The organism is Kitasatospora sp. NPDC127121 (genome assembly GCF_042677305.1).
Lineage (GTDB): Bacteria > Actinomycetota > Actinomycetes > Streptomycetales > Streptomycetaceae > Kitasatospora.
The window spans coordinates 1-49624 of record NZ_JBHXTQ010000066.1 but is presented as its reverse complement, the minus strand read 5'-3'; the positions used below and the strand labels follow the sequence as shown (position 1 = coordinate 49624).

The following is a 49624-nucleotide window of genomic DNA, read 5'->3' as shown; positions in this document are numbered from 1 at the left end:
TGGCACGCTGTTGAGTTCTCAAGGAACGGACACTTCCTTCGGACCGCCTTCCAGCGGGCCCTCCGGGCGCTTCGTTCTTTCGTGTTTCCAGCTTATCAGATCCTCGCGGCCGTTCTTACCGGCTTCGTTTCTCCGAATTCCCGCTGGCGGGATTTCCTTCGAACTTCGCTCCGAAGCTTATCAAAGCTTTCGGTGTGCTCAGTCCGCGGGATTTTGCTTCGTCGAAGGATGCGCATTCATAAAACGCGCTCACCTCGATTTGGCGGTGTCGTAGACACTAACGCCCGGGACTGACCGTTGTCCAGTCTGTCCCAACCGTTCAAACCTACTAGCCCACCCTCACCACGTCAATGGTTTGGTCGGGATGCGAGAAGAGTACCAGGTCAGAGGCGTGTGGATCACCTCGCCTCAGGCCGCGACGGGTTGCAGATCCGCCCGATCGGCCGCGTCCAGATCACCGACTTCGCCGGCCTCGGCGGCCTTTCGGCCCCACACCAGCGCGTAGAGGAGGAATGCCGCCTCGGCCAGCACGCCGATCGAGATGCGCGCCCAGGTGGGCAGTCCGGAAGGGGTGACGAACGCTTCGAGTACACCGGAAACGGCCAGCACCGTCGCGAGGCCGATGGACATGCCGATGATGGAGCGGCCCTGTTCGGCCAGGGCCGTTCCACGGGTGCGCGGGCCGGGGTCGATGACCGTCCAGCCGAGGCGCAGACCGAGGCCGCCGGCCACGAACACCGCGGTCAGCTCCAACAGGCCGTGCGGGATGAGCAGGCCGAGGAAGACGTCGAGTCGCCCGGCGGAGGCCATCAGCCCGACGCCGACACCGAGGTTGACCACGTTGGTCCACATCACCCAGAGCACCGGGAGACCCAGCGCGATCCCGAACAGCAGGCACTGCACGGCGATCCAGGCGTTGTTCGTCCAGACCTGTGCGGCGAACGAACTCGCCGGGCGGTCCGAGTAGTACGACTCGTACTGCCCGCCCGGGCGGGTCATCTCCCGCAGGTGATCCGGGGCGACCAGGCTGTTGCGGACCTCGGGGTGGGTGGCCATCCACCAGGCGAGCACCGCGGTGGCCAGCAGCGAGACGACCGCGACCGGCACCCACCAGCGGCGCGCGCGGTACAGCGCGGCCGGGAAGCTCACCGTGTAATACCGGGCGACGTCGTGCCAGCCGCTGCTGCGCGATCCGGTCACCGCGCTGCGGGCCCGCGAGACCAGGCCGGTCAGCCGGCTGAGCAGGGCCGGGTCCGGTGCGGCGGCCTGGACCTTGGCCAGGTGGCCGGTGGCGCGCTGGTAGAGGGTGACCAGTTCGTCGGCCTCCTCCCCGCTGAGCCGGCGCCGTCGGGCGAGGGCGTCCAGCCGTGCCCACTCCCCCTGGTGGGTGGCGACGAAGACGTCCAGGTCCATTCGGCGGCTCCATGGTCGGCGGTGGGCGCGAGGGGCCCGGTCGCGGGCGGGCGGACGGGCGGGTAGGTACGGACACGCGCGGCCCAGCATGCCAGGAGCGGTGGGCACCCCGGCCGCCGGGATCTCACTTCCCGTGCGGCCACCGGGCGCCGTATGTTTGCGGCTGCGGATCAGACTGCGGAGAGCAGGTCGTGGGGGCCGGTCCGGGTGACGTCCCTCCCCTCGTCCGTGCCGCCCTCGGCGGCCTCCATGAGTGAGCTGTACGGCTCCACGAACGTGAACGGACAGGTGTCTTGAGCGACCTGGTGACGGGCGAGGCGGTCGTCCTCGACCTGCAGACGGCGAAGCTTCCCAGCCGGGCGCTGGCGATCACGCTGGACCTGCTCGTGGAATTCGCCGCCCTGTTCCTGGTCTCGCTCACCCTGAGCGTCGCCCTGATCGGACTGGACGGTGCGGCGCTGGCGGCCACCCTGATCGGGCTGCTGGTGTTCTTCCTGGTGGCCGTGCCGGTGATGGTCGAGACCTTCAGCCACGGGCGCTCGCTCGGCAAGGCCGCGCTCGGCCTGCGGGTGGTGCGCACCGACGGCGGCCCGGTGCGGTTCCGGCACTCGCTGGTGCGCGGGCTGGTCGGCTTCATGGAGCTGGTCGCCATGACCGGCGTGCCGGCGGTGATCACCTCGGCCGTGAACGCGGACGGCAAGCGGCTGGGCGACATCTTCGCCGGGACGGTGGTCGTCCGCGAGCGCACCCCGGGCGGTGGGACGCCGCCCCCGCTGCCGCCCGTGCACCCGCACCTGCTCCAGGCGATGGGCCGGGAGCTGGTCGCGATGGACCTGTCCGCGGTGCCGGAGCCGCTCTGGCTGGCGATCCGCCAACTGCTGGGCCGCATAGGCCAGTTGGATCCGACGGTGGCGCTCCAGATGTCCACCCGGCTGGCCGGCGACCTGGCCGCCCGGACCGGTCACCCGGTGGCGCAGGGGCTGCACCCGGCGGCGTACCTGGGCGCGGTGCTCACCGAGCGCCAGCGCCGGGAGTGGACGCGGGCCCAGGCGCAGTGGCAGCGGACCGCGGCCCCCGCACCCGCCGCGTGGCCGGCTCCCGCGCCCCAGCCGGCCGCCCCCTCCTTCGAGAAGCCCGCCCCGCCCACCGCCGACCAGCCGTCCCCGGCACCGGCACCAACCCCGGCACCGGCCCCGGCACCGGCACCGTCCTCGACACCGGCCCCCGACACCGGCTTCGCGCCGCCCGCCTAGGCTCACCACACTGCCGCGCGGGCCCGCCGCCCGGCCCACTCAGCCCGGCCCGCGCAACCCGGACCTACTCCCCGAACTGCGCCGGCCAGGCGTTCGGCGGCGACGCCAGCTCCTCCAGTTCGATCCCGTCGGCCGCCAGCACCACGTCCCCCGCGAGGTGCACGACCTGCTGCTCGCCGGTCTCCAGGTCCGCGACCTGGTACCGCTCGACCAGCAGCGGCCCGGAGTCGGTCTGGTGCGTGTCGACACCCTCCAGCAGCCACCCCTGGTCGAAGGTGCGCGGCGCCAGCACCGGTTCGGTGAACGCGACCAGCCGCACCCGCGCGCTCGCCCCCTCCCGCAGCCGCAGCAGCCGGGCGGTGGCGACCAGGAAGGCCGGCGAGCCGCCGGTGAACCCGTGCGCCCGGTCGTGCCCCTCCACGCTGTGCTCGCCGCCCGGGTCCGCCGCGTCCGTCCGGACCCAGGCGACGCCGTCCACCGCGCCGCCGCGCACCTGCCAGCCGCCGGCCCGCAGTTCCATCCGCAGCGGGCGGGCCCGCGAGTCCAGGGTGAGGTCGACGCTGCCGATCACCCGCCCGTCCGGCGCGTAGGTCTTGGAGACGTACCGCCAGCCGGCCGCCCCGGGGGCGCAGCTGAAGCGCTCCTCCCCGAGCAGCACGCGGTCGTGACCCAGAGGAGTCATGGCTGTATGGAGCGTGTACCGGCCGTTGGGCATGTCCGAAAGCCTACGTGCGCATTCGCATGCAACGTTCGGGGCGGGTGCCCGCATTAGGGGGGTGGACGGCGCGCACGAGCGCCGACGGTACGAGGGAGAAGGGGGGCGCAGATGGCGAAGCAGGCACGCGACGAGGAGTTCACGGAGTACGTGACTTCCAGGAGCGGCTGGCTGCGCAAGGTCGCCTATCTGCTGTGCGGGGACTGGCACCGCGCGGACGACCTGGTCCAGGAGACCATCACCAAGCTGTACGTGAACTGGTCGCGGGCAGGCCGCATGGAGAACCTGGACGGCTACGCCCGCAGGGTGCTGGTCAACACCTTCCTGGCCGAGCAGCGCACCTCCTGGTGGCGGCGGACCAGCCGGCCGGGCACCGACCTCGACACCGAGTCCGTGCCCGTCGACCTCGACGCCTCGCTGGACCTGCGCCACGCCCTGGCGACGCTGCCGGCCCGCCAACGGGCGGCCGTGGTGCTCCGGTACTACTGCGACCTGACGATCGACCAGGCCGCCGACGCCATGGGCTGCTCGTCGGGCAACGTCAAGAGCCAGAGCTCCCGGGCCCTGGACACCCTCCGCGGCAGGCTCGCCGCCCGCCCCACCGTCGCAGGGAGGACGCCATGACCAGCAAGGATCACCACGACCTCACCGCCCGGCTGACGGCCCTCGCCGACGGGTCGGCGCCACCTGCGCGGTTCGACGCCGACCGCTCGATCGCCGAGGGCACCGCCCGGCTGCGCCGTCGCAAGCGCGCCGCGGTCGGCGCCGTCGCCGCCGTGACGGTGGCGGTGGTGGCGACCACCGCGCTGCTGGCCCCGGGAAGCGGCACCGTCGCCCCGACACCGCCGGCGGGGCCCACCCCGAGCACCTCGCCGTCCTCGACGCCGACTCCGACCCCCACCCCGACCGTGAGCGGCATCGACCCGCTGACCACCGAGGTCCACTTCGGCTGGCTGCCCGACTGGGTGGGCGGCGAGCAGCACATCGGCTACGAGACCGGCTACCACGGCATCTACGCCCAGGCCCGAGGCGTGGGCGAGAACGCCGCCCGCATCATGCTCTCCCAGTACCCGGCGGGCTCCGAGCCCCCGATGACGGGGTTCAACGTGAAACTCGGCAAGGTCGACGCCGAACCGGTCAACGGACGACCGGCCTACCGGGTGGTCGCCGACCAGCCCGAGCGCTACCAGCCGACGCTGCGCTGGCTGACTCCCGAGGGCCGCTGGGCCGAGGTCAGCGGGAACGGCGGAGTGCCGGGGGACGTCACCGACGAAGTCCTCCACCAGGTGGCCACCGGCGTCCGGTTCGGTCACTGGAACGTCCCGCTGCCGGTGCAGTTCACCGGCCTGCCCGAGACGTTCAAGGCCACCGACGTCATGCTCTCGCGGCCGGACACGGACGGCGTCGGGGCCTGGAACCTGTGGCTGATGTTCCAGGTCGAGGGGAAGAACGTCTCGGTCAGCCTGCGGCCGATCGGGCCGCGCCCGGTCTACACCAGCACGGACGGCTCGCCCTACACCGACCCGCACCCGCCCCTGGAGTCCGTCCAGAACGGGGTGGAGATCTCCATCGGCACCGGAGCCGGCGATCCGCCCTCCCTGGAGCAGCTCGGCGGCCTCCCCTGGATGCTCGCCCACACCAAGGCCCTCGGCCCGGACGCCGCCGCCTGGACCACCGACGTCATCGTGCCCTGAACACGGACCGCCGAACGCGCCGGTGGCCGGCACCCCCGCGCAGGGGTGCCGGCCACCGGCGTACGCCGCACCGCGTCAGCCGCGGTTCACCGCATCAGTAGCGGTACTGATCCGCCTTGTACGGGCCCTCGACCGGGACGCCGATGTAGTCGGCCTGGTCCTGGCTCAGGGTGGTCAGCTTCACGCCGAGCGCGTCGAGGTGCAGCCGGGCGACCTTCTCGTCCAGGTGCTTGGGCAGCACGTAGACGCCGATCGGGTACTGCTCGGTCTTCGTGAACAGCTCGATCTGGGCGATCGTCTGGTTCGCGAAGGAGTTGGACATCACGAACGACGGGTGGCCGGTCGCGTTGCCCAGGTTCAGCAGGCGGCCCTCGGAGAGGACGATGATGGTGCGGCCGTCCGCCTTGCGCCACTCGTGGACCTGCGGCTTGACCTCGGTCTTCACGACGCCGGGCAGCTGCGCCAGGCCGGCCATGTCGATCTCGTTGTCGAAGTGGCCGATGTTGCCGACGATGGCCTGGTGCTTCATCCGGGCCATGTGGGAGGCCATGATGATGTCCTTGTTGCCCGTGGTGGTGATGAAGATGTCGGCCGTCTCGACGACGTCCTCCAGGGTGGCGACCTGGTAGCCGTCCATCGCCGCCTGGAGCGCGCAGATCGGGTCGATCTCGGTGACGATGACGCGGGCGCCCTGACCGCGCAGCGACTCGGCGCAGCCCTTGCCGACGTCGCCGTAGCCGCAGACGACGGCGACCTTGCCGCCGATCAGGACGTCGGTGGCGCGGTTGATGCCGTCGATGAGCGAGTGGCGGCAGCCGTACTTGTTGTCGAACTTCGACTTGGTGACCGAGTCGTTGACGTTGATCGCCGGGAACAGCAGCTGGCCGTCACGGTGCATCTCGTACAGGCGGTGGACACCGGTGGTGGTCTCCTCGGTCACGCCCTTGATGGTGGCGGCGACCTCGGTCCACTTGTTCGGGGAGTCCTTGAGGGTGCGGTTGAGCAGCTCCAGGATGATCCGGAACTCGTCGTTGTCCGCGGTGGACGGGTCCGGCGCGGCACCGGCCTTCTCGAACTCGACGCCCTTGTGGATCAGCAGGGTGGCGTCGCCGCCGTCGTCCAGGATCATGTTCGGGGTCTTGCCCTCAGGCCAGGTCAGGGCCTGCTCGGTGCACCACCAGTACTCGTCGAGGGTCTCGCCCTTCCAGGCGAAGACCGGCACGCCCTGCGGGTTCTCCGGGGTGCCCTCCGGGCCGACCGCGATGGCGGCGGCCGCGTGGTCCTGGGTGGAGAAGATGTTGCAGGAGCACCAGCGGACCTCGGCGCCCAGGGCGGTCAGGGTCTCGATGAGGACGGCGGTCTGCACGGTCATGTGCAGCGAGCCGGTGATGCGGGCGCCGGTCAGCGGCTTCGACTCGGCGTACTCGGCGCGGATCGACATCAGGCCGGGCATCTCGTGCTCGGCCAGCTGGATCTCCTTGCGGCCGAACGGCGCCAGGGAAAGGTCGGCGACCTTGAAGTCACCGGTGGTGTCGGTCGACATGCGTCTGCTCCTCGCTGATGGGGTGGGCGTGGCCAAGGTCCTGTGTGTGCGGTCGCAGCGGGGCGGGGCCGTACGGGTGCACGGCTACGCCGGGGCGGCCGGATCCGTGGTGCTGGACCGGTTCCCTGCTGCGCAGCACAAACCGTCGGAGGACCTCTCTCCCTCGACCGGGGCACACCCCACAGGGGCAGACCGCCGATCAACCGCCATCAGCAGCGACGTTCTGGCTCTGGTGACGAATCTACACCGGCGGCCCCACCGGCCGTCCGCCGATGAGCGATTTCGGCCTCGGACCGGACGGGTCCTCAAGCGGATCCCAGCCGCCCCCCTGGTCTGCCCCCGGCCGGCCCCGGCCAGGGGCGGCCCGGCGCCGGTCAGTGCGAGGCGCCGGGCCCGGGCCCGCCGGGGGTGGCCGCCGGGTCCTCGCCCGCGGCGGCCTTCTCGGCGCTGTAGACGTCGGGCTCCAGGTAGATCGCCCGCGCGATCGGGACGACGGCCCGGACCCGCTCCTCCGCCGCGTCGATCGCCTGCGCGACGCGGGCGGCGCTGTCCTCCGCGTTGACCGCGATCTTGGCGGCGACCAGCAGTTCCTCCGGCCCCAGGTGCAGGGTGCGCATGTGGATCACGCCGGTGACGGCCTCGCCGTCCACCAGCGCCTCGCGGATCCGGCGCACCGAATCCCGGTCGGCGGACTCGCCGAGCAGCAGCGACTTGGTCTCCAGGGCGAGCACCACCGCGATCACCACCAGCAGGACGCCGATGCCCAGGGTGCCGACGCCGTCCCAGACGCCGTCGCCGGTGACCACGGTGAGCGAGACGCCGAGCAGCGCGAGCACCAGGCCGATCAGCGCGCCGGCGTCCTCCAGCAGCACCACCGGCAGCTCCGGGGCCTTGGCGGTGCGGATGAACTGCACCCAGCCCTGGCCGCCCTTGGCCTTCGCCGACTCGCGCATCGCGGTGAGGAAGGACCAGCCCTCCATCGCGACGGCGAAGAGCAGCACACCGACCGCCCAGCCCCAGGAGTCCAGCTTCTCCGGGTGGTTGACCTTGTGCCAGCCCTCGTAGATCGCGAACAGGCCGCCGACGCTGAAGAGGACGATCGCCACCAGGAAGCCGTAGACATAGCGCTCGCGGCCGTACCCGAACGGGTGCTCCTCGTCCGCCTCCCGGCGCGCCCGCTTGCCGCCGATCAGCAGCAGCACCTGGTTGCCCGAGTCGGCGACCGAGTGCACGCCCTCGGCCAGCATCGACGAGGAGCCGGTGAAGCCGAAGGCGGTGAACTTGGCCACCGCGATCGCCAGGTTCGCGGACAGTGCCGCGACCAGTGCCTTGGTGCCGCCTTCTGTACTCATGCTTCGGGTCCCTCCGCCGCAATGGCTGGTCGCGCTGCTCCGTCGAGCGCTTACCGTACCGGCCGTGCGGCGCGGCTCAGGACTGCGCGGCTCAGGACTGCGCGGCGGCGAGCCCGAGGTAGACGGCGGCGAAGTCGGTCAGCGCGACCAGGTCGGCGAGCGCGTGCAGCGGGTCCGGCCGGCTGGTCGCGTACTCGGTCAGCCGGACGTCGTGGGCGCCGGCCAGCCGGTGCGCGCGGGTGACGCCGAAGCTGCGCGGGCCCGCGTCGTCCTCCGGCACCTCGGCCGGCCCGCCCTGCTCCTCGGGCGCGCCGCCGGGACGGACACCGGACTGGGCACCGGGCGCCCCCGGGACGTGCCGCAGCAGCAGGACCTGGAGGTGCAGCGGATCCGGCTCGTCGACCCGGTCGCGGAAGAAGTCGTCCGGGTCCGCGCCCGCGCCCAACTGGCCGGTGAACATGCCGCGGTGGGCGGTGAGCACCTGCGGCAGCGGCCCGGCCAGCGCCGGGCGGCCGGCCCGTTCGGCGAGCTGGGCGGCGAAGCGGGTGGCGACGGCCCCGGCGATCGGGCCCTCGGCCCACAGCAGCGGGACCGTCCCGGCCAGCCGGGCGGCCAGGCCCTTGGCCGGGTTGGTGTACGCGGCGGCGTCGGGGCGGCAGCGGACGGCGGTCGCGTCCAGCAGGTCGGCGACGGCCGGCAGCGCGTCGTACGGCAGCTGGGTGATGCCGATCTTCTGGGCGAGCGCGAGCAGCGGGGCGAGGTGGGACCACAGCGCGGCCGGGTCCTCGGCGGGGAGGTCCGGCTCGGCGGCCGGGCCGGCGGGCGCCTCGTCCTCGGGCAGCGCGGAGGCCACGTACGGCAGCGGCAGCGCGCGCACCTGCAGCGCGGCCTCGGCCAGCGGGCTGCCCGCCGGGGCGGTGACCACGATCGCGCAGCCGCGCGCGTAGGCCTGCTCGGCGAGGCCGACCAGGCCCGGTTCGCCGCCGTCGGCGGAGCTGACCACCAGGAGGTCCAGCGGGCCGGCCCAGCCGGGCAGTTGCCAGCCGAGCCCGGCGGTGAAGGCGGGCGGCGCGCCGGCCCGGTCGGCGCGCGGGGCGGCCGCCTCGGTCGGCGGCAGCGTGGTGATCAGGCCGGCGTGGCCGGCCAGCGCGGTCAGGATCTCGCCCGCCGTCAGGGCGCTGCCGTGGCCCGCGACCAGGACGGCGCGCGGGCGGCCGTCCGGGCGCAGCCGGTCCAGGCCGGCCGCGTCGGCCAGCCGCAGCGCGGTGCGGACCCGCGCGCCGGCGCCGGCCAGGGCCAGCAGGGCGCGGTCGCGGTCGGCGCGCTGCAGGGCGGCCGGGTCGTCGAGCAGGGTGTCGTCGAGCATGCGGCGGGCCTCCGGCTGCTGTCCTGTGCGCGCTGGGCTGGCGGGGTGGGGGCTTCGCCCCAAGGATCAGGCCGGGCGGCGGGCCTCGTCCACCAGCAGGACCGGAATGCCGTCCCGGACCGGGTACGCGAGGCCGCAGTCCGCGCCGGTGCAGAGCAGCTCGGGCTGCTCCTCGGTGCCGCCCTCGGTGAGCGCGGCCCGGCACTGCGGGCAGACCAGGATCTCCAGCAGGAAGGATTCGAGCTTCATGGGGCTCTCCAAAAGTCGGGGGGTGGCACGGCGGTGCCCCGGCCGATAGGCAACCCTACCGGCCGGGGCACAGGAGGCCTCGGTCAGGCGCGGACGATGGCGAGCACGCCGTCGCGCAGCTCGGCCATCTTCGCCGGGTCCTTGGCCTCAGCGTTCAGGCGCAGCAGCGGCTCGGTGTTGGAGGCGCGCAGGTTGAACCACCAGTCAGGGCCGGCCACGGTGAGGCCGTCCAGCTCGTCGACGGTGGTGCCCTCCAGGCCGGCGTAGGCGGCGCGGACGGCGGCGGTGCTGGCGGCCTGGTCGGCGACGGTGCTGTTGATCTCGCCGGAGGCGGCGTAGCGGTCGTACTCGGCGGTGAGCGCGGACAGCGTGCCGGGCTGCCCGCCGAGCGCGGCCAGCACGTGCAGCGCGGCCAGCATGCCGGTGTCGGCGCGCCAGAAGTCGCGGAAGTAGTAGTGCGCGGAGTGCTCGCCGCCGAAGACGGCGTCGGTGACGGCCATCTCCTGCTTGATGAAGGAGTGGCCGACCCGGGTGCGCACCGGGTTGGCGCCGAGCTCGCGGACCACCTCGGGGACGGTCCAGGAGGTGATCAGGTTGTGGATGACGGTCGGCTCGGCCTCGCCGGCGGCCTGGGCGCGGGCGATCTCGCGGGCGGCGACCAGGGCGGTGATGGCGGACGGGGAGACCGGCTCGCCGCGCTCGTCGACGACGAAGCAGCGGTCGGCGTCCCCGTCGAAGGCCAGGCCGAGGTCGGCGCCGACCTCGCGGACCTTGGCCTGGAGGTCGACGATGTTCTTCGGGTCGAGCGGGTTGGCCTCGTGGTTGGGGAAGGTCCCGTCCAGCTCGAAGTACATCGGGACGAGCTCGATCGGCAGGCCGTCGAAGACGGTCGGCACGGTGTGGCCGCCCATGCCGTTGCCCGCGTCCACGACGACCTTGAGCGGGCGGATCGCGGTGAGGTCGACCAGGCCCAGCAGGTGGTCGGCGTAGCCGCGCAGGGTGTCCTGCTCGGACAGCGCACCGGGCTTGACGTCCTTGGCCGGGACGGTGACGGTGTCGTCCTCGCCCGTCCAGGACTCGACCAGCTCGCGGATCTCGGAGAGGCCGGTGTCCTGGCCGACCGGGGCGGCGCCGGCCCGGCACAGCTTGATGCCGTTGTACTGGGCCGGGTTGTGGCTGGCGGTGAACATCGCGCCGGGCAGGTCGAGCTTGCCGCTGGCGTAGTAGAGCTGGTCGGTCGAGCAGAGGCCGATCTGGACCACGTCGGCACCGTAGGCGGCGGCGCCCTCGGCGAACGCCCGGGTGAGCGACGGGGAGGAGGGGCGCATGTCGTGGCCGACGACGATCGCGGACGCGCCGGTGACCTGCACGAACGCGGCGCCGAAGGCCCGGGACAGGTGCTCGTCCCACTGGTCCGGGACGACGCCTCGGACGTCGTAGGCCTTCACGAGCTGCTTGAGGTCGCGCACTGCGGCTCCACCCTGGTCTCTGTACTGGTCGGTGTGCGTGTGATCGGCGGCTGGCCGCCCACGGTCACGATACGTCGGGGTCACCGCCCGTTCGGTCGACGGTCCGCGGTGACGGTAGACGGGCAGCGTACCCAAGTCGGACGAACGCCCGGTGCAGGCCCGGGCGGGGTACGGCGTCGGCTGTGCGGCGTCAGTTGTCCGGCGAGCGCAGGACGCGCAGGTGGCCGCGGCGGCCGCCCTCGGTGGACTCGCCCTCGGACCCGCGGCCCTGACGGGGGGTCTGCGGCCGGGCGGCCTCGCGGACGGCGTTGGCGAGGGCCTCCAGGTCGTCGCTGCTGCGGCGCAGCGGCCCGGCCTCGGCGGCCAGCCGGACGACCTCCCAGCCGCGCGGGGCGGTGAGGCGCTCGGCGTGCTCGGCGCACAGGTCGTAGCAGTGCGGCTCGGCGTAGGTGGCGAGCGGGCCCAGGACAGCGGTGGAGTCCGCGTAGACGTACGTCAGCGTCGCGACGGCCGGCCGGCCGCACGCGGTCCGCGAACAACGACGTACAGAGCTCACGAGGGTGGACGGTACCGCACTCCTCGCCGGGGAGCGAAGACCGCCTGTCCGGCGGGTGTGCCGTGTCGCGGTCCGCACGCCGGTCCACGCCTCCGCCGCCTCGGGCGTTTCCCCGTCGGAGTAGTCCACTTCCGACCGTCCAAGGACTACCCTCGGCAGTGATATGGACAGCTCTGCACCGCAGTCATCGACGGGACCCTCGCGCCGTCCCCGGCATCGCGACCGGCACGGCAGGGGGCTGCGCGGCCCGCTGGCGCCGCCCCAGGTGCCGATCTCGCTCACCCGCTCCGAACTGTTCGACGACTACGTGCGCGAATCGGTGGAGCGTCTTGAACGGCGCTGGCCGCAGCTGATCGAAGTGGAGTTCGCCGTCCAGGAGGTGCCGCTGCACGAGCCCGACGCGGCCGACGGCGAGGACGGCGTGCCGCTGGGGCGGGTGTTGCCGGGCAAGCAGGGGCGCAAGAGCCAGATCGTGGTGTACCGGCGGCCGGTGGAGATCCGGGCGAAGACCCGGGAGGACCGCGCGGCGCTGGTGCACGAGATCCTGATCGAGCAGGTGGCAGAGCTGCTGGGACTGTCCCCGGACGCCATCGACCCGCGCTACGACGAGGACTGAGCACGCGGACGGGGCGGTACCCGGGCCTGCCGGGTACCGCCCCATCCGGTCGGTCAGCGCAGGACGACGCCCGGATCCTGGCCGGCCTGCGGGACCCTGACGGTGCTGTGGTCGTCGCGCAGCGCCTGGATGGTGAACATCGGCACGTCCTTGGCGGGCAGCGAGAGCATCCGGGCGGCCATCACCGGGCCGCCGGAGACGGTCTCGACGGTGAGCGCGAAGCTGCCGTTCAGCCCACCGGGCTCGGGCGCCGGGAGGGCGACCGTGCCGCCGGCCGGCAGCTGGACGTCCTTGCTCACCGGGGTGCCGCCGCCGCTGCCGGCCGAGGCGGTGACCCGGACGGTGGCGGCGTCGCCGGCGGAGGTCAGGAACAGCGTGGACGCGCCGGCCCGGTTGTCGGCGACCGTGGCGCGGGCCCCGACCGGGCCGGTACCGGTGAGCCAGGCCGCGTCGCTCTTGCCGCCGCCCCCGGCCCGGTCGACCCGCAGGCCGGCCACGACCCGGGTCGGGTGCTTGTCGTCGGTGGGCGACAGCCGCAGCCCGGCGACCTCGTCTCGGGTGACCTTGCCGAGGTCGACGGCGGCCACCATGCCCGCCTTGATGTGGATGGACTCGTTGCCGGCCGGGGTGAACCAGCCGTTCTTGCCGGACAGCTGGATCTTCAGGTCGGCGTCGTCCTCCGGCGGCGCCCAGACCACCAGGTGGGCGGCGGAGGTGTCGGCGGGCAGGCCGGGCAGCACCTGGGTGGCCGCCGGCTCGGCCGAGGCCGGGATCCAGTCGGCGCCCTTGGCACCGTCGGCGGCGTGCAGCGCGGCACCGACCCGCCCGCTGCGGGCGACCACGTGCACGGCGAGGTCGTTGACCGCGCCCTTGCTGATCGTCGGCAGCAGCACGGACTGGGAGCTGCCGGGGGCGACGGTGATGCCGTTGGCGGCGTCGTTCTCGATCAGGCCCTTGTCGCCGTACAGCTTGATGTCGACCACGGCGGCGGAGGACTCGGTGTTCACCAGGCTGACGTAGTCGACCCGGTCGCCGGCCGTGCTGGCCCCGGCGAACCAGAAGCTTGTCCCGGCGGGGGTGCAGGTGAGGCCGGACAGGCCGAGGCCGCGCTGCTCGGTGACCACGGTGGTCTGGGTGACGGTGAAGCCGGGGGCGAGGGCTCCGGTGGCGACGGCCCCGGTGCCGGGCGCGGTGTCGCCGTTGGCGGCCGGGCCGGTGGCCGGGGCGCCGGGCTTGGCCAGGGTCAGCCGGGCGTCGGCGGGCGCGGCGCCCTTGTCCGGGGCGGCCGGGGCGGCCGAGCCGGACGGCGCGGCGGGGGCGCCGGACGCCGGGGCGGAGGGGGCGGTGGTCGGCGGGGTCGCGGGCGCGGCGGCGTCGGAGAGCCAGCCGGCCCAGGAGGAGGGTCCGCCCGACCCGTCGGGGGTGTAGGCGGTGAGCGTGGTCGAGCCGGTCAGGCCCTGGAGCGGCTGCGGGCAGACCGCCGCCGTGCGCTCGACCTGCGCGGTGGTCGGGGCGACGCCGCCGTCCGCCTTGGCGGGGGCGGCCGGCGGGCGCGTCTCGGCGATCCCAAACACCGCCGCGAGCACGACGGCCGCGGCCAGCAGGGACTGCGTGGTCCTGGTGCCCCCGGACCGCCCGGCCGGCCGGGCGGAGGCCGCGGGCTCCGGCGCCTGGGCCGGGGCGGGCCCGGACTGCCCGGCCTCGACGGCCTCTGCGGCCTCCGTCGGCTCGACGGCCTCGGGCGCGGACTTCTTCCTGAATGCGGGCTTCTTCATCGCGGGTCAGCTCCCCGATCCGTGCTGGTGCGGGTACCGGCCCGTGCCGTTGGGGTCGTTCGGGTCGTTGGGGTCGTAGTAGGGCTCGGCCTGCGGCTGCCCCGGCACCCACGGCTGCTGGTGCTCCGTCTGCTGGTAGGGCTGCTGCTCGTAGCCGTACTGCTGCTCCTGCGGGTACGGCTGCTGCTCGTAGCCCTGCTGCGGGTACGCCTGCGGCTGGTAGCCCTCGTAGCCCTGGCCGTCGTACCCCTGGCCGCCGTACGGCGCGGCCACCGGCTGCTGGGCCGCGTACTGGTCGTAGCTGTACGGGTCGGCCTGCTGGTACGTCTGGTACGGGTCGGCGTACGGCTCGGTCTCCTGGACGGCGGCGGCCGCCTGGACCGCCTCGGCCATCGGCTCGCCGGCCGGCTGCGCCGGGATCGCGCCCGGCGGGCCCTCGTACACCCCGCCGTCCTCGCCGCCCTCGCCGCGCTCGGCCATCCGGCGGGCCCGGCGGCTGCCGGGGGCGGGCGCCTGCGCCTGGGCCGCGGCGGCCAGCGCGGCGGCGGCCACCACTTCCTCGGGCAGGTCGTCGTCCTTGTGGCTGCGGCGTCCGGGCAGGGCCAGCACCAGGATGGTCAGGCCGAGCAGCACCTGGGCCCAGATCCAGCCGGTGTGCGCGAAGCCGTCCTCCCGGGTGACGGTCAGCTTGCCGCCGCCGGCCGGGAGCTTGAAGCCCTGCGCCCAGCCGTCGACCGTGACGGACTCCAGCGCGGTGCCGCCCACGGTGGCCTTCCACTCGGGGGCGGCGGACTCGGCGAGCCGCAGCACCCGGCCGTCCGGGCCGGCCGGGACGGTGGCGGTGAGGTCGCGGGCCCCGGCCGGGACGACCACCGGGGCGGCGCCCGGAGCGGTGATCACCGCGCGGACGGCGGGGGCGCCGGTGACCTGCCAGAGCGCGGAGTCGCCGTCCTGGTTGGCCTTCACCAGGCCGGGGGTGGTGTCCAGGACGTCCTTGTAGGTGCCGATCACCGACTGCTGGACCAGCACGTAGGCGATGCCGTAGCCGGAGAGCGCACCGGCCTGGTCGGCGCCGGAACCGGCCAGCAGGCTGCCGACCATCTTGTTCAGGCCGTCCTGGGTGCCGGTCGACGGGTCGACGGTGGACTCGGCCTGGCCGAGCGTCAGGCCCGCGCCGCGGACCACGGTGTAGCGGACCGCGCCGCCGCCCGGGTCGCCGGTGACGACCAGGGTGCGGGAGCGGTCGGTGGTGCCGGCCTCCTCCGCGATGAACGCGGGCACCTGGCCGGCCTGGGCCCGGTGCAGCGGCTTGCCGGCGCCGGTGAGCGCCCACCACAGGCCGGTGCCCAGCGGGGCCAGCACCGCGGCGGCCACCACCAGCGCGGCCACCGGCTGGCGCCAGCCGAAGGCGATCCCCGCCACGCGGGCGTTGGCGCCGTCGGCACCGATCGCGGCGGCCGCCAGCAGGGCGATCCCGGCGATCAGCGAGGCCGGACCGGCCCAGGCGGGCACCGCCGGGCCGCCGGAGGCCGGGGTGACGGAGGTGCCCGCCACCGCGACCGCGAAGACCAGACCCGCACCGGCCGCACCCCAGGCGGACAGCACCGCACGGCGGCGGTCGGCGCGCAGCAGCGCGGCGAGCGCGGCGAGCACCACGCCGGCCGACAGCCAGACCGGCGGCACCCCGGCGCCGCCCGGGTTGACCAGCAGCAGGCCGGCCGCGCTCGCACCGGTGCCGTGCAGGCCGGGCAGGCCGGCCTCCAGCAGCAGCCACTGCGGGTGCGCCAGCACCGACAGCGACCACGGCGCCAGCACCAGGACGGGCAGCGCGAGGATCACCAGGACGCGCAGGCCGAGCAGGCGCAGCGCGGCGCCGCCCGAGCCGAAGGCACCGCCGCGGACCACCGCGACGACCAGCGTCGCCAGGCACAGCGGCAGGGCGAGCGCCCAGGTCAACGGCACGAAGGAGGTGGCCAGGGTGAGCAGCAGGACGGTCATCCAGACCGGCCGCCACCCCGGGCGGGCGCCCTTGGCGGCGCTCTCGTCGCGGATGCCGAGACCGGCCGCGATCGCGGCGGCGCGGGCCAGCGGCGGCAGCAGCACGGCGAGGACGGCGGTGCCGATCCGGCCCTGGGCGAGCGCGCCGGTCGCGGCGGGCAGCAGCGCGTAGGCGGCGCTGGCCCAGGCCCGGACGAGCTTGGAGTCCAGCAGCGGCCGGGACACCAGGTAGGCGCTGACCGCGGACAGCGGCACGGTGAGCATGACCAGCAGGGTGAGCGCGAGGTCGGCGTGGTCGAACAGCACCCAGGACAGCACCGCGAGCACGCCGAGGTACGGCGGCGCGGCGGCGGCGGAGCCGGTGCCGATCGGGTGCCAGGCGTCCGCGTACATCGACCAGAGGCCGCCGGCGCCGTCGGTGGCCGGCAGCAGGGCGCCGCCGAACAGCTCGCCGCTGCCGAACAGGCCGCGGCAGGCGATCAGGGCGAACACCAGCAGGGCCGCGAACAGCACCGGCGCCGGACGCCGGGCCAGCTTCTTGATCAGCGTGAACTGCTCGACGACCAGGTCCTCGTCGTCCTCGCCGCCCGGCCCGGCCTCGACCGTGCCGTGCCGGCCGGTGTCGTCCCCTCCCCCTATGCCGAGGGAGCCGATCACGCCCTCGACGGCGAGCCGGGCGGTGGCGCCGGGCGGCGGGAAGAGCGTGCGGTCGTCCAGGGCGTCGGCGGCCCGGGTGCGGGCGCGCTGCTTGCGCGCGGCCAGCAGCCGGGGGAAGCGGACGAGTTCGTGGCCGAGGCCGGTGAGCTCGTCGAAGGCCTGGCGCGGGTCCTTGCCGAGCAGGTTGGTGACGGCCCGCAGCAGGGTGCCGAGCACCAGCCGCAGCAGGACGTAAGGGAAGAGCGCGCCCTTGCAGTTGGCGAGCAGGGTGTAGACGGCGCCGGCCTTGTCCACCCGGTGCGGGTGGGCGGGGCCGCAGTCGATGGCGCGGCGCTCGCGGCTGGCCGCCTCGGCGTGCCGCAGCACGGCGTCAGGGGCGACCACCACGCGGTGGCCGGCGGCGTTGACCCGCCAGCAGAAGTCGGCGTCGTCGCGCATCAGCGGCAGCGCCTTGTCGAAGCCGCCGAGTTCCTCGAAGACGTCGCGGCGCACCAGCATGCCGGCGCTGGAGACGGCGAGCACCGGGCGGACCTGGTCATGCTGGCCCTGGTCCTGCTCGCGGCGGTCGAGGCCGGTCCAGCGGCGGCCGGAGCGGGCGATGGTGACGCCGACCTCCAGCAGCTGGCGGCGGTCGTACCAGCTGCGCAGCTTGGGGCCGACCACGGCGGCGCTGGGGGTGGAGTCGGCGACCTGGAGCAGCCGGCGCAGCGCGTCGGTCTGCGGCTCGCAGTCGTCGTGCAGCAGCCAGAGCCATTCGACGGGCTGGGTCTCGCGCGGGCCGCCGCGGCCGAGGTCGTCCTCCTGGGCGAGCGGGTCGCCGAAGTCGTCCCAGCCGCCGGTGACCGGGTCGTAGCCGGAGGGGTCGAGCCGGTACGGCAGGTCCTCCGGGCGCAGCGGCGGGCTGCCGAAGACGGCCTCGGCGACGGCGGTGCCGAAGCCGGCCCGGCGGCCGAGGAGCAGCGGGCCGCTCTCGGGCAGCCAGTCGGCGAGGGTGTCCGCGAGCAGTTGCGGAGAGTTGTCGGTGGAACCGGTGTCGACCGCGAGCACCCGCTGGACCTGGCGGTCCTGGCCGAGCAGGCCGGCGAGGGCCTGCGGCAGCCAGCGGGCCCCGTCGTGCGAGACGATCACCGCGGTGACCAGGTGGCGCGGGTAGGCGGGCGGCCTGGCAGCGGTGAAGCCGCTCTGGTGGCTGTAGACGGTCATCGAGTGCGCGGGCCTCAGTTCTCGGTGGACACAGCCGGTGAACGGCAACCGGATGGCGCACCACACTAACGGCTCCGGATGGCGGCTTCGTCCGCGGTGCCGGTGCGGGACCGGTGAAGAGCCGACAGGGAACACGAAAGCGCCCCACCGCCGCGGTGAGGCGCCCGTACTGCCGTGTGGTTGTCGAAGGGTCAGCGGGGGTCGGCGGCCGCCCCGGTCAGACCGCGCTCTTCTTGAGCCGACGGCGCTCGCGCTCGGAGAGTCCGCCCCAGATGCCGAACCGCTCGTCATTGGCGAGGGCGTACTCCAGGCATTCCGAACGGACCTCGCAGGCGAGGCAGACCTTCTTGGCCTCGCGCGTGGAGCCGCCCTTCTCGGGGAAGAAGGACTCGGGGTCGGTCTGGGCGCACAACGCGCGCTCCTGCCAACCGAGTTCCTCTTCCTCCTCCGCGATGCCGTCACCGATCAACAGCTCAAAGAGCTCGCTCATGTGGCGCGCCTCCTCTGCCCCTACTTGGCGTCCCCGTGGTTGCCGTTGCCTCGTGCGGCCGACGACACGAGTGAAATTACAGTTGCGTCACTCTGGCTCAGTCAAGCCGAGCTCTGGTATTGGGGCGAGGATTCACTCCCCGGCACCAAGCCGTTACGAATAGTGTACATATTCGGACACATTGGACCTTCGATCCGAAAGCCCTGAACGGCGTCGAACCAGCCACAACCCTTCGGCGAGTGACGCTCGGTCACCATCACAGGCCGGTCATCGCCCTGCCTTCCCGGCGATCTTCCCATCGAAACATAGAGCGTGATTTATCACCCCATCCGGGCAACTTCTTGGCGTAACCCTCTCGAATGCCGCATCCCTGTGTTTGACACCGGCCCCACGGATGCGGTCTCCTTTCCCCTATGTCAGAGTTCGCCAGCCCCCGGAGCGGTTCCACGCTCCGCCGTGCCGTGAACTCTTGTTGTCGCCTCTGCTCCTGCTGTATCTAGGCGCCCGCGTCCCACCGCGCGCCGCCCCCAGGAAGCACAGAGGCCGCCCGCGATTCCCGTCCCAGGACATCCCGGATCCGGCTGATCCCCGACGAACCAGCCGCCACTCCGAGGACGACTCCCGTGCGTATGACCCGCATCCGCAAGCGGAACCGCGACCGCAACAAACTCGCCCGCCCAAACCCCTCCCCCGCCGTGCCCGCCGCGCCCGCCCGGGGCTGGACCGACGGCCTCAGCGACGTCTCCATCGCCGGCGACCCGCTCGCCTTCCCGCACCTGGCCCGCACCGACCTGCCCCGCCACCCCACCACCGTGGCCGGCCACGCCCGGCTGATCCGCGAGATCGCCGCCGACCGCGCCCGCTGGGAACCCCTGGTCCGCTACGACGCGCTCACCCGCTGGTACGCCCGGCTGGAGACCGGCCCCGGCTACGAGGTCTGGCTGCTCAGCTGGCTGCCCGGCCAGAGCAGCGGCTTCCACGACCACGGCGAGTCCTCCGGCGTGATGACCGTCGTCCAGGGCGAGCTGATCGAGCGCTCGCTCACCCGCGCCGGCGAGGGAGCCCGCACCCTGCGCCCCGGCGGGCAGCGGGTCTTCTCCTCCGGCTACCTCCACGAGGTGGTCAACGGCACGCTCGAACCCGCCGTCTCCATCCACCTCTACACCCCGGGCCTCACCGAGATGAACCAGTACGGCGGCACCGCCGTCCCCGAGCAGCACCCGCAGGCCCAGGCCGAGGCACACTGAGCACCCGCCCGCGTCAGCCCGGCCGCCGCACCCGCCGCCGCACCCGCCGTCGCACCCGCCGGCGACCGGGCCGGCGACCGGGCTGACGGGCAGTCGGACCGTGGCAGGATGAACCCATGCGCATCGTGGCACTGGCAGGCGGAATCGGCGGAGCGCGCTTCCTGCGCGGACTCCTCGCGGCGGTCGGACCGCAGGACGAGATCACCGTCATCGGCAACACCGGCGACGACATCCACCTCTACGGCCTCAAGGTCTGTCCCGACCTCGACACCGTGATGTACACCCTCGGCGGCGGCATCCACGAGGAGCAGGGCTGGGGCCGCACCGACGAGACCTGGTCGATCAAGGCCGAGATGAAGGAGTACGGCGTCGGCCCCGAGTGGTTCGGGCTCGGCGACCGCGACTTCGCCACCCACCTCGTCCGCAGCCAGATGCTCACCGCCGGCTACAGCCTCAGCCAGGTCACCGAGGCGCTGTGCGTGCGCTGGAAGCCCGGCGTACGGCTGCTGCCGATGAGCGACGACCGGGTCGAGACCCACGTGCGGATCACCGACGAGCAGGGCACCCGGGCGATCCACTTCCAGGAGTACTGGGTCAGGCTGCACGCCGCCGTCGACGCCGAGGCGATCATCCCGGTCGGCGCCGACACCGCGAAGCCCGCGCCCGGCGTCCTGGAGGCCCTCGCCGCCGCCGACGTCATCCTCTTCCCGCCGTCCAACCCGGTCGTCTCCATCGGCACCATCCTCGCCGTCCCCGGCATCCGGGAGGCCGTCGCCGCCGCCCCCGCCCCCGTCGTCGGGCTCTCCCCGATCATCGGCGGCGCCCCGGTGCGCGGCATGGCCGACAAGGTGCTCGCCGCCGTCGGCGTCGAGGCCACCGCGGAGGCGGTCGCACTGAACTACGGCTCCGCACTCATCGACGGCTGGCTCGTCGACACCGCCGACCAGGCCTCGGTCGCCGCCGTCGAAGCCGCCGGGATCGCCTGCCGGGCCGTCCCGCTGCTGATGACCGACGTCGAGGCCACCGCCGAGATGGCCCGGGCCGCCCTCGCCCTCGCCGAGCAGGTGCGCAAGTGAGCGGGCGCGGGCGCAGCGGGGCGGGCGCATGAGCCTGCAGATCCTGCCGGTCGAAGGGCTGCCGGAGATCGACGCCGGGACCGACCTCGCCGCGCTGCTCGCCAAGGCCGGCGAGTACCAGGACGGCGACATCCTGATCGTCACCTCGAAGATCGTCAGCAAGGCCGAGGGCCGGCTGCTGCACGCCGCCGACCGCGAGGCCGCGATCGAGGCCGAGACCGTCCGGGTGGTCGCCCGGCGCGGCCACGCCCGGATCGTCGAGAACCGCAACGGCTTCGTCATGGCCGCCGCCGGCGTCGACGCCTCCAACACCGCCCCCGGCACCGTCCTGCTGCTGCCCGAGGACCCGGACGCCTCCGCCCGCGCCCTGCGCGGGCGGCTCCAGCAGCTCACCGGCCGCCGGCTCGCCGTCGTCGTCACCGACACCTTCGGCCGGCCCTGGCGCACCGGGCTCACCGACGTCGCCATCGGCGCCGCCGGGCTGTCCGTGCTGGAGGACCACCGCGGGCGCACCGACAGCCACGGCAACGAGCTGGCGCTCACCGTCACCGCCACCGCCGACGAACTCGCCGCCGCCGCCGACCTGGTGAAGGGCAAGACCAGCGGCGTGCCGGTCGCCGTCGTCCGCGGGCTCAGCCACCTCGTCACCGCCGAGGACGGCGACGGCACCCGGCCGCTGGTCCGCTCCGCCGTCGACGACATGTTCCGGCTCGGCACCTCCGAGGCGCTGCGCCAGGCCGTCACCCTGCGGCGCACCGTCCGCTCCTTCACCGACACCCCGGTCGACCCCGGCGCCGTGCGCCGCGCCGTCGCCGCCGCCGTCACCGCGCCCGCCCCGCACCACACCACGCCGTGGCGGTTCGTCCTGCTGGAGACGGCGCAGGCCCGCACCCGGCTGCTCGACGCGATGCTCGCCGCCTGGCAGCGCGACCTGCGCGAACTCGACGGCTGGGACGACGCCCGGATCGCCCGCCGCACCGCCCGCGGCGACGTCCTGCGCGAGGCGCCCTACCTGGTGGTGCCCTGCCTCGTCATGGACGGCTCGCACCACTACCCCGACCAGCGGCGCGCCGCCGCCGAACGGGAGATGTTCACCGTCGCCGCCGGCGCCGCCGTGCAGAACCTCCTGGTCGCCCTCACCGGCGAGGGCTACGGCTCCGCCTGGGTGTCGTCCACCATGTTCTGCCGCGACACCGTCCGCGCGGCCCTCGACCTCCCGGACGGCTGGGACCCGATGGGCGCCATCGCCGTCGGCCGCCCCGCCGAACCCCCGCGCGAACGCCCGGACCGCAGCGCCGACACCTTCATCGAGGTGCGGTAGCGGTTCAGAGACCGCGATAGATCTCGCGGCGATTGCCAACGGCCACCACGAGGATCACCAGCACGCCGTCGTGGATCTCGTAGGCCACACGGTAGACGCCGACGCGGAGGCGGTAGAGGCCGTCGTGACCCGCCAGCTTCTTGACATCCGGGCCATCGGCGTAAGGGTCCTCGCCGAGAACAGTGAGTGCGGTGAGGATCCGCATCGCATCGACCTGGCTGATGTCACGCAGCTGGCGCCTGGCGTGCGAGGTGAAGCGGAACGCGTACTTCACGCAGCGCTCCCGGAGGAGTCCTTGGGCGAGTCGAACAGGTCGGCCAGGAGCTCGGCCATGGTCACGGTGGGATCGTTCCGGTGCTGCTCGGCCTCACGGGCGAGCAGTTCGTCGGCGGCATCCTCGATGGCATCGAGGATCTCGATCGGCACGACCGCTCCGACCCGCTCGCCCTTCCGAGTGATCACGGTGATCTCGCCGGCCTCGGCCTGGGTGACCACCTCGGCGAGGTTCGCACGCAGTTCCCGGATGCTCAGTGCGTCAGTCATGCATCAAGCGTACACATCGGCGTGTACACCGCACAGCGCTTCCGGTTCATCGCCGCCGGTGGTCGTCGGGGGTGAGGCGCGAACGCCCGGACCGCGGCGCCGACACCTTCATCGAGGTGCGGTGAGGATCAGCCGTCGAGGTCGTCCGGCAGCAGCCGGAAGGCCTTGTGGTTGGTCAGCGGCCTGATCGCACGGAAGTGGCGACGGTCGACGGTCAGCACGGCGTCGGTCCTGAACTCCGCGGCCAGCGCGACGTTGATGGCGTCCGTCAGGCCGATGTCCAGGTCCGGGTACTGCCGCATGACCGCCCGCGCGGTGGCAAGGTGCGCACCCACCTCGGGCACCTCGAAGCGGCCGATCGCACATCGGTCGATGATGTCGTCCAGAACGCGCATCGCCATCGCGGCTCCGAGTGTCCGGTGCGCGAGGTAGTCCAGCTCGGCCAGCACCAGCGGCGAGATGACCAGATGGCCGACCGTACGCAAGGCCTTCAGGCAGGCGTCGTGGTCGGGTTCCTCACCGGCGTATGCGGCGAGCAGGGCGCCGGTGTCACCGACCACCGCGACGTCGGTCACCTGCCGAATCCTTCCATGTGCTGGTCGAGGTCGGCCAGAATGCGCCCGCCGCCGCCGGGGATGACCGGCATGTCGTCGAGCTCCTCCCCCATCGGATCGGTCCGGAAGGGGTAGACGGGTGCGGCCAGGCTCGGCGGCAGGATGGTGGCCACATGCCTGCCGTCCTTGGTGACGGTGACGGTCTCGCCCCGCTCGACGGCTCCTATCACCCTGGCCGTCTGCTGGTTCAGCTCCCGCATGGTTGCTTCCATGCGAGGCAGTGTACTACGGCGTAGTTCATCGCCGCCGGTGGTCGTTGGGGGTGAGGCGGGGGCCGTAGCGGGGGGCGTGGGGGGTGGTCGCCAGCAGGAGGCGGCAGAGGCGGTGGCGGTGCGGGCGGTAGGGCTCCAGCAGGGCGAGCATCTGGGCGTCGTCGCTGCGGGGGCGGCCGGCCAGGGCCCAGCCGACCAGGTTGGGCAGGTGGAAGTCGCCGACCGAGACCGCGTCCGGGTCGCCGTTGCTGCGCTGCAGGGTCTCGGCGGCCGTCCAGGGGCCGACCCCCGGGACGGCGGTGAGCCGGGCGAAGGCCTCGGCGTGGTTCATCGCGGCGGCCTCCTCCAGCCGGGGCGCCAGCCGGACGGCGCGCATGACCGTCGCCGAGCGCTTCGGGTCCACCCCCGCGCGGTGCCACTCCCAGCTCGGCACCAGCGCCCACTCCCGGGCCGACGGCGCCACCCGCATGCCCTCGGCCGGGCCCGGCGCCGCGGTGCCGAAGTCCCGTAGCAGGGTGCGCCAGGCGCGGTAGGCCTCGTCGGTGGTCACCTTCTGTTCCAGGATCGCCGGGACGAGGGACTCCAGGACCAGCCCGGTGCGGGTGAGGCGGACCGCGGCGGTGCGGCGCTGGGCGTCCCGCAGCGGTCCGGGCGGCAGCACCAGGGCCTCCGGGTCGTCCTGCGCGCCCAGCAGCACCGGCAGCCGCTCCAGCAGCCACGTCGCACCCGGGCCCCAGGCGGTCGCCTCCACCTCGCCGGCCGCCGGTCGCGCCAGCACCCGCAGCGTGCCGATCCCGGCCGGGGTCCGGGACGCCCGCCAGAGCGCGCCGTCGCCGGTGGTGCGGTACGCCGGGTCGGCGGGGCCCCGGCGCAGCGGCAGCAGCGTCCGGGCGACGTCCAGCGGGAAACCCGGCCGCCAACGCCGTACCGACTCGCCCGTCACCGCCGCGCACCTCCTCCGCTGTCCGGCTCCACCGCCTTCGTCGACCATGGGGATATGAACGATACGCGGCTGCCGGAGCTGTCCTCCGGGGACGAGAACGCGGTGCGGGCGCTGTACCACCGGGCGCTGGAGGGGTGGAACCAGCAGGACGGTTCGGCCTTCGCCGGGCCGTTCGCCGAGGACGGGGAGGTGATCGGCTTCGACGGCACCCGGCACTGCGGGCGGTCGGTGATCGCCGCCGAACTGGGGCGGCTCTTCGCCGACCACGCGACGCCGGAGTACGTGGCCAGGGTGCGCCGGGTCCGCGCGCTGGGGCCCGGGGTGGCGCAACTGGACGCCGTCGCGGGGCTGGTGCCGGACGCCGCGGAGGACCTGGACCCGGCGCTCAACGCGGTGCAGACGGTGATCGCGGTGAACGCCGGGGCGGGCTGGCGGATCGGGCTGCTGCAGAACACGCCGGCGCGCTACGACCTCCGGCCGGATCTGGCGGCGGCGTTGACGGCGGAGCTGCGGGGGCTGGTCGGGCGGGGGCCGGGGCCGGCGTAGGGCGGTGCGGTGGGGTGCGTCAGGGGGTCTGGAGGTGGGCCGCGGCCGTGCGGAGGGCGGGGAGCCGGGCGTAGAGGGCGTTGCCGGGGCACTCGGTGTTGAAGGCGTCACGGTGGCCGGAGACGGCGTCGAAGTCGACGACGGTGCCCTTGGGGTAGCGGCTGGCGTCGGAGGCGGAGGTGAGCTTGGTGCGGCCGTCGGCTGGGTGGCCGGTGAGACCGAGCTTCCAGCCGGCGATGGCGGCGAGGCCGTCCAGGAGGGGCTGGGGCGGGGCGTCGCCGACGTAGGTGCCGATGGCGGCGACGCCGGCCGAGTCGGTGTTGAAGCCGAGGGTGTGGGCGCCGTGGACGGGCTGGTCGACGCCGCCGGCCCGGCCCTCGTAGACGGTGCCGCAGCGGTCGACCAGGAAGTTGTAGCCGATGTCCCGCCAGCCGCTGCTCTGAACGTGGTACTGGTAGATCGACCTGATCACCCGGGGGGCGTCGGAGCAGGCGTAGTCGGTGGCGGTGGCGGTGTGGTGGACGAACACCTCGTGGACCGGGCCGGTGTACTCGAAGGTCTGGTCGCGCAGGGACTCGTCCGCGCCCCAGCCGGCCCGGGTGACGATGGCGGGGCGCGGGGCCTGGTGGCCGTCGGCGGGGCGGCGGGGCAGGACCCGGGCGGCGGGCGCGGGCGCGCCCTGGCCTGGGTCGACCAGGTCGAGCCGCAGGCCAGGCGGGGGCCCGGCGGGGCCGGGGCGCACCTCGACGGCGACGCCGTCGCTGCGGCCGGTCCACAGGGGCGCGGTGGCGCCGCGCGGGGCGAGGTCGGGGCCGTCCTCGGTGTCGGCCTCCAGGTCGTGCCAGTCGCCCCAGCGGCCGGTGGCCGCGTCCCGGGTGCGGACCCGGACGGCGCCGCCGGCCAGCGCGTCCGCCGGGCCGTCCCAGCCGACGCCGAGGAGTTCGAACAGCCGGGTGGTGCGCGGCGCCAGGGCCGGGCCGGGGCCGAGCGGCAGCGAGGTGACCGACCCGCCGCCGGCGGAGCCGCGGCGCCGGACGCCGTCGGGGTCGGCCGGGCCGGCGGTGGCGGCGGGCTGGAGGAGCAGGGCGACGGTGCAGCCGGCGAGCACGGCGGCCGGGAGGGAAAGGCGCATAAACCGGATGGTGGCGGCAAATCGGGCCACTCGCCACGTCGCCTCGCGCCCGGTCCGCCACCCCTCCCGACGGCCCACTCGAAGGCCGTAGGCTGGGGCGCACCATGACTGCGCATTTCGCTGCCGATGCCCGCACCCCCGTCGAACTGCTGCACGCATATCTGCGAGGCGGCACGTCCACGGTCGATCCCGCGGCCCCGCTGGTCACCTTCTACGACGACGCCACCGGTGAACGGGTGGAACTGTCCGCCCGGACCTTCGACAACTGGGTGGCCAAGACGGCCAACCTCCTCCAGGACGAGTTGAACGCCGGCCCGGGCGACCGGGCCGTACTGCTGCTCCCCGCCCACTGGCAGAGCGCCGTCTGGCTGCTGGCCTGCTGGTCGGTCGGGGTGGCGGTGGTGCCCGGCGGCGACCCGGCCGCCGCCGACCTGGTGGTCAGCGGCCCGGACGGACTGGCGGCCGCCAACGCCTGCGAGGGCGAGCGGGTGGCCCTGGCCCTGCGCCCGCTCGGCGGACGCTTCCCGCAGCGCCCCGACGGCTTCCTCGACTACGCCGCCGAGGTGCCCGGCCAGGGCGACCGCTTCGCGCCGTACTCGCCCGTCGCCCCGGACGGCCACGCGCTGGAGACCGCCGTGGACGGGCTGCCGCTGAAGCTGACCGGCGAGCAGACCGTCGCGCTGGCCCGGGAGGGGGCCGCCCGGCTCGGACTGAAGCCCGGCGACCGGGTGCTGTCCACCTTCTCGTTCGACGACTGGACCGGCCTGGAGGCCGGTCTGCTGGCGCCGCTGGCGGCCGGCGCCTCGGTGGTGCTGTGCCGCAACTCGCAGGGGCTCGACCCCGAGCAGTGGGAGAAGCGGACCGAATCCGAACGGGTGACACTGCGCCTCGGGTAACCCCCGGGTCGGGCCGGGCGGGTAGGGATCCCTGCCATGGCCGAGGACGACACCGCGCACCCCCCGACCGACCCGCCCCCGACGGATGCGCACCCTTCCGAACCCGGACGCCCGCGTCGGCGCCGGCGGTGGCTGATGATCACCGCCGGCGTCGTCGCGTTCCTGCTGGTCGCCACCGGGGCACTGCTCTGGATCGCCTACCGCACGCTGGACGGCAACATCCGCACCGACTCGGCCACCGACCGACTGCTCGCCCGGCTGGAGGCCGAGCGGCCGAGCCGGACCGCCGGGGCCAAGGGCTCCGAGAACATCCTGCTGATCGGCAGCGACGACCGCTCCGGCACCAACTCCTCGTACGGCGGCGAGCCGGGCACCCAGCGCTCGGACACCACGATCCTGCTGCACCTGGCCGCCGACCGGAAGCACGCGACGGCGGTCTCCATCCCGCGCGACGTCATGGTCACCGTCCCCGCCTGCGAGAAGCCCGACGGCACCCGCAGCAAGGCCGGGCTGATGCAGTTCAACTGGGCGTTCGAGATGGGCGGCGCGGCCTGCTCGATCCGCGCCGTCGAGCAGCTCAGCGGCATCCGGATCGACCACTACGTGATCCTCGACTTCAACGGCTTCAAGACGATGGTGAACGCGATCGGCGGGGTCGAGGTGTGCGTCCCGCAGGCGATCCACGACAAGGACGCCAGACTCGACCTGCCCGCCGGGCGGCAGACCCTGCACGGCGAGCAGGCACTCGGCTACGTCCGGGCCCGGGAGAGCCTGGGCGACGGCAGCGACACCCAGCGGATGGGCCGTCAGCAGCAGTTCCTGGCCGCGCTGATCCGCAAGGTGCAGTCGCAGGGCGTGCTGCTGAACCCGGCGCGGCTGTGGCCGGTGCTGGACGCGGCCACCTCCTCGGTCAAGGCGGACGGCGGGCTGTCCTCGCTCGGGGCGCTGTACGACCTCACCCAGGACCTGCGGGACATCCCCTCGGCGGACGTGGTGCTCCTGACCGCGCCGCGCCGCCCGTACCGGTACGACTCGGACCGGGACGAGTTCGTGCAGCCGCAGACCACCCAGTTGTTCACCGCGCTGCGGGACGACCGGTCGGTCGCCGTCCGGCCGCCCGGTTCGGCGCCGTCGCCGGGCGCCGTCGCCGGGGCGGGCGTCGGTGTCGGGGCGGGCGTCGGTGTCGGGGCGGGCGCGAGCCCGAACCCGGTGGCGGCGGGCGCGAGCCCGAGTCCAAGTCCAAGTCCGGTGGCGGCGGGTGCGGGTGCGGGGTCGGACGGGGCGGCCGGGGCCGTGGGAGCTGCGGGGGCTCCGGCGAAGGCGTCACCTTCGGTGGACGCCTCGCCCACCTTCGAGGGACGCACGGCCGACGTGGACGCCTGCGCGCAGCACTGATCGCGGCTGCGCCGCAGGTCGGCGCGGGTTTTCCGGAAATCCCGCACACCCAGGGGACTTTACCCGGCCATTACCTGGACATGGCGCAGATCACACCGGAACGATTCAGCCGTTCGGCTCGTCTAGTGTGTCCGGATCGGCCCGCCGAACGGGCGAGCCGGAGTCGTGACCGGTCGGAGGTAGGGAACCCCCGTGCAGCAGGACAAACCGGAGGTCGATCCCGCCGACCAGTGGACGCGCGACCCGGAAACCGGCCAGTACCGCCTCGACCCGGCCGCCGGCATCCCCGGGCAGCGCCGCCGGACGGCCGACCGGAGAGCCCCCGGGGAGACGCCGGCCACCGAGTCGGCCGGGACCGGGACCGCCGACGTCCCCGGGCCGGGCCGCCGCGACTCCCGGCGGCGGGCGGCCGCCGCCGCCAAGCGGACCCGGCGCCGCCGGGCGCTCAAGTGGACCGCCGGGGCCGGTGCCCTGGTGATGGTCGCGGGCTGCGGCGGGGCGTACTACCTGTACCAGCACTTCAACAGCAACCTGACCTCCGTCAAGGTCCAGCTGGGCAACGAGGAGGAACGGCCCAAGGCCGCCGGGGACGCGCTCAACATCCTGGTGCTGGGCACCGACAGCCGGCAGGGCCTCGGCCGCGAGTACGGCAACGAGGGCAACGTCGGGCACGCCGACACCACGCTGCTGTTCCACATCTCCAAGGACCGCTCCAACGCGACCGCGATCAGCATCCCGCGCGACCTGATGGTGCCGATCCCGGAGTGCCAGAGCGGCAGCGGCAAGAAGATCCCCGGCTCCGCGCGGGACATGTTCAACAACAGCCTCGGCCAGGAGGGGCGCGACCCGGGCTGCACCTGGAAGACCGTCGAGAAGATGACCGGGATTCGGGTCGACCACTTCGTGCAGGTCAACTTCGAGGCGGTGAAGACGCTGTCCAGCGCCGTCGGCGGGGTCGAGGTCTGCGCGGCCAAGGACATCAACGACAAGGACTCGCACCTGAAGATGAGCAAGGGCCGACACGTGGTCCAGGGCGACGAGGCGCTGGCCTTCGTCCGCACCCGGCACGCCGTCGGCTTCGGCGGCGACCTCACCCGCATCCCGCTCCAGCAGCAGTTCATCAGCTCGATGATCCGCAAGATCAAGAGCGACGACACCCTGACCAGCCCGAGCAAGCTCTACAAGCTCGCCGACGCCGCCACCAAGGCGCTCACCGTGGACTCCGGGATCGGCAGCGTCGACAAGCTCAAGGACCTCGCGCTGGACCTCAGCAAGGTGGACACCAAGAACATCACCTTCGCCACCGTGCCGGTCCTGGACGACCCCAAGGACAAGGACCGGCTGGTGCTCAAGCAGCCGGACGCCGGGCAGCTGTTCTCGATGGTCGCGGGCGACCGCTCGCTGACCGAGACCGCCGCCCCCGCCGACGCCGCCACGGCCGCACCGGAGACCGCACCGGCGACCCCGACCGCCGCCGCCCCGACGGTGGACCCCAAGGACGTCCGGGTGACGGTGCGCAACGGCAGCGGGACGCGCGGGCAGTCGGGGCCCACCGTGGAAAAGCTCCGCACCAAGGGTTTCGCCAAGGCCACCCCCGCCCCCGACGCGCCCGTCACCGCGACCACCACGGTGTCCTTCCCGACCGGGCAGGACGCCGCGGCCGCCGCCCTGGCCGCCGCGCTCGGCCTGCCGGGCGACGCCGTCCGGCCGGACCCGAAGGCGGATCCGAAGGGCCCGCTGGTGCTGGTGCTCGGCAAGGACGTCCTCGCCGCTCCGGCGGCGGCCCCGACCGAGGCGCCGAAGGACCTCCAGCGGGTGCAGGCGGACGACACCGATGCGTGCGCCAAGTAGCTAGGGGCCCTGGGCCCTACTCCGGAGCGAGGGTGCCGTCCGTCTCCCGGTAGTGCTCGCCGGTGCGGGGGCAGCGCCAGCGGCCGTCGCCGACGGGTTGCAGCGGCTCGCCGGCGCGGCCGACCCAGCCGATCCGGCGGGCCGGGACGCCGGCGGCCAAGGCGAAGTCCGGGACGTCCCGGTGGACCACCGCGCCGGCCGCGACCAGCGCCCAGCGGCCGACCGTCACCCCGGCGACCAGGACCACCCGGCCGCCGATCGAACAGCCCTGACGGAGCGTCACCCCTTCGGCGCGCCAGTCCTGTTGACGCTTGGGCCGACCGTCGGGGGTCACCGCGCGGGGGTGGCGGTCGTTGGTGAGGACGGCGGCGGGGCCGATGAACACCCCGTCCTCGACCAGCGCGGGCTCGTACACCAGCGCGTGGTTCTGCAGTTTGACCCGGTCCCCGATCCGGACGCCCGGGCCGACGTAGGCGCCGCGGCCGATCACGCACTCGGCGCCGACCACCGCGCCCTCGCGGACCTGGGCGAGGTGCCAGACCGTCGTCCCCGCGCCGATGACGGCCCGTTCGTCGACGTCCGCGCTCGGCTCGATCCGGGCCACGCCGGGCCCGCCCTCAACTGTCGCCATGCGCACCGACGATAGCGGCGCGGGCTCGACCGTCAGGGCTTGTCCGGCAATTCGCGCGCCCGGCGGGAATTGTCGGACAAACCCTGCCGGGTCGGCGTCAACTCGCCCTGGAGAGCACGTCCTTGGCAGCCGGCCCGACACTGCCTATCACCCGGCGGGCCAGTGAGCGGGGCGAGGTGAGGAAGCCGAAGCCCCAGCTGAGGTGCATGGTGGCGAGCGCCACCGGCAGCATCGCCCTGGCCTTGAAGGACAGGCCGCGGCCGCCGACCAGCCCGCCGCCGAGGATGCCCAGCAGGTACGCGCCGGGCACCGCGAGGAGGGCCGGGTGGACGGCGACGCCCAGCACCAGCCCGAGGGTGACGGCCAGCAGGGCGGTCGGCGGGGCCAGGTAGCGGAGGTTGACCGAGCCGCGGTGGTAGCGGGTGACCACCCGGCGCCAACGGCCGTAGTCCTTGTACTGCTTGGCCAGCGCCTTCACCGACGGCCGGGGCCGGTAGGTCACCTTGAGCTGCGGGGTGAACCAGACCAGCCCGCCGTCCTGGCGGATCCGGTAGTTGAGCTCCCAGTCCTGGGCTCGGATGAACTCCTCGTTGTAGCCGCCGAGCTTCTCCAGCACCTCGCGCCGGAACACCCCGAGGTAGACGGTGTCCGCCGGGCCGGCCAGGCCGCCGGTGTGGAAGGCGGCGTTGCCGACACCGATCTTGGAGGTCATCGCGGCGGCGACCGCGTTCTCCCACTCGGTCTCGCCCTCGGCGTGCATGATGCCGCCGACGTTGGCGGCGTCCATCTCGTCGAGCAGCCGGACCGCGGTGGTGATGTAGCCGGGGGTGAGCAGCCCGTGGCCGTCCACGCGCACCACTATCGGATGGCGCGAGCCGCGGATCGCGGCGTTCAGCCCTGCGGGGGTGCGACCGGTGGGATTCGGCACGGTCCGTACCCGCGGGTCCTCCGCCACCAGTTCGGCCGCGATCTCCGCGGTCCGGTCGGTGGACGGACCGAGGGCGATCACCACCTCCATCGGCCCGGGGTACTCCTGGTCCAGGATGCGCCGGACCGCCGTCCGCAGGTGTCGTTCCTCGTTGAGCACCGGCATGATCACGGAGACAGCCGGCAGCTCCTCAGCAGCCTTGGTGTTCATCGGGGCCAACCGTACCGGTGCGGACACGTCTCCGTCTTGTCCCGGTCTGGGCCGCTGCTCGCAGCCCGCGACGCCCGGTTGGACTCCTTGATCACGTCCACCGTACTCCGCTCCGCGTACGGGCCCGCAGCCGGGTCGGAACGGGCGGTTTCCGGAGGACGGGACGGAGCCCGGGAGGGCGCCCTCGACGGGGTTCGGCGGCGGCCGCGCGGGTTCGGTGCAGGTTCGGCGCAGGTTCAGAGCAGGTGGTGAACGATGGTGAAGAGCGCGTAGCCGGCCAGCGACAACCGGTTCAGCAGGTGCTGCGGGCCGCCCAGCCGGTCCGGCAGCGACCGGTGCGGGCGCAGGTCCGGCCGGTGGGCGGCGGTCGCGACGGCCCGGGCCAGCTCGACCGGGTCGTAGCGGTCCCCGAAGTGTCCGGCCAGCCAGGCGGCCGGGCGGCTGCCGACGGTGACCTCCTCGCCCGAGCGCAGCTGGACGGTGAGCAGGTTGCGGTGGACGGCGGCCGCGTTGATCTCCTGCCACCGGAAGGTCCGGGTGCGCAGCGCGGTGGCGATCCGCAGGCCGTCCCGGTCGGCGACCATCTGCCAGGAGAGGGTGCGGCCGCAGGCGAGGATCGCCACCGTGCCGGTCAGCAGCGGGTGCACCAGCCCGCCCCACCAGCCGCTCCGGCCGAGCAGCACGACCAGGCCCGCGAGCAGCAGAGCGGGCACCGGACCGGCCACCGCCCGCAGCGGCAGCGGCATCTCCCAGCGGCGGGCGGGCACCGGTTCGGCGTCCGGCCCGGCCGCGGGGGCGGCGGCCACCGTCTCGGCGGTCAGGGCGGCGACGGCCAGGTCCCGCTCCCGGTAGCCCTCGGTGCGCCGGCCCGGCCGCGGGGCCCGGGCGGCGGGGGCGACCACGGCCGCCACCCAGCGCGGGTCGTGGTCCAGCAGTCCGGGGCGGACCAGGAGCTGCTGCTCCGGCCCGTCGGGCCCCAGGTACAGCACGGCCGGCACGCTCCGGCCGGCGCGGGCGAGCCAGGCGGCGGCCTGCTCCGGGGTCAGCCGGTCGAAGACGTCCCCGAGCTCCTCCTCTTCCTCGTCGTAGGAGACTTCGAGTTCGAGGTGGTCGGCGTCGTCGTCCTCGGTCTCCAGGTGTTCGGGCACCCAGGCCGGGCCCTCGCCGTCCGGGGCGCCGTAGCGGGCCCAGCGGTAGCGGTCGCGCTCGACCAGCCGCCAGAGCGCGGGGCCGTCCGGCGGGCCGTCCAGCGGTTGCACCAGCAGGTCGCCCTGGGCGTCGGCGCGGACCCGGACGGCGAGGGCGGGCGCGGAGCCCGCGAAGGAGGGCCGGGAGCGGCGGGCGTTCGCGGTGGCGGCCGAGCCGAGCAGCAGCAGGCCGGGCAGGGCGAGCAGGCCGCCGGCGGTCAGCGCGCCGGTGAGGTCGTAGTCGTCGCCGGCGGCGCGGACGGCGGCGCCGTCCACCAGCAGCGGGACGGGCTCGCCGGGCTGCGGCGGCCGGGCCCACCAGACGTCCAGCCGGGCGGTGCGTTCCGGGCCGCCGCCGGGCGGGTGGAAGCGGACGGTCAGGACGCCGTCCTGGTCGGTGTCGCCCGCGGTGCCGGTGACCTGGTCGGCCCGTTCGGCGCTCGCCTGCTGCCGGGCCTGCCCCCACAGCCCGTACAGCGGGAACGCCAGGGCGGCGGCGAGCAGCAGTGCGCCGAGCGCGCGGCGCAGCACCGGCGGGCCGTCGGGGTGGACGGGCGAGGGCGCTCCGGCGGCGGTCCAGGGGAAGGGGACGGGCGGGGCCATCAGTTCGTCGAGCTGCTGGCGGGCGCGGCGGCGGCCGAGCTCGGCGCCGATCAGCGCGGCGGAGAGCAGCAGGTGGAGCAGGACGGCCGTCCAGCGGCAGAGCGGGGTGACCAGGCCGTGCGGGGCGTACCAGAGCACCGCGAGGACGGCCGGCGGGACCAGCGCCCGGCCGCGGAACCGGCCGGCCAGCAGGACCACTTCGGCGAGCACCGACCAGGCGGCCAGCGAGGAGCCCCAGGTGTCCCGGCAGACGCCTTGGACGTTGCAGTCGCCGGGGGTCGGCTCCACCGCGGTGGCCAGGATCACGAAGGCGGCCGGCAGCAGCGCCAACCAGCGGCTGTCCAGGCGCCAGGCGGTGCGGGCGGCGCGCCAGCGGGCGGCAGCGGCGGCGGTGAGGGGCGCGGCGCTGGGCAGCGGCGGGGCGTCCGGGGTATCCGGGGCGAACATCGGACGATCATCTCAGTCGGCCTGGGGCGGCCCGTGCCGCAGGGGCCCGGGGGTGGACCCCCCCCCCGCCCGCCCCCCCATCCCCCCCCGGGCGCCCCCCCACCCCGGCGCCGAGGGCCCCCGCGCCCGGGCCCGGTGCTGCCCGCCCCCGGCCCCTGCCCCCGTTCCCCCCTCGGCGGCCCCCCACCGCCGGGTCCTGCGGCCCGCGCCGCCCGGCCAGTCCGTCGCGACGGCCGCGGTCGAACCGTCGCGACGGCCCCGGTCAGTACGTCTCGACGGCCCCGGTCAGTCCGTCGCGATGGCCGCGAGGACGTTCATCCGCCCGGCCCGGAAGGCCGGGACGAGGGCGGCGACCAGTCCGATCACCACCGAGGCGACCAGCGTCACCGCGAGCGTGGTGGTCGGGACGGAAAGCGTGGCCAGGCCCTGGTCGCGCAGCACCCGCTGGGCGGTGACGCCCCAGGCCAGCCCGAGCCCGGTGCCCAGGACCGCGCCGAACACCGAGATCACCACGGCCTCCAGCCGGATCATCCGGCGCAGCTGGCGGCGGGAGAGCCCGATCGCCCGCAGCAGGCCGATCTCCCTGGTCCGCTCGACCACCGACAGCGCCAGGGTGTTGACCACCCCGAGCACGGCGACCGTGATGGAGAGGCCGACCAGGCCGTAGATCAGGTAGAGCAGGGTGTTGACCTGGGACTGCACGACCTCCTTGTAGCCGGCCTGGTCCTTGATGGTCAGCTGCGGGTACTCCTTGAGCGCGCCCTCCAGGGCGGTCAGCGTCTTCGCGACGTCGGCTCCGGAGGAGGCCTTGGCGAAGAACGTCCAGACCGGCGGCTGCTCGTCGGCGGGCACGGCCCTGGCCATGGTGTCGAAGTCGACGAAGGAACCGTCGCCGAACAGCGAGCCCTTCGCGAACACGGCGCCCACCGGCAGCACCTGGGTGCGGCCCTTGCCGTAGGCGACGGTCACCTGGTCGCCGACCTTCAGGCCGTGGTCCTTCGCGAAGGCCTCACCGATCCCCAGCTCGCCCCGCCCGATCGCGTCCACCGAACCGGCGGTGACCGGGAGGTGGAAGTCGGTGCCGAAGAAGGCGGGCGGCGCGGCGGTGAGGTTGGTCTTCGCGCTCCGGCCGTCCGGCAGCTGGAGCTTGGGGTTGAAGAACTTCTGGGTGGTGACGTGGTCGATGCCCGGGGTCCGGCGGACGGCGTCCAGTATCTCGGGGGTGATCGAGGTGCGGCCGCCCTGGACGATGTAGTCCGCGCCCACCGACCGGTCGATCTGCGCGTTGGCCGAGGTGACCGTCGAGGCGCTGAACACCGAGGAGCCGATCACCAGCGCCAGTCCGATCATCAGCGCGGCGGCGGTGGCCCCGGTGCGACGCGGGTTGCGCATCGCGTTGCGCTGGGCGAGCCGGCCGGACGGGCCGAACAGCGCCGGCAGCAGCGCGCCCAGCACCCGCACCACGGCGGTGGCCAGCAGCGGGCCGAGCACCACGAAGCCGATCAGGGTGAGCAGCACGCCGAGACCCAGGTACTGGCCGCCGGTGGCCGCCTTCTGCGCCTGCGCGGCCAGCACCAGCAGACCGCCGCCGCCCGCCGTCAGGACGAGGCCGACCACCGTGCGGACCAGGTTGGCACGGCCCTCGGCCGGCGTGCCGTGGTCGCGCAGGGCGGCCATCGGCGCGATCCGGCTCGCCCGGCGGGCCGGGACCCAGGCCGCCACCAGGGTCACCACGATGCCCAGGGCGTACCCGGCGAGGAACACCGTCGGACCGATCTTCAGGTCACCCGCGTCGAGCTTCATGCCGATCGCGTTCATCAGCTTGATCAGGCCGACCGCGATGCCCAGACCGGCCGCGACCCCGAGGGTCGAGCCGAGCACGCCGAGGATCAGCGCCTCGACCAGGACCGAGCGGTTCACCTGCCGGCGGCTGCCGCCGATGGCGCGCAGCAGGCCGATCTCCCGGGTGCGCTGGGCGACCAGCATCGAGAAGGTGTTGATGATCAGGAAGCAGCCGACGAACGCCGAGATGAGCGAGAAGCCGAGCATCGCGTTCTTCATGAAGCCGAGGCCGCTGCCGATGCTCTTGGTGTTCTCGTCCTTCTGCTCGGCCGCGGTCTTGACCTGGTAGCCGGCGCCCAGCTCGGCCAGGGCGTCGGCCTTCAGCCGGTCGTTGCCGCGGCTGCCGTCGCCGAACGCCTCGACCGAGGTGTACGCCTGCTCGCCGAGCAGCACCTGCTGGGCGGTCGGGGTGTCCAGGAAGGCCAGCGCCGCACCGGGGTTGGTGGTGGTGAAGGAGGCGATGCCGGAGATCGTGAACTCGTGCCGGCCGCTGGCGTTGTCGACCCGGAGCTTGGCGCCGAGGCCGAGCCCGGCCTTCTTCGCGGTGTCCGCGTCCAGCACCAACTCGCCCGCGTTCCGCGGGACGTGGCCCTGGGTGAGGCGCACCGCGCTGCGCGGGGTCTCGGTCCAGTTGCCGACCAGGGTCGGCGCACCGGAGGTCGGGCCGACCAGTTTGTTGGTGGCCGGGTCGACCAGGGTCGCGTTCTCGACCATGACCTGGCCGACCGCCGACTTCACCCCCGGCACCGCGGCGAGCTGCTGTGCGGCCGCCACCGGGACGGTCCGCGGCTTGTCTGAGGCCTGCTGGTCGTCGTCCTCGGCCGGCTTGGGCGGCTGGACGGAGACGTCGGAGGCGGTCGCGGCGAACAGCTTGTCGAAGGTGCTGGTCGCGGTGTCGGAGAAGACCAGGGTGCCGGAGACGAACGCGACCGACAGCATCACGGCGATCAGGGAGAGCACCATGCGGCCCTTGTGGGCGAAGAAGCTCCGCAGAGCGGTCTTGAGCAGCATCTGTCCCGTCCCGCCCGCTCAGCTGGTCCGCTTGCCGTCGAAACGGCGCATGCGTTCGAGGACGGAGTCGGCGGTGGGCGCGTGCATCTCGTCGACGATCAAGCCGTCGGCGAGGAAGAGCACGCGGTCCGCGTAGCCCGCGGCGACCGGGTCGTGGGTCACCATCACGATGGTCTGGCCCAGTTCGTCGACCGAGCGGCGCAGGAAGGTGAGCACCTCGGCGCCGGCCCGGGAGTCCAGGTTGCCGGTGGGCTCGTCGCCGAAGATGATCTCGGGCCGGGCGGCCAGCGCCCGGGCCACCGCGACGCGCTGCTGCTGACCGCCGGAGAGCTGCGCCGGGCGGTGCTTGAGCCGGCCGGCCAGGCCGACGGTCTCCACCACCTGGTCCAGCCAGGCCTGGTCCGGCCGACGGCCGGCGATGTCCATCGGCAGCGTGATGTTCTCCAGCGCGGACAGCGTCGGGAGCAGGTTGAACGCCTGGAAGATGAAGCCGATCTTGTCCCGGCGCAGCCTGGTCAGCTGCTTGTCCTTGAGGCCGGTGATCTCGGTGTCGCCGATCCAGATCCGCCCGGCGCTGACCGTGTCCAGGCCGGCCAGGCAGTGCATCAGGGTCGACTTCCCGGAGCCCGACGGGCCCATGATCGCGGTGAAGCGGCCGCGCTGGATGTCGACGTCCACCGCGTCGAGCGCGGTGACCCTGGTCTCGCCCGCGCCGTACGCCTTGCTGACCCGGCGGGCCGCGGCGGCGACGGCGGGCGCGCCGTCGGGAAGCTGGGGGTCGTACACGGCTGTGGCTGCCGTCGTCACTGGAGTCTCCTAAGAAGTGGGCCCGACCGTCGACCCCGGCCGGCCCCTCCGTGCGCGGGCATGCCGCAGGACGCGGGCATGGCGCAGGAAGGGTCGTCGACCGGGAGTTGACCCCACCCACCGGGCCCGGCGGGCGCCGGCTCCCGGGAGAACCTCGCCCCTCGTCGGCACGAGCGGGGACGTCCACAACGTTATGAGCAACGGCGGGCACGCTCGTCATCCGCCGGAATGAAGCCGCCCGACCAAGGATCTACGGGGCGCGGCGCCCCTCCCCCTAAGGGGTGCCGCGGCCCGTCTCGGGGACGCCCCGTACGGGGTCCGGGCCCCGGTTCCTCAGCCGGTCAGCGCCGGTGCGGCCAGCCGCTCCAAGGCCTGCGCGAAACCCTCCACGACCGGGGCCAGCAGGGTGTCGGTCTCGCGCTCGACCAGGGTCGTCCCGTCCTCCCTGGTGGTGATGTGGCGGTCGAGCACGAACCAGCCCTGGGTGATGTGGCCGGCGCCCATCGAGCTGAGCACCGGGCGCAGCGCGTAGTCCACCGCCAGCACGTGCGCGGGCGAGCCGCCGGTGGCCAGCGGCAGGACGGCCTTGCCCGCCAGCGCGTACTGCGGGAGCACGTCCAGCAGGGCCTTCAACAGGCCCGAGTAGGCGGCCTTGTAGACGGGGGTGCCGATCACGACGCCGTCCGCCCGGGCGAACAGCTCGGTCACGGCGACGATCTCCGGGTGGTCGAAGTCGCCCGACAGCAGCGCGTGCGCGGGCAGGCTGCGCGCCTCGAACGGGACGACGTGGTGGCCGCGGGCCTCCAGCCCGGCGTCGACGTGGCGCAGCAGGCGGGTGGTGCGGGAGGTCGCGGACGGGGAGCCGGAAACGGACAGGACGGTGGCCATGGGGTTCACCTTTGGCTGGAGGCGGGGGCGGCGCGACGCGGCGCAGGAGGACCGCTGCGGGTCGGAGCCCGGGAAGGTGTTTCGACGTGCTCGACGCGTTCGAGATGAGGTGCTCGGCGCGGGTGGGGTGACGCCGAGGTGGTCCGGTGGGCGCGCTTCAGCCGCGACAGAGCGAACAGGCCACACCACGCCGCAGGTCGACGTGCCGCCGACGCGTGAGTGCCCAACGCTGATCCATACCCGAAATGCAAACACGCTGCGTTCGAACCGGTCAAGAATCGTTTCGCCAGTTGAACGGCGGGTGACGTGACGCGTGGTGACCGGGCTCACGTCGACCCGGCGCCCGCCCCGTCCCGCCCAGTCCCGTCCCGTCCCGTCCCGTCCCGTCCCGTCCCGTCCCGTCCCGTCCCACCGTCGTACGGCCGCGCGGAAGTTGCGGCGGAACGATCCGACCCGTGCATCAAAACTGCTACAAGCGACCTGGTGAGTACCCCGGGGGGAGTCAGCACGAGCGGGGTCGGGCATCCTCGACGACATGAACACGTGGCAGGAGGGCCGCCCGGGAGGCGGCGGGAACCCGTACCGAGACGGGAACCCGTATGGGGGCGGCGGCAACGGCGGCGCGTACGGGCGCGGCGGGGGCGGCGGGGCGGCCGAGCCGCCGCTGCCGTCGTCGATGAACCCGCGCGGGCCGGGTGCGCCCGCGCCACGACAGCCGGAGCCGTCGCGGCTCGGCGGCGTCCCGCCGCAGGGTCCGGGCGGGCAGCCCGGCGGCCGCCCCGGGGGGCCTGGTGGGCCTGGGGGCCCCGGTGGTCCTGGTGGTCCTGGTGGTCCTAACGGCCCCGGGGGTCCCGGACGGCCGGGTGGGCCCGGGGGCCCGGGCGGCGCCCAGCCGGGCGGTATACAGACCAAGCGGTGGCCGCGGCGCCGGATCGTCAAGTGGTCGGTCTTCGGCCTCCTGATCGCCGTCATGGTCACCGCCGTCTCGACCTGGTTCTGGGCCGACTCCAAGCTCAACCACGAGAACGTGCTCGCCGACTACCCCGGCCGCCCGCCGGCCGGCAAGGGCACCAACTGGCTGATCGTCGGCTCCGACAGCCGCCAGGGCCTCACCGACTCGGAACAGGACGACCTGCACACCGGTCACGACACCGAGGGCAAGCGCAGCGACTCGATGATGGTCCTGCACGTCGGGGACAACGGGAACACCCTGATGAGCATCCCGCGCGACTCCTGGGTGCCGATCCCCGAGTACAAGAGCAGCAGCGGCAAGACCCTCAAGGGCACCACCTCGAAGATCAACTCGGCCTTCGGCAACGGCGGCGGCCGCCTCCTCGTCCAGACCGTCGAGCTGAACACCGGCATCCGCATCGACCACTACGCCGAGATCGGCTTCGCCGGCTTCGTCGGCATCGTCGACTCCATCGGCGGCGTCGAGATGCACATCGACCAGGACCTCAAGGACAAGGACTCCGGCCTCGACCTCAAGGCCGGCGACCAGACCCTCAACGGCAAGCAGGCCCTCGCCTTCGTCCGCCAGCGCCACCAGATGGCCGACCAGGACCTCGGCCGGATGCGCAACCAGCAGAAGTTCCTCGGCGCCCTCGCCCACCAGGCCGCCTCCCCCGGCACCGTGCTGAACCCGTTCACCTTCTACCCGCTGGTCGACTCCGCCCTCGGCACCCTCATCGTCGACGACGACGCCGGCCTCACCGACCTCGGCTCGCTCTTCCTCGCCATGAAGGACGTCAACGGCGGCGGCGGCAAGACCCTGACCGTACCGATCGGCAACCCGGACTACCGGACCAAGACCGGGGAGTCGGCGGTGCTGTGGGACGCCGCCAAGTCCAAGCAGGTCTTCGACGCCTTCAAGAACGACACCGCGGTACCGGACATCAAGTAACCCCTTGTGACGTGAAGTAGCCGCGCCGCCACAATGGGTGGATGTCACTCGTCACCGCGCTCGTCTACCGCCGCCGCCACCGCCTCCTGGGCCGCCTGGTCCAGGAGGCGCTCGCGCTCTACGGCATGGAGGTGCCCGCCGCCTGCGAGATCGGGCCCGGGCTCGTCGTGTTCCACCGTGGCTTCGGCACGGTGCTCCACCCGTACACCACCCTCGGCGCCGGCGTGACGCTCTACAACGGGGTCACCATCGGCCGGGCCGACCCGTGGGTGCCGCAGGAGCGGAGCGCCATGCGGCGGGTGGTGGTCCAGGACGGCGCGGTGCTGTGCGCGGGCGCCAAAGTGGTGTGCAAGGAGGGCGTGCTCACCGTCGGCGCCGGCACCGTCATCGGCGCCAACGCCGTGCTCACCCGCTCCACCGGGCCCGGCGAGATCTGGGCCGGCGCCCCCGCCCGCAAGGTCGGCCTGCGGGACGGGGCCCGGACGGCGGCCTGACCAGCCGACGGGAGCAGGCCCGTACCGCAGTCGCCTAACCCGCCTGCGGGAGCAGGCCGGTGCCGCACTCGGGGAAGCGGACCAGCCACTCCCCCTCGCCGCCGGCGGCCTCGGTGGCACCCGCGTAGCCGTAGTGGATCAGCCGCCCCTCGCCGCCCGCCAGCCAGCGGGCGCCGGTCAGGTGCACGGTCAGGGCCGCCGGGCGGTGCGGATCGGGCCGCTCCAGCACCAGTTCGTGCTCGGCCTCGCCCGGCCGGAAGGCCACCGCGGTCTCCGTGGTCGGCCGGCGCGGGCTGCCGCCCTCCCGGTACGTCCAGTACGCGGCCACCGTCACGGTGAGCGCGCCGTCCACGCCGCCGGCGCCCGGCCGTACGTACTCCTCGTCCGGCACCCAGCGCGAGTGGTGGCGGATCTCCTCCGGCCCCCAGCGCTCGTCCCAGCGCACCCAGTAGCCCGCCACCCGCTTGACCGTCATGACCTCGCAGGCGACCCGCACCGCGATCCGCGCCGGATTGACCGGCTCGCACGAGGCGAGCGAGACCACCGTCACCTGCTCGTACGTCACCGCGCCGTCGTCGGCGTCCTGTTCCATCGGTGAACCACCTTGCCGGAGTGTCGAGTTCGCCGCGGCTCCGACCGCGCACGGAGAGCCTAGAGCGACCGCGCCGGCGCACGCAGTGATTGCCCGGTTCCGGCCCGCCCGCCCACCCACCCGGCTACCCTGCCCCCGCACTCCGGGAGCCGGTCGAGGCCGAAGTGGTCCAGCTAGGGCACCAGCGCCTCGGGGCCGGTGAACCGCCGCTCGGTGCGGGCGCCGTCCGGCGCCTCGGCAGACCTAGCCGAGGTAGGGAATCGCCCTGTTCGCCAGGAAGTGCTGAAGCCGGAGGCGCTGAGTGTGGTGCATCGGCAGCCCTTCGATGTCGCCCGGCGCCACGAACCGGACGTCCGTGGACTCATCCGAGATCCGCAGTTCCCCGCCCGTGATGCGCGCGGTGAAGCAGACGTTGAACTGCTGCCGGACTTCGCCGTCCGAGTAGGCGATCACGTGCCGGGGGTCGGTGTACGTGCCAACCAGCCCAGTGATCTCGACGTCAAAGCCGGTCTCCTCGCGGACCTCCCGAACGGCCGTGCCCGGGAGCGACTCACCAAGGTCCATCGTTCCACCCGGTAACGCGTACAGCCCGTTGTCGGTGCGTCGTTGGAGGAGGATGCGCCCTTCGTCGTCCGTCACCACGGCGGACGCTGCCACTACCAGCCGATTCGGTTTGGGCGCGTCGGGATCGTCGTAGAACTCGGTCCGTGCCACGTGATCAGCTCTCCTCAACCGGTCGGGCGGTGCTCCACACTGCGTCGAAGCTCGCAGCATAGGTGTCGAACAGCGTCCCCAACCCGGTCCGGCGCAGGTGCCACACCGGGGCTCCGAAGGCGTTGACTCCCCACACATGCGCGTTCACCAGCACCTGGTCGTCCGCCCGGTAGAGGCTGTTGTACAGCGTGGTTCCGTGGGTGCGGATCTCGATCCCCGGCGTGCCGAGCAGCGGGCGGTAGTGCAGGAGGGCAAGCCGACATCGGGACTCGATACCGTGACCGAACTTCTCCTCCTCTCCGCGCCGACTGACGTTCCCGCTGTCGGCGTCGCCGAGTGCGATCCGAACCGCGCAACCATCGGCAGCGCGTTCCCGAAGCAGATCGTTCAGCCGGGGGTACGCCTCGTGGAGGAAGACAGCAGCGTAGACAAGCACGTCAATGCGTTCGGCGGCCTGCCCGAGCAGGCTCACGAAGACGGATACCGGCAGGTCGGCGCGCTGTTCGTAGAGCGCCACCAGTTCAGGGCTCATCGCCCTTGCGGCACGTGGCTGCCGCAGACTCGGCCACAGTGCGAACATGTCTTCCCCCAGCGCTTCGGCCGCCAGACGGGCCGTCGCCAACCTGGGCGTCCGGTTCTGATTGGCCCATCGCTCAACCGACTTGATGTCCACGCCGACCTTGCCCGCCAGAGCGGCGCACGTCCAACCAGCCGACGTCATAACGGCTTTCAGCCTCTCGTTCGGCATCTCGCCTGCCTCCCCGCAAAGCCGGACTCCTACAGGGACGTTGTACCGCGTGGGGGACGTTCTGAAGTGTCCCTTCCACGAGGTTCCACCGTCCTGGGGTGTTGTCAGATCTTGGTGACAGTTCGGAATCCGGGGAAGCAACAGCCGGAACGGGCCCGCAACGCGCATGACAGGAAGAGGGAACCCCATTCTTCCTGACCGACAACACGATCGGGGAAGCACATGCCCACGTTCGGCGACAACGGGAAGCACAGCGGCGGCCAGGGAGACGGAAAGGGCGGCGGCCAGCAGGACGACAGCAGCAGCGGCAACAAGCACGGTGGCGGCGGCAGCGACGAGGGCGGAAACACGTCCGACGGCCGAGGCCCGGCGTAGGGTCGCCAACCAGTGATCGAGAAGCACGAAGCGAAGGCCGGTCGGACCCGGCTGGCCTCCGCGCTCATCGCGAACGGGTCCCTCACTTCGGACTGGTTGGCGCCCTACAACGACGTTCCCCGCCATTGGTTCGTGCCGGACGTCGTTTGGCCGGGCCGGGCAGACGGCGTGCGCCAGGGTGAGGCCGTGCACCGGTTCGCCGACCCTGCGAAGTGGTGGAACGCCGTCTACTCGGACGTTCCGCTGACGACGCAGTGGGACGACGGCGACCACACCGGAGCCGACCGGGGTGTCATGCCGACGTCATCCAACTCCATGCCCACCATGGTGTTCTCCATGCTCGCCGCCCTGGAGGTGGAGGACGGAAACCGAGTGTTGGAGGTCGGCACCGGAACTGGGTGGAATGCAGCACTCCTGTCTCACCGGCTCGGTTCGGACAACGTCGTCACGGTGGAGGTGGACAAGACCAGCGCCGGCGACGCGCGGTGTCGTCTCTCGCGAGCCGAGTACTACCCGACGTCCGTCGTCGGCGACGGGGTCGAGGGATATGCCACGGGCGCTCCGTACGACCGGGTCATCGCCACCTGCTCCGTCGGCCGGGTACCGCACGCCTGGGTGAACCAGGTCCGACCTGGCGGGGTGATCGTCGCCCCGTGGGGACCGGAGTACGGCGGGGAAGCCGTGGTACGGCTCAAGGTCAGCGCCGACGGCACGGCGCACGGCCGGTTCGTCGGGTCGTCCGCCTTCATGCGGCTGCGTCGGCAGCGCGCCTCCCGGCCGAACAGCCTGGAGTACCTGTCCGGGCCATGGCCGGCGGACGGGACCGAGTCGACTACAGGTGTCTCCCCGGACGACGTTGGCAGTTGGCTGGCCATGTTCGCCGTCGGGGTGCAGGTGCCCGGGGTGTTCCCGCTGGTTGAGCGGTACGCCGATGGCACGTACACGTTGTGGCTGCACGACACGGCCATCACGTCGTGGGCCACCGTCGACTGGGAGCCTGGCCGGCACGACTACGAGGTGGTGCAGTCGGGCCCCCGGAGCCTCTGGGACGAGGTGGAGGCAGCCTGGCACTGGTGGTGCCGCCACGATCGACCCGGCTTCGACCGCTTCGGCCTCACCGTCACACCCGGTAGTCACACTGTGTGGCTCGACAGCCCAGAGAATCCGATACCGCTCCGAGGCTGACCGCCGTCCCGCCCGCCTCAAGCCCGGAACCGTACCGAAAACTGCCACCGCCCCGGGGTGGGAAGTCGACTGATCAGACTTCCGCGGCCGGGGCGGTGTGCGGTTTCGAACTGATGAACCGGTGACTACTCGACGATGCCGGACTTGGCGATGGTGACCTTCGCCGAGGTGCGGCCGCTCTGCGAGCCGAGCTTCTCGACCGCCGTCACGACGTCCATGCCCTCGACGACCTCGCCGAAGACGACGTGCTTGCCGTCCAGCCAGTCGGTGACGATGGTGGTGATGAAGAACTGCGAGCCGTTGGTGTTGCGGCCGGCGTTGGCCATCGACAGCAGGCCCGGGCGGGTGTGCTTGGCCTGGAAGTTCTCGTCGGCGAACTTCTCGCCGTAGATGCTCTTGCCGCCGGTGCCGTTGTGGTTGGTGAAGTCACCGCCCTGCAGCATGAACTGCGGGATCACGCGGTGGAAGCCGGAGCCCTCGTAGCCGAAGCCGTTCTGGCCGGTCGCGAGCTCGCGGAAGTTGCGGGCGGTCTTGGGGACGACGTCGTCGTACAGCTTGAAGACGATGCGGCCCGACGGAACGCCGTCGATCTCGATGTCGAAGAAAACGTTGGAAGCCATGCAGGGATCATGGCACGACCCGTCGGCCGACGCGCGTCACCCCCGGCACGGCGCCGGGTGGCGGTCCCGTGTTATCCGGCCGGTGCGAGGGCCGTGGAAGCTAACATCGGTGTCAGGTTCAAGCGGTCACGGCGACGGGGTGGGCGGCATGCGGATCGGTGAACTGGCCCGGCGGACGGGCGTGAGCGAGCGCTCGCTGCGCTACTACGAGCAGCAGGGCCTGCTGGCCGCCCGGCGGACCGACGGCGGGCACCGGGAGTACCCGGAGCCGGCGGTGGACCGGGTCGTGCTGATCCAGGAACTGTTCGCGGCCGGGCTGCACAGCCGCACGATCTACAAGATCCTCCCCTGCATGCGCGACTCCGACGGCGGCCCGAACGAGGTCGCCACCCCGCTGCTGGTCGAGGAGCTGGCCTCCGAACGGGACCGGATCGACCGGATGGTCACCGACCTGCTCCGCTCCCGCGAGGTGCTGGACGAGGTGATCGCGACCGCCTCCGGCCGGCCGCGGGCCGGGGCGGCGGAGGCCGACGCGGTGTAGCCGACGCGGTGTAGCGGCCCGGGGCCCGGGGCTCAGGCCTTCAGCTTGCGCCAGACCGCCTCCAGGGCCGCGATGTCGCCCTCGTCGAGCCGGTCGGTGAAGACCGGCGCGAGGACGGCCCGCCGGGTGGCGTCGGCCTCGGCGAAGGCGGCGCGGCCCTGCCCGGTCAGTTCGATCCGCACCGACCGGGCGTCGGAGGCGGAGGGCGTGCGGGCCACCAGGCCGCGTGCGGCCAGGGCGTCGACCACCCGGGAGACCTGGCTGCGGCTGAGCATCGTCTTCGCGCCCAGGTCGGAGGCGGCGACCGGCTCCTGCTGCCCGTTGAGCCAGAGCATCACCTCGAACCAGGACAGCGACAGCCCGTGCACCCGGGTGAGCTCGCGGTCCACCTGGGCGGCGAGGGTGGTGCCGGCCCAGACCAGGCCGTAGAAGGCGTGGTCCCGCTCGGACAGCGGGCCCAGGGAGAGGTCGGCACGGTTCATGACGTTCATCGTACCGAGGTGCGTGCGCGTGCACGGATTCCGCGCACGCGCACGACCAGGGCCGCCGGGCAGGGCTAGAACGCCTGGTGGTCCGGCTCGCAGACCGTGCCGGGCGGCGGGAGCTCACCGCTGACCAGGTACCGCTGCTCGCGGTCCCAGGCGCAGGCGCTCGGGTTGCCCAGCGCCGTGTGGCCGTAGCCGTGGACGGTCAGCAGGCGGCCGCGGGCGAGGGTGTCGGCCAGCGCGCGGGAGCCTTCGTAGGGCCAGGCCGGGTCGCCGGTGAGGGCCACGACCAGGATCGGCGCGGAGGTCGGCCGGTTCCACGGGCCGGTGTAGCGGTCCCGGGCGGCCTCGGCCGGCCAGGCGGCGCAGCGCTGGTTCTGCCAGACCAGGTACGGGCCGGTGGCGCCCGCACGGGCCCGGGCGAGGGCGGACAGCGCCGGGTACGTGGTGTCGGCGGCCGGGTCGGCACTGGAGGCGGGCGGGTTGACGGTGTCGGCGCAGAGCGCCCCGAGGGTCTGCGCCTGCTTGGGCTGGCCGCCGGTCGGCAGCGGCGCCGAGGCGTCCGGGGCGGCGGTCCACAGTTGCTGGAGCAGTCCGCCCAGCGCCGGCCAGCCGGTGCCGGGGGCGTTCGGCACCGGGGTGGCGGCGTAGAGCATCGGCAGGACGGTGGAGGCGGTGGAGGCCTGGTCGAAGGTGACCGCCGCCGACGGGGTACCGAGCGTCACCGGCGTCCGGCCGAGCCGGTCGAGCAGTTCGGCGAACTTGGCGCGGGTGGCGTCCCGGTCCGCCGCCGCGAAGGCGCAGGCGGTGGGGCCGGCGTCGGCGCACTGGTCGAGGAAGGCGTCGAGGGTGCGGGCGCCGGCGAGGTCGCTGCCGGTGCGCAGGAACGGCGGCAGGGCGCGCTGCTGCGGCGAGCGCCCGGTGGACCAGGCGACCGGGTCGGGGGCGCTGTCCAGCACCATCGCGCGCACCCGGGTCGGGAAGAGGTTGGCGTAGGTGGCGCCCAGGTAGCTGCCGTACGAGGTACCGAGGTAGCTCAGCCGGCGGTCGCCGACGGCGGCGCGCAGCAGGTCCAGGTCACGGGCCGTGTCGGCGGTGGAGAGGTGGGCGAGCAGGCCGGTCCGCTCGTTGTCGGCGCACTGGCGGCCGAAGCGCGCGTACGTCGTCGCCCAGGCCGACTCCTGGGTGGCGCCGACCGGGTAGCCGGCCGGCAGCCCGGCGAGCAGGCCCTGCTCGGCCGCAGCGTCCGGGAAGCACTGCGGCAGGGTGGAGTCGCCGACGCCGCGCGGGTCGAAGCCGACCAGGTCGAACCGCTCCCGCACCTGCGCCGGGAGCATCCCGTACACGGCGGGCAGCGCCTGGACGCCGGGCACGCCCGGGCCGCCGGGGTTGAAGAACAGCGAGCCGATCCGGTGCGCCGGGTCGGTCGCGGGATGCCGGATGACGGCCAGCTCGACGGTGCGCCCGGCCGGGTCGCGGTAGTCCATCGGCACCGTGGCGCGGGCGCAGTCGAAGTCCGGTACGCAGGACCGCCAGTCCAGCCGGGGCACCGGGGCCGCCGGGGCCGCCGCCGCCGAGGCGGCCGGGGCGAGACCGGCCAGCAGCAGCCCGGCGGCCGCGGCGGCACCGGTTCTGAAGGCGGAGGTGAGGCGGGGTCGGAGCATGGGGCAAGGCCTCCCGTTTCGGTGGACTGACGCGCAGTCACCAAGGCTCGGGGCACCCGCTGTCAGACCTCTCACACCCCACCGGCACCACTGTCATGCCGCTGTCACCACCGCCCCACGCGGCTCAGGCTACTCAGGCGGGCTTGCGGGCCAGCAGGTAGGCCTGCGGGGTCGGCTGCACGCCCTCCTCCGGCTCGCGGAGCGTGCGGGAGGTGAGCCGCAGGCCGGCCGCACGGATCAACTCCGCGATCCAGTCCGGCTGCTGGCGACGGAAGTCCAGCGTCACCGGGTGGCCGAAGGGCTGGTCGATCCGCAGCGGCTCGTCGCCGACCTGGAAGGCGAGCAGCAGGTGGCCGCCCGGGGCGAGCACCCGCGCGAACTCGGCGAACACCTCCGGCAGGCGCTCCGCCGGGGTGTGGATGATCGAGTACCAGGCGACCGCGCCGGTCAACTCGCCGTCCCGCAGCGGGAGGTCGAACAGCGAACCCTCGGCGAAGTCCAGCCCGGGGTACGTCGCGCGGGCCAGCTCGACCATCCGCGGCGACAGGTCGATGCCGCGGACGTCGAGGCCGAGGCCGTGCAGGTGGTGCGTCACCCGGCCGGGGCCGCAGCCCAGTTCGGCCACCGCGCCGTCGGCGCGCCCGGTACGGACCGACTCGGCGCGGACCAGCTCGGCGAAGGCCGCGAGCATCGCCCGGGACAGCGGTTCACCGGCCAGTTCGTCGCGAAAACGGTCGGCGTAGTCGACGGCGATGGCGTCGTAGAACGCCCTGGTCGTGGTGAGGAAGTCCGGCTCGGTCATGGTCCGGCACCCTACTCGTCACCGCCGACTCTAGGACGTGGCCGGCTCCAACTCCCGCTCCGCCACCGCCTGGTCGCCGCTCGTCTCGCCGGTCGGGCGGAAGCCCAGGCCGGTGTAGAAGGCGGCGGGGCCCTCCGGGCCGGGGACGTACGTGACGGTGGCGCGGGTGCCGCCCCGGCGGCGGATCTCGGCACAGACCTGCTCGACGGCGAAGCGGCCGTAGCCGCCGCGCTGCTGCTCGGCGTCGACGAGCAGGCGCCAGAGGCCGGAGCGGGGGCGGTCGTCCGGCTGCTCGGGGTTGAACCTGATGTCGAAGAACGCCATCACGAAGCCGACCGGCCGTTCCCCGTCCATGATCAGCCGGGGCCAGGCGGTGTCCCCGTGGGCGTACGCCTCGGCCAGCGACGTCGCCACCGGCGCGACCAGGGCCTCCTGGTCGGGGCGCACCTTCAGGGCGAGGGCGGCGTCGATGGTGTCGGGGGTGATCCGGGCCAGGCTCAGTGCGGAGGACATGGCGGGCAGCCTACGAAGCGGGGCCGCCCGCCGTCGCCCGCTTTTCGAGGCCGAAGCGCGGTCGGGGCCGAGGCGCGGTCGGGGCCGAGGCGCGGTCGGGGCCGAGGCGCCGTCCGGCTACGGCAGGTTGCGGGCCATGACGATGCGCTGGACCTGGTTGGTCCCCTCGTAGATCTGGGTGATCTTCGCGTCCCGCATCATCCGCTCCACCGGGTAGTCCCGCGTGTACCCGTACCCGCCCAGCAACTGCACCGCATCCGTCGTGATCTCCATCGCCGCATCCGACGCGTAGCACTTCGCCGCCGCCCC

48 protein-coding genes are annotated in these 49624 nt (G+C 73.5%); 16 read left to right on the top strand and 32 right to left on the bottom strand.

Annotation, left to right across the window (positions count from 1 at the left end):
- Positions 1-408: 408 nt before the first annotated feature.
- Positions 409-1413: a stage II sporulation protein M gene (locus tag ACFVHI_RS27485; protein WP_063349146.1), complete on the bottom strand. Its 1005-nt coding sequence runs from the start codon at positions 1411-1413 to the stop codon at positions 409-411.
- A gap of 293 nt (positions 1414-1706) precedes the next feature.
- Here ACFVHI_RS27485 and ACFVHI_RS27480 point away from each other — a divergent pair, with 293 nt between their 5' ends.
- The gene (locus tag ACFVHI_RS27480) at positions 1707-2666 is read left to right on the top strand and encodes an RDD family protein (protein ID WP_380343747.1); all 960 of its coding nucleotides are present in this window, start codon (positions 1707-1709) and stop codon (positions 2664-2666) included.
- Positions 2667-2730: 64 nt separating this feature from the next.
- Here ACFVHI_RS27480 and ACFVHI_RS27475 read toward each other — a convergent pair whose 3' ends face one another.
- On the bottom strand, positions 2731-3381 hold the full coding sequence (locus ACFVHI_RS27475; RefSeq protein WP_063349144.1) for a hypothetical protein: 651 nt from the start codon (positions 3379-3381) through the stop codon (positions 2731-2733).
- 111 nt (positions 3382-3492) lie between these two features.
- Between ACFVHI_RS27475 and ACFVHI_RS27470 the strand changes: the two genes are divergently transcribed.
- Together ACFVHI_RS27470 and ACFVHI_RS27465 are read left to right on the top strand one after the other, a co-directional pair.
- On the top strand, positions 3493-4005 hold the full coding sequence (locus ACFVHI_RS27470; RefSeq protein WP_380343744.1) for a SigE family RNA polymerase sigma factor: 513 nt from the start codon (positions 3493-3495) through the stop codon (positions 4003-4005).
- The gene (locus ACFVHI_RS27465; RefSeq protein ID WP_380343742.1) at positions 4002-5075 is read left to right on the top strand and encodes a hypothetical protein; all 1074 of its coding nucleotides are present in this window, start codon (positions 4002-4004) and stop codon (positions 5073-5075) included. The genes ACFVHI_RS27470 and ACFVHI_RS27465 overlap by 4 nt, the downstream gene beginning before the upstream one ends.
- Positions 5076-5169: 94 nt before the next feature.
- Here ACFVHI_RS27465 and ahcY read toward each other — a convergent pair whose 3' ends face one another.
- From ahcY to ACFVHI_RS27435, 6 genes are all read right to left on the bottom strand, one after another.
- Complete coding sequence (gene ahcY, locus ACFVHI_RS27460) at positions 5170-6618, bottom strand: adenosylhomocysteinase (protein ID WP_063349141.1); 1449 nt, start codon at positions 6616-6618, stop codon at positions 5170-5172.
- Between the two features lie 374 nt (positions 6619-6992).
- Positions 6993-7970: a cation diffusion facilitator family transporter gene (locus ACFVHI_RS27455; protein WP_063349140.1), complete on the bottom strand. Its 978-nt coding sequence runs from the start codon at positions 7968-7970 to the stop codon at positions 6993-6995.
- 91 nt (positions 7971-8061) lie between these two features.
- Entirely contained in the window at positions 8062-9336 is a 1275-nt protein-coding gene (locus ACFVHI_RS27450; protein ID WP_380343738.1) for an SIS domain-containing protein, read from the bottom strand.
- Between the two features lie 66 nt (positions 9337-9402).
- Positions 9403-9585 (bottom strand): Trm112 family protein, encoded by a 183-nt coding sequence (locus tag ACFVHI_RS27445; protein ID WP_063349138.1) that lies wholly within the window; start codon positions 9583-9585, stop codon positions 9403-9405.
- An 83-nt stretch (positions 9586-9668) separates the two neighbouring features.
- The gene (locus ACFVHI_RS27440) at positions 9669-11054 is read right to left on the bottom strand and encodes a phosphomannomutase/phosphoglucomutase (protein WP_063349137.1); all 1386 of its coding nucleotides are present in this window, start codon (positions 11052-11054) and stop codon (positions 9669-9671) included.
- A 190-nt stretch (positions 11055-11244) separates the two neighbouring features.
- Positions 11245-11688, bottom strand: a complete 444-nt coding sequence (locus tag ACFVHI_RS27435; RefSeq protein ID WP_079136306.1) for a DUF3499 domain-containing protein — start codon at positions 11686-11688, stop codon at positions 11245-11247.
- A gap of 85 nt (positions 11689-11773) precedes the next feature.
- On the opposite strand from ACFVHI_RS27435, the gene ACFVHI_RS27430 reads away from it, so the two are divergent.
- On the top strand, positions 11774-12226 hold the full coding sequence (locus tag ACFVHI_RS27430) for a metallopeptidase family protein (RefSeq protein WP_079135840.1): 453 nt from the start codon (positions 11774-11776) through the stop codon (positions 12224-12226).
- Between the two features lie 53 nt (positions 12227-12279).
- Here the strand turns inward: ACFVHI_RS27430 and ACFVHI_RS27425 are convergent, their stop codons facing one another.
- From ACFVHI_RS27425 to ACFVHI_RS27415, 3 genes are all read right to left on the bottom strand, one after another.
- The gene (locus ACFVHI_RS27425; protein ID WP_380343733.1) at positions 12280-14001 is read right to left on the bottom strand and encodes a DUF5719 family protein; all 1722 of its coding nucleotides are present in this window, start codon (positions 13999-14001) and stop codon (positions 12280-12282) included.
- A 6-nt stretch (positions 14002-14007) separates the two neighbouring features.
- On the bottom strand, positions 14008-17859 hold the full coding sequence (locus ACFVHI_RS27420; RefSeq protein WP_380343730.1) for a glycosyltransferase family 2 protein: 3852 nt from the start codon (positions 17857-17859) through the stop codon (positions 14008-14010).
- 217 nt (positions 17860-18076) lie between these two features.
- On the bottom strand, positions 18077-18349 hold the full coding sequence (locus ACFVHI_RS27415; RefSeq protein WP_063349134.1) for a WhiB family transcriptional regulator: 273 nt from the start codon (positions 18347-18349) through the stop codon (positions 18077-18079).
- Between the two features lie 629 nt (positions 18350-18978).
- Between ACFVHI_RS27415 and ACFVHI_RS27410 the strand changes: the two genes are divergently transcribed.
- The 3 genes from ACFVHI_RS27410 to ACFVHI_RS27400 all read left to right on the top strand — a co-directional run bounded on the left by ACFVHI_RS27410 (position 18979) and on the right by ACFVHI_RS27400 (position 21993).
- The gene (locus ACFVHI_RS27410; RefSeq protein ID WP_380343753.1) at positions 18979-19596 is read left to right on the top strand and encodes a cysteine dioxygenase; all 618 of its coding nucleotides are present in this window, start codon (positions 18979-18981) and stop codon (positions 19594-19596) included.
- Positions 19597-19712: 116 nt separating this feature from the next.
- Positions 19713-20672, top strand: a complete 960-nt coding sequence (gene cofD / locus ACFVHI_RS27405; protein ID WP_363377420.1) for a 2-phospho-L-lactate transferase — start codon at positions 19713-19715, stop codon at positions 20670-20672.
- 28 nt (positions 20673-20700) lie between these two features.
- Positions 20701-21993 (top strand): coenzyme F420-0:L-glutamate ligase, encoded by a 1293-nt coding sequence (locus ACFVHI_RS27400; RefSeq protein WP_380343726.1) that lies wholly within the window; start codon positions 20701-20703, stop codon positions 21991-21993.
- Between the two features lie 4 nt (positions 21994-21997).
- Here the strand turns inward: ACFVHI_RS27400 and ACFVHI_RS27395 are convergent, their stop codons facing one another.
- From ACFVHI_RS27395 to ACFVHI_RS27375, 5 genes are all read right to left on the bottom strand, one after another.
- On the bottom strand, positions 21998-22267 hold the full coding sequence (locus tag ACFVHI_RS27395) for a type II toxin-antitoxin system RelE/ParE family toxin (RefSeq protein ID WP_063349131.1): 270 nt from the start codon (positions 22265-22267) through the stop codon (positions 21998-22000).
- Positions 22264-22536 (bottom strand): type II toxin-antitoxin system Phd/YefM family antitoxin, encoded by a 273-nt coding sequence (locus ACFVHI_RS27390; RefSeq protein ID WP_063349130.1) that lies wholly within the window; start codon positions 22534-22536, stop codon positions 22264-22266. The genes ACFVHI_RS27395 and ACFVHI_RS27390 overlap by 4 nt, the downstream gene beginning before the upstream one ends.
- 128 nt (positions 22537-22664) lie before the next feature.
- On the bottom strand, positions 22665-23111 hold the full coding sequence (locus ACFVHI_RS27385) for a PIN domain-containing protein (RefSeq protein ID WP_063349129.1): 447 nt from the start codon (positions 23109-23111) through the stop codon (positions 22665-22667).
- Complete coding sequence (locus ACFVHI_RS27380; protein ID WP_063349128.1) at positions 23108-23362, bottom strand: type II toxin-antitoxin system Phd/YefM family antitoxin; 255 nt, start codon at positions 23360-23362, stop codon at positions 23108-23110. The genes ACFVHI_RS27385 and ACFVHI_RS27380 overlap by 4 nt, the downstream gene beginning before the upstream one ends.
- A 25-nt stretch (positions 23363-23387) precedes the next feature.
- Complete coding sequence (locus ACFVHI_RS27375) at positions 23388-24353, bottom strand: DNA-3-methyladenine glycosylase family protein (protein ID WP_380343721.1); 966 nt, start codon at positions 24351-24353, stop codon at positions 23388-23390.
- Between the two features lie 6 nt (positions 24354-24359).
- Between ACFVHI_RS27375 and ACFVHI_RS27370 the strand changes: the two genes are divergently transcribed.
- On the top strand, positions 24360-24851 hold the full coding sequence (locus ACFVHI_RS27370) for an SgcJ/EcaC family oxidoreductase (protein ID WP_063349126.1): 492 nt from the start codon (positions 24360-24362) through the stop codon (positions 24849-24851).
- Between the two features lie 19 nt (positions 24852-24870).
- Here ACFVHI_RS27370 and ACFVHI_RS27365 read toward each other — a convergent pair whose 3' ends face one another.
- Complete coding sequence (locus ACFVHI_RS27365; protein ID WP_380343718.1) at positions 24871-25983, bottom strand: peptidoglycan recognition protein; 1113 nt, start codon at positions 25981-25983, stop codon at positions 24871-24873.
- Positions 25984-26087: 104 nt separating this feature from the next.
- Between ACFVHI_RS27365 and ACFVHI_RS27360 the strand changes: the two genes are divergently transcribed.
- From ACFVHI_RS27360 to ACFVHI_RS27350, 3 genes are all read left to right on the top strand, one after another.
- Positions 26088-26879 (top strand): TIGR03089 family protein, encoded by a 792-nt coding sequence (locus ACFVHI_RS27360; RefSeq protein ID WP_380343716.1) that lies wholly within the window; start codon positions 26088-26090, stop codon positions 26877-26879.
- Positions 26880-26915: 36 nt separating this feature from the next.
- Positions 26916-28274 carry an LCP family protein gene (locus ACFVHI_RS27355; RefSeq protein WP_380343713.1) on the top strand — a complete coding sequence of 453 codons (1359 nt, stop codon included), beginning with the start codon at positions 26916-26918 and terminating at the stop codon, positions 28272-28274.
- Between the two features lie 192 nt (positions 28275-28466).
- A complete protein-coding gene (locus tag ACFVHI_RS27350) occupies positions 28467-30125 on the top strand; it encodes an LCP family protein (RefSeq protein WP_380343710.1) in 1659 nt (552 codons plus the stop codon).
- A gap of 16 nt (positions 30126-30141) precedes the next feature.
- Here the strand turns inward: ACFVHI_RS27350 and ACFVHI_RS27345 are convergent, their stop codons facing one another.
- From ACFVHI_RS27345 to ssuE, 6 genes are all read right to left on the bottom strand, one after another.
- Positions 30142-30756 carry a DapH/DapD/GlmU-related protein gene (locus ACFVHI_RS27345; RefSeq protein ID WP_380343707.1) on the bottom strand — a complete coding sequence of 205 codons (615 nt, stop codon included), beginning with the start codon at positions 30754-30756 and terminating at the stop codon, positions 30142-30144.
- 97 nt (positions 30757-30853) lie between these two features.
- On the bottom strand, positions 30854-31894 hold the full coding sequence (locus ACFVHI_RS27340) for a glycosyltransferase family 2 protein (protein ID WP_063349120.1): 1041 nt from the start codon (positions 31892-31894) through the stop codon (positions 30854-30856).
- 236 nt (positions 31895-32130) lie between these two features.
- Entirely contained in the window at positions 32131-34131 is a 2001-nt protein-coding gene (locus ACFVHI_RS27335) for a hypothetical protein (RefSeq protein ID WP_380343704.1), read from the bottom strand.
- Between the two features lie 285 nt (positions 34132-34416).
- Positions 34417-36984: an ABC transporter permease gene (locus ACFVHI_RS27330; RefSeq protein ID WP_380343701.1), complete on the bottom strand. Its 2568-nt coding sequence runs from the start codon at positions 36982-36984 to the stop codon at positions 34417-34419.
- Between the two features lie 18 nt (positions 36985-37002).
- Positions 37003-37791, bottom strand: coding sequence for an ABC transporter ATP-binding protein (locus ACFVHI_RS27325; RefSeq protein ID WP_380343698.1), 789 nt, complete (start codon positions 37789-37791; stop codon positions 37003-37005).
- A 333-nt stretch (positions 37792-38124) separates the two neighbouring features.
- On the bottom strand, positions 38125-38679 hold the full coding sequence (ssuE, locus tag ACFVHI_RS27320; RefSeq protein ID WP_063349116.1) for an NADPH-dependent FMN reductase: 555 nt from the start codon (positions 38677-38679) through the stop codon (positions 38125-38127).
- 970 nt (positions 38680-39649) lie between these two features.
- Between ssuE and ACFVHI_RS27315 the strand changes: the two genes are divergently transcribed.
- Positions 39650-40582 carry an LCP family protein gene (locus ACFVHI_RS27315; RefSeq protein WP_244293658.1) on the top strand — a complete coding sequence of 311 codons (933 nt, stop codon included), beginning with the start codon at positions 39650-39652 and terminating at the stop codon, positions 40580-40582.
- 41 nt (positions 40583-40623) lie between these two features.
- A complete protein-coding gene (locus ACFVHI_RS27310) occupies positions 40624-41076 on the top strand; it encodes a hypothetical protein (protein ID WP_063349114.1) in 453 nt (150 codons plus the stop codon).
- A gap of 34 nt (positions 41077-41110) precedes the next feature.
- Here the strand turns inward: ACFVHI_RS27310 and ACFVHI_RS27305 are convergent, their stop codons facing one another.
- The 3 genes from ACFVHI_RS27305 to ACFVHI_RS27295 form a co-directional block, all read right to left on the bottom strand.
- Positions 41111-41668, bottom strand: coding sequence for a hypothetical protein (locus tag ACFVHI_RS27305; RefSeq protein WP_063349113.1), 558 nt, complete (start codon positions 41666-41668; stop codon positions 41111-41113).
- A 243-nt stretch (positions 41669-41911) separates the two neighbouring features.
- On the bottom strand, positions 41912-42382 hold the full coding sequence (locus ACFVHI_RS27300; RefSeq protein ID WP_063349112.1) for an NUDIX domain-containing protein: 471 nt from the start codon (positions 42380-42382) through the stop codon (positions 41912-41914).
- Between the two features lie 4 nt (positions 42383-42386).
- The gene (locus ACFVHI_RS27295; protein WP_380343694.1) at positions 42387-43130 is read right to left on the bottom strand and encodes an XRE family transcriptional regulator; all 744 of its coding nucleotides are present in this window, start codon (positions 43128-43130) and stop codon (positions 42387-42389) included.
- A gap of 222 nt (positions 43131-43352) precedes the next feature.
- Between ACFVHI_RS27295 and ACFVHI_RS27290 the strand changes: the two genes are divergently transcribed.
- Positions 43353-43505, top strand: a complete 153-nt coding sequence (locus tag ACFVHI_RS27290) for a hypothetical protein (protein ID WP_167745869.1) — start codon at positions 43353-43355, stop codon at positions 43503-43505.
- Between the two features lie 186 nt (positions 43506-43691).
- Complete coding sequence (locus tag ACFVHI_RS27285; protein ID WP_380343691.1) at positions 43692-44690, top strand: protein-L-isoaspartate(D-aspartate) O-methyltransferase; 999 nt, start codon at positions 43692-43694, stop codon at positions 44688-44690.
- Positions 44691-44815: 125 nt separating this feature from the next.
- Here the strand turns inward: ACFVHI_RS27285 and ACFVHI_RS27280 are convergent, their stop codons facing one another.
- Complete coding sequence (locus ACFVHI_RS27280) at positions 44816-45310, bottom strand: peptidylprolyl isomerase (protein WP_063349110.1); 495 nt, start codon at positions 45308-45310, stop codon at positions 44816-44818.
- Between the two features lie 148 nt (positions 45311-45458).
- Here ACFVHI_RS27280 and ACFVHI_RS27275 point away from each other — a divergent pair, with 148 nt between their 5' ends.
- The gene (locus ACFVHI_RS27275; RefSeq protein WP_380343750.1) at positions 45459-45851 is read left to right on the top strand and encodes a MerR family transcriptional regulator; all 393 of its coding nucleotides are present in this window, start codon (positions 45459-45461) and stop codon (positions 45849-45851) included.
- A gap of 32 nt (positions 45852-45883) precedes the next feature.
- Here ACFVHI_RS27275 and ACFVHI_RS27270 read toward each other — a convergent pair whose 3' ends face one another.
- The 5 genes from ACFVHI_RS27270 to ACFVHI_RS27250 all read right to left on the bottom strand — a co-directional run.
- Complete coding sequence (locus tag ACFVHI_RS27270) at positions 45884-46333, bottom strand: MarR family winged helix-turn-helix transcriptional regulator (RefSeq protein WP_063349108.1); 450 nt, start codon at positions 46331-46333, stop codon at positions 45884-45886.
- Positions 46334-46407: 74 nt separating this feature from the next.
- Complete coding sequence (locus ACFVHI_RS27265; protein ID WP_380343688.1) at positions 46408-48000, bottom strand: alpha/beta hydrolase; 1593 nt, start codon at positions 47998-48000, stop codon at positions 46408-46410.
- Between the two features lie 133 nt (positions 48001-48133).
- On the bottom strand, positions 48134-48802 hold the full coding sequence (locus ACFVHI_RS27260; RefSeq protein WP_380343685.1) for a class I SAM-dependent DNA methyltransferase: 669 nt from the start codon (positions 48800-48802) through the stop codon (positions 48134-48136).
- A 30-nt stretch (positions 48803-48832) separates the two neighbouring features.
- Entirely contained in the window at positions 48833-49315 is a 483-nt protein-coding gene (locus ACFVHI_RS27255; protein WP_063349105.1) for an N-acetyltransferase, read from the bottom strand.
- Between the two features lie 117 nt (positions 49316-49432).
- A partial coding sequence (locus ACFVHI_RS27250; protein WP_360222818.1) for an acyl-CoA dehydrogenase family protein occupies positions 49433-49624 on the bottom strand: 192 nt, incomplete at its 5' end.

Excerpts from the sequence above, each read along its gene's own strand:
- ACFVHI_RS27485 (WP_063349146.1), bottom strand. The coding sequence starts at position 1,413 with ATGGACCTGGACGTCTTCGTCGCCACCCACCAGGGGGAGTGGGCACGG.
- ACFVHI_RS27475 (WP_063349144.1), bottom strand. The coding sequence starts at position 3,381 with ATGCCCAACGGCCGGTACACGCTCCATACAGCCATGACTCCTCTGGGT.
- ACFVHI_RS27470 (WP_380343744.1), top strand. The coding sequence starts at position 3,493 with ATGGCGAAGCAGGCACGCGACGAGGAGTTCACGGAGTACGTGACTTCC.
- ACFVHI_RS27465 (WP_380343742.1), top strand. The coding sequence starts at position 4,002 with ATGACCAGCAAGGATCACCACGACCTCACCGCCCGGCTGACGGCCCTC.
- ahcY (WP_063349141.1), bottom strand. The coding sequence starts at position 6,618 with ATGTCGACCGACACCACCGGTGACTTCAAGGTCGCCGACCTTTCCCTG.
- ACFVHI_RS27455 (WP_063349140.1), bottom strand. The coding sequence starts at position 7,970 with ATGAGTACAGAAGGCGGCACCAAGGCACTGGTCGCGGCACTGTCCGCG.
- ACFVHI_RS27450 (WP_380343738.1), bottom strand. The coding sequence starts at position 9,336 with ATGCTCGACGACACCCTGCTCGACGACCCGGCCGCCCTGCAGCGCGCC.
- ACFVHI_RS27445 (WP_063349138.1), bottom strand. The coding sequence starts at position 9,585 with ATGAAGCTCGAATCCTTCCTGCTGGAGATCCTGGTCTGCCCGCAGTGC.
- ACFVHI_RS27430 (WP_079135840.1), top strand. The coding sequence starts at position 11,774 with ATGGACAGCTCTGCACCGCAGTCATCGACGGGACCCTCGCGCCGTCCC.
- ACFVHI_RS27425 (WP_380343733.1), bottom strand. The coding sequence starts at position 14,001 with ATGAAGAAGCCCGCATTCAGGAAGAAGTCCGCGCCCGAGGCCGTCGAG.
- ACFVHI_RS27420 (WP_380343730.1), bottom strand. The coding sequence starts at position 17,859 with ATGACCGTCTACAGCCACCAGAGCGGCTTCACCGCTGCCAGGCCGCCC.
- ACFVHI_RS27415 (WP_063349134.1), bottom strand. The coding sequence starts at position 18,349 with ATGAGCGAGCTCTTTGAGCTGTTGATCGGTGACGGCATCGCGGAGGAG.
- ACFVHI_RS27410 (WP_380343753.1), top strand. The coding sequence starts at position 18,979 with ATGACCCGCATCCGCAAGCGGAACCGCGACCGCAACAAACTCGCCCGC.
- cofD (WP_363377420.1), top strand. The coding sequence starts at position 19,713 with ATGCGCATCGTGGCACTGGCAGGCGGAATCGGCGGAGCGCGCTTCCTG.
- ACFVHI_RS27400 (WP_380343726.1), top strand. The coding sequence starts at position 20,701 with ATGAGCCTGCAGATCCTGCCGGTCGAAGGGCTGCCGGAGATCGACGCC.
- ACFVHI_RS27390 (WP_063349130.1), bottom strand. The coding sequence starts at position 22,536 with ATGACTGACGCACTGAGCATCCGGGAACTGCGTGCGAACCTCGCCGAG.
- ACFVHI_RS27380 (WP_063349128.1), bottom strand. The coding sequence starts at position 23,362 with ATGGAAGCAACCATGCGGGAGCTGAACCAGCAGACGGCCAGGGTGATA.
- ACFVHI_RS27375 (WP_380343721.1), bottom strand. The coding sequence starts at position 24,353 with ATGGTCGACGAAGGCGGTGGAGCCGGACAGCGGAGGAGGTGCGCGGCG.
- ACFVHI_RS27370 (WP_063349126.1), top strand. The coding sequence starts at position 24,360 with ATGAACGATACGCGGCTGCCGGAGCTGTCCTCCGGGGACGAGAACGCG.
- ACFVHI_RS27365 (WP_380343718.1), bottom strand. The coding sequence starts at position 25,983 with ATGCGCCTTTCCCTCCCGGCCGCCGTGCTCGCCGGCTGCACCGTCGCC.
- ACFVHI_RS27360 (WP_380343716.1), top strand. The coding sequence starts at position 26,088 with ATGACTGCGCATTTCGCTGCCGATGCCCGCACCCCCGTCGAACTGCTG.
- ACFVHI_RS27355 (WP_380343713.1), top strand. The coding sequence starts at position 26,916 with ATGGCCGAGGACGACACCGCGCACCCCCCGACCGACCCGCCCCCGACG.
- ACFVHI_RS27345 (WP_380343707.1), bottom strand. The coding sequence starts at position 30,756 with ATGGCGACAGTTGAGGGCGGGCCCGGCGTGGCCCGGATCGAGCCGAGC.
- ACFVHI_RS27340 (WP_063349120.1), bottom strand. The coding sequence starts at position 31,894 with ATGAACACCAAGGCTGCTGAGGAGCTGCCGGCTGTCTCCGTGATCATG.
- ACFVHI_RS27335 (WP_380343704.1), bottom strand. The coding sequence starts at position 34,131 with ATGTTCGCCCCGGATACCCCGGACGCCCCGCCGCTGCCCAGCGCCGCG.
- ACFVHI_RS27330 (WP_380343701.1), bottom strand. The coding sequence starts at position 36,984 with ATGCTGCTCAAGACCGCTCTGCGGAGCTTCTTCGCCCACAAGGGCCGC.
- ssuE (WP_063349116.1), bottom strand. The coding sequence starts at position 38,679 with ATGGCCACCGTCCTGTCCGTTTCCGGCTCCCCGTCCGCGACCTCCCGC.
- ACFVHI_RS27315 (WP_244293658.1), top strand. The coding sequence starts at position 39,650 with ATGGTCACCGCCGTCTCGACCTGGTTCTGGGCCGACTCCAAGCTCAAC.
- ACFVHI_RS27310 (WP_063349114.1), top strand. The coding sequence starts at position 40,624 with ATGTCACTCGTCACCGCGCTCGTCTACCGCCGCCGCCACCGCCTCCTG.
- ACFVHI_RS27305 (WP_063349113.1), bottom strand. The coding sequence starts at position 41,668 with ATGGAACAGGACGCCGACGACGGCGCGGTGACGTACGAGCAGGTGACG.
- ACFVHI_RS27295 (WP_380343694.1), bottom strand. The coding sequence starts at position 43,130 with ATGCCGAACGAGAGGCTGAAAGCCGTTATGACGTCGGCTGGTTGGACG.
- ACFVHI_RS27290 (WP_167745869.1), top strand. The coding sequence starts at position 43,353 with ATGCCCACGTTCGGCGACAACGGGAAGCACAGCGGCGGCCAGGGAGAC.
- ACFVHI_RS27280 (WP_063349110.1), bottom strand. The coding sequence starts at position 45,310 with ATGGCTTCCAACGTTTTCTTCGACATCGAGATCGACGGCGTTCCGTCG.
- ACFVHI_RS27275 (WP_380343750.1), top strand. The coding sequence starts at position 45,459 with ATGCGGATCGGTGAACTGGCCCGGCGGACGGGCGTGAGCGAGCGCTCG.
- ACFVHI_RS27270 (WP_063349108.1), bottom strand. The coding sequence starts at position 46,333 with ATGAACCGTGCCGACCTCTCCCTGGGCCCGCTGTCCGAGCGGGACCAC.
- ACFVHI_RS27265 (WP_380343688.1), bottom strand. The coding sequence starts at position 48,000 with ATGCTCCGACCCCGCCTCACCTCCGCCTTCAGAACCGGTGCCGCCGCG.
- ACFVHI_RS27260 (WP_380343685.1), bottom strand. The coding sequence starts at position 48,802 with ATGACCGAGCCGGACTTCCTCACCACGACCAGGGCGTTCTACGACGCC.
- ACFVHI_RS27255 (WP_063349105.1), bottom strand. The coding sequence starts at position 49,315 with ATGTCCTCCGCACTGAGCCTGGCCCGGATCACCCCCGACACCATCGAC.